This is a genomic window from candidate division TA06 bacterium B3_TA06 (genome assembly GCA_005223075.1).
Taxonomy (GTDB): domain Bacteria; phylum Hydrothermota; class Tepidihabitantia; order B3-TA06; family B3-TA06; genus B3-TA06.
Genome location: NJBO01000015.1, coordinates 1 through 50,991, shown reverse-complemented (window position 1 = coordinate 50,991; position 50,991 = coordinate 1). Strand labels below are relative to the sequence as shown.

Genomic DNA, 50,991 nt, shown 5'->3' with positions numbered 1-50,991 from the left:
CAACCCCTTCAAGCTTTCCACCGATATTTACTATTCGCTTGCCCATTCAGGCCTGGTCAACCTGAAGGTCTACGATGTCTCGGGCAGGCCAGTGAAGACCCTGAGCTCTGGTATCAAGGCCTCGGGTTATTATGCTATAACCTGGGATGGTCGAGATGATCTTGGCCGAGCTGTGGCCACTGGCGTCTACTTCATCAGGATGGAGGCAGGGAACCATACGGCTACAAGAAAGCTCATCCGCGTGCGCTAAAGGGGAAACGAAATTAAGAGGGCTGACAAAGGAGAACAGCATGAAGTATTGTCCTAACTGCAAGCAACTCGTAGAGCCTAAGCGAAACATTCGGCACGGGCTTCACATCTTTCTATCTATCATTACGGGCGGATTTTGGTTTCTTTTCGTTTACCTCTGGGTTTTGTTATTCGGAGCTAAGCGGTGTCCGCTTTGCAACTCTAAAGACTTAAGCCCAGAGAGGGCTATGCCTAAACCTTAAACGGAAGTGCTAATGGAGAAACAAAAAGGGAAGGGTAAACTAGGTTCTGTCGAAAATTTCCGGAGACGACTTCATGAGATTCTGGAACCTGCTGCTAAAGGAAATAAGCTCAGTAGAACCTTCGACATCTTTATTGTCAGTCTAATTATTGCTTTGCTAATGTATTAGCGATAATCCTTCAGAGCTTGCCTGAGCTATCCCATTGGGCGGTTTTCTTCAGGTGGTTTGAAGTTATCTCCGTGATGATTTTTACAGTTGAGTATGTTTTTAGAGTTTGGTCATGCACGGTAGACAGACGTTATGGTAAGTTGGGACCCGTGCTTGGTCGTCTCAGATTTATTGTTTCCTTTATGGGGCTTGTAGATTTGTTTGCCATTCTTCCTTTCTATTTACCATTCGTCATTCCTATTGACTTGCGCATGATTAGATTTCTTCGGGTAATTCGTATGTTCAGGGTCTTAAAGGCTGGAAGGTATTCAGAGGCACTAAAAACCTTGGGGCGAGTTCTGAAGGCGAAGTTGGCTGAGCTGGTTATGACTTTGACTGTAACGATAATTCTTCTTGTGATTTCTGCTTCGCTGATGTATTATGTCGAGAACGCCGTCCAGCCTGATGTGTTTCGCTCTATCCCTCATGCCCTGTGGTGGAGTGTGGCGACGCTTACTACGGTAGGTTACGGAGATATTTATCCCATCACGTTTTTAGGTAAGATTTTCGGAGCTATAATAGCGATTTTAGGTGTCGGGCTTTTTGCTCTCCCTGCCGGTATCTTAGGCGGAGGTTTTGTCGAAGACCTTAGACGTAGAAAGAAGAAAGCAAACTAAGGAGGATGACATGAAACGATGGATAGCCTACTGTATAGCTCCCTTGCTAGGTATAGCGGGAGCTATCGGAGTGATTATCATGATGTCTGCTTGTGCTACTACGGCTAACATTCTCCCCCCAGAAGAGCGAATCATACAGGAAACGATAGAAGTTGAAGGCAAATCAAAAGACGAAATCTACCGAGACGCAAGGATATGGATGGTGCGAACTTTCACGGAGTCTAAAGCGGTAATCGAATACGAAGACAAAGAAGCAGGCACGATTGCTGGTAAAGGATACGTAAAAGCCACAGGAAAGTCCTTTAAGATTGCTGCTTTTGCTTACAATGTTCTCGCAGAAGCACGGGCTACTCCCTACATAAGACTCACCATTACTATCGAAGCTAAAGACAATCGTGCACGTATTACTGTGGATCAATTGAGAATGGCCATGAAAGGTTGGGGCGGTTTAGGAGAAGAATCTTCTATAGAAACCGTAGAACTATTTGAGGAGGCTAAGATAGACATACAACCTCTCATTCAAGATTTTAGGGATTACGTAACTACTGTTCGAGAGGAAGAATGGTAAACTAAAAAGCGGGGTGTGTTACGGCAACTTATCATAGGGGATTTAGTGCAGAGGTTTTTGACTCTGATACAATAACGGTTACGCTGTCGGGCGGAGCGCAGACTACCTTTGCACCGGTTGATACCGAACAAGTTACTGACAGCATAGAGACCTTTGTGGGGCAGACTACCGAGATAGAGATAATCGAAGCAGGGATCAGGCAGGTGGAGGAACAGGGGGGCTCCTTGCGCCCGGGGCGAACACAAGGAGGATAGCGGCTAACAGCCTGACCAGCCGGGTATGGGTGTAGAGGTCTGCAAGCTCAGGGTACAGCTGAAGCGAGACCCAGATGATAACGCAAACGATGAACGTGCCGATAACGAGTCCTATCACGAAACCCAGAAGCTTGTTGACCCAGCCCAGAAGGATGGCATCAAAGAGCTTGTTCAAGAGGAAGACAACGAGCGCGGCAACTATCATCACCGCGATAAAGATTGCAAGAAAGGCTAGCACCTTGCCGAAGAAGACTGATCCTATCCTGGGGATCAGGAGTTCAGCAAGCGCGGGTGTGAAGCGCCAGCCCAGGATTATGGCGGCCACAACCCCTGCAATCGCTCCAAGGATGCGTATCGCCCCCTTGATGAGACCTGAGACAGCCGAGCCGAGGATCAAGAGCGCTGCGATGCCGTCTATAACCCAGGGCAGCAGAGGTCCCCACGAGGTTTCCGCAGGCGTCACTTGCGCCCCAGCATCTTAAGGACCTCTTTAAGTTCCTGCTTGAACCTTTCCAAGGGATCGGTTTGAACCTCGGAGAGCGGCAGTTGAAGTTGGTTAGAAAGCGCAAGAAGCTTCCCTACCCGCCTGCGCGCGCCCGCTATAGAGTAGCCTTCCTTGTACAGGAGCCTCTCAATTAGCCTTATGAGTTCGATGTCATGCTCGGAGTAGATGCGGCGTCCTGCCGAGTTCTTTCGTGGCCGCAGCCAGCGAAACTCCTTCTCCCAGTATCGCAGCACGTGCGGCTTGATCACTGTCATGCGCGAGACCTGAGTAATTGTGTAGAAACGCTCTTCTACCATACCTCCTCCTTTAAAGACCGTGAAAGAAGACGCGTAATCTCCTTGCGCGGGTCCGCGTTCCTGAATAGCAAGCGGTAGGTGGCCTCGGTTATCGGCATCTGGACTTCGTGCATCCTGCCTAGTTTATGGGCAATCCGGCAGGTTTCAACCCCTTCGGCGACCATACCGATCTCGGCAAGTATCGCCTCAAGCTTCTTGCCTCTGGCAAGCCCCAGACCTACGCGGTGGTTGCGCGAGGCAGGGTTCCAAACGGTTGTGATAAGATCACCCCAGCCTGCAAGACCAGCGAACGTCCTTGGGTTGGCACCTAACCTCTCACCCAATCTTGTGATCTCAGCCAACCCTCTTGAAAGAAGCGCCGCGCGGGTATTGGTTCCGGCCCCCAGCCCTTCGGCGATACCGCAGGCGATGGCGATAACGTTCTTTAAGGCTCCGCCCAACTCAACGCCCACAGCATCGCCCGAGCGGTACACACGCAGGTTGTTTATGGAGAAAACCTTCTGCACGCTCTTCACCCCCTCCACGTCGTCCCCCGCTGCAACCAACGCGGTTGGGTGCCCATTAAGCACCTCGATGGCGATCGAGGGACCGGAAAGCACAGTCGCCGGACGGCGAGGGAAAAACCCGGCCCAGACCTGGCTGGGACGAAAGCCAGTCCTGCGCTCCAGTCCCTTTATGAGACTCACCACCATCCTCGGCGGTTCATATCCTCTGGGCAGCCTGCGCAGGGTGGCCCTCAGCGCCTGACAGGGCACCGCAAGGGCCAGAAGATCGGCTCCAGCAATTGCCTCTTCTATATCAGAGGTGTAGTGTAGTTGGCTGGGTATCCTTACACCAGGCAGAATACCGGCAAGCCTGCGCTTGTGTTTCAGCTTCTTTACCCGGGCGGCATCAATCTCCCACAACCTCACATCGTGGCCCTCACGTGAGAGCATGATCCCCATCGTCGAGCCCCAGGCACCTGCACCAAGGAAACTTATCCTCATCTTTTCCACAGCTTTTTCCACAATCTTGCTTTAGGTTCTTTGCCTGCGGCAATCCGGAACATATTGCCACGGTGCGCCCACGCCACCAGAAGAGCGCAGCCGGCTGCAGCGGCGATCACCGATATCTCAGGGTTCAGTCTTCCCAAGAGGAAGATAAGAGCAGGTAAAGCGGTGAGCGAGAGTACGGAAGCAACCGAAACGTAGCCGGTGGTAAGAAAAAGAAGTATCCAGACCCCTACTGCCGTAAGCGCAGGGAAAGGGGTAAGTACAAGGAATACGGCAAAAGTGGTTACGACACCCTTGCCGCCCTTGAACCGCAGCCAGGGTGAGAAGATGTGACCCAGCACAGCGGCCGCACCTACTATACCAGGCAAGGGTGAGAACTGCAAAGCAAGGTAGGCAGGCACCGCTCCCTTGATCGCGTCCAGCAGCCCTACCCCTATACCCCAGCCCGTTCCCAGCGCCCTTATTGCATTGGTCGCGCCTATGTTGCCCGAGCCCACCTTGCGGATGTCCACACCCTTGGCAGAGGCAGCGAGATAACCGAAGGGGATGGAGCCGGACAGGAATCCGACTACTGCCAGTATTACCGTATCCCAGAGAGGCGAGATCATCTGCGCCTCGGTCGTTGCGTGGGTTGGAGTTTGAGGTTGGTGCCTGTGAAGTCGAAGGCATCGCGCAGCCGGTTGGTCAGGAAACGCAGATATGTCTCTTCAAGCTCGTCAGGTTTGTTAGTTTCTGCCAGGAACAGCGGCGGTGCGCCTTCCTTCTGTATAAATCGGTATATCTTTGTCCTTCGTCCTGGCGGGCGTTCGCGGGTAATCTTTTGGACAAATTCACCCAGAAGCTCCTTTGGGATGCGCTGGCTGCGTTTCTCCACAAGCGCTGTGACCGTTCCGATAAGTTCATCCAACCCTTTCTTTTCCTTGCCTGAGACAAGCACACGGAAGAACTGCTGGATCCCGCGCAGCTGATAGGAGGCTTCATCCAGTTTGTTGCGCAGCGCCTGGGAATCGAAGAGATCTATCTTGTTCAAAACGAAGATCAATCCCTTTCGGCGGCCGATGATCTCGGCGGCCAATCTCTTATCCTGTCTTGTGACACCTTCTGTAAGATCGATCAAGAGAAGTATGATCTGGGCCTTGGCGAGGGCCCTGCGCAGCCTGGTTGATGCGTAGTACTCCACGTTCTCCTTGATGCGAGTGCGTCGGCGCAGACCTGCTGTATCCACTAACCTCCATATCCTGCCGGAGACCTCCAGGTAGGTATCAACAGGGTCGCGGGTAGTTCCAGGCACCTCATCCACCACCGCACGCTCCTCGCCTACGATAGCGTTTAAGAGTGTTGATTTCCCACAGTTGGGCCTGCCCGCGATGAGAAGCTTAACCTCAGGCCTGGGCTCGCCCTCCTCCCCAAAGGTCAGTCTGGCGCAGATCTCCTCAAGCAGGTCCCCGAATCCCACACCATGCTCTGCCGATACGAGGAAAAGCTCTGCCCCGCCCAGCACGTGAAAGCTATGGTGCTCCCATTCCGCGGTGCGCACGTCCGATTTGTTGACCACCACGATGTAGGGTTTTTCTTCCTTCCTGAGCGTTTCGGCCAGGGCCTTATCTGCGGGGTGCAGACCTTCCTTGCCGTCCACCGCCAAAAGAACCAGTTCCGCCTCCTTGATAGCCAGCTGGACCTGGTGCCGCATCTGCTCTTCGAGCGGCTGCTCAGGCTGGGGGATAAACCCGCCGGTGTCAATCAACGTAAAGCTCTTGGAGAGCCAGTGCACGGTTCCGTAGAGCCTGTCCCTTGTTATCCCAGGGGTCTTCAGCGTGATCGCCTCCCTGTGCCCCACCAGACGATTGAACAGCGTGGACTTCCCAACATTTGGCCGCCCGACCAGGGCTACGACCGCGTTCATAACTTCAGCAGTTCCTTAATCTTACAGTTAACATCTCAAGTCGCTTCGGATAACGCCCCATAAGTCCTGAAATCAAGTATGCCTTACCCATTCCGTAATGATAACCACGTATCGGATATTAGTCAACACCTGCCTTTCACCCTCCCCCTACCCCCTCCCATCAAGGGAGGGGTGATTAGGGTGCTTGTCGTCAGCATTACCTCCCCCTTGACGGGGGAGGATAAAGGAGGGGGTGATACACCCTCCCCCTACCCCCTCCCATCAAGGGAGGGGTAACTTAAGGTGATGATCCTAATTCACCTCCCCCTTGATGGGGGAGGATTGGCGTAAGCGCCGCTTCGCGTAAGGAGGGGGTGATACACCCTCCCCCTATCTCTCAACGGAGGGGTGATTGAGGCGAAGCCCTCTGCGATCTTTTTGAGCTAGCGGTCAAAAGGAGCATGAAGGCAAGCTGCAAAGGGCTCAGATAGATAACAAATAGGAAGAAACCACAGATGAGAACTTCTGAGAGTCGTTCTCTCCTTCGGAGTACGCAGATTACGCGGATTAAGAAGGGGCGCTAGCCCCTTCTTCCATTACTCCCTCCCCCTTGACGGGGGAGAATAAAGGAGGGGGTGATACACCCTCCCCCTACCCCCTCCACAACGGGGAGGGGGAATTTTTTAAGGTCAAGTTGTTGATTAAGAAGGGAGGTTGACAATTAGAGATGGTTAAGGTCTATACTAGAATCATGCGGGCCGACCTGATACCCTATGGGACACTCAGTATCCCAAGAGGCACGCTGTCCCATCAAGGGAGGGGTAACTTAAAGTAATGATCCTAATTCACCTCCCCCTTGACGGGGGAGGACAAAGGAGGGGGTGATTCACCTCCCCCTACCCGAAGGGGGCACGCTGATCCATCAACGGAGGGGTGATTAGGGTGCTTGTCGTCAGCATTACCTCCCCCTTGATGGGGGAGGATTGGCGTAAGCGCCGCTTCGCGTAAGGAGGGGGTGGTACACCCTCCCCCTACCCCCTCCCGTCAAGGGAGGGGTGATTGGGGCGAAGCCACTGCGATATTTTTGCGTTAGCAAAAAGGAGCATTAAATCCGCAGATTAACGCAGATTCGGTGATCCCTCCGTCCGCTCTTCGAAGCGGCCACCTTCCTTTAATCCCCCCGCCCTGCGGGCACCCCCCTTCACAAGGGGGGCAAAGCAGTCTCCCTTACTAAGGGAGAACCAAAGAGGGATCGAAATATCCCCCTTATTAAAGGGGACACAGGGGGATCAGGTTTAATGAAGAAGACGGCCCGACCAGCGCCACTACCGCGTTCATAAATCACCCGCGACTTGAAACACCCGGTACGCCCACAACATCCTGTAATAATAAGCAGATAACACCTGCTAGTCAACACCACTAGCCCGAACATTAATGCTCTAAAAAGAGAGACAGAGTTAAATCGTCTCTTGGCACACTCGCTTATACGCCTTGACAAAGACTGAATCGCCTGTATGCTTAAACCACAAAGGAGGTAGTCTTGAAAAATATTTTAATGCTCATTATGGTTTTTTCTGCAACACCGGCTGCTGGGCCGAAGCCTTATTTGGGCGAGTTCTTTGATAATCTCGACAAGATTGCCCAAACGCTAACCGAGCAACAAGCTTTTGACTCAGTGATGGCGATTGCAAGCAAGTTGGACTCCAATGACATCCCTTACGTACTACAGCGAGGGAATGCAGAACCGGCTCTTGCACCGTTATGTCTCATGTTTCTTACTGGCGCTGTTCAGAATGGGGCAGGTAAGTACGGAGAGAAGGTGGTCGAATACGCCCTTCGGGAGTATGCGCGAGACACCAGTCTCTATGAAGCATCTCGTGCGATTATGGTTTCGATTGGGGAACCTACGGCAGGTGTTGTGGCGCATAGCTTCCTTACGGATCGGAATCTCTCTCGTGTTATACGTAGGGGGATAGCCGAGATGTGGATCTCAGTGGGGGGAACGGCTCCCATAATTTTCGTTCTAACTGAGAGGGGGTTGGAATCCGACCGGGAATATCTCCTTCGTTCTGCAAGTGCCTTCGATCTTCTAACAGCTGCTAATGAATGGCAGGAGGAAAACCCTATTCTTGACTTAGCGGTTAAGGAGGCTAAAGCAAGGCTCAAACAGAAAGAGCCGTTACCCTTCCGCCCACGGGAAGACTCCCTGCTCGACAAGGATCATTGCGCGGTAAAGATAATTAATGAGGCACCGGTGTCTCTTGTACTTACTCTACTTAATGAATCACTGGATCAGCGATTTGAGTTTCATTTTCCTTCCCGTGCCACTCGTTCCTACACGATGCCTCTCGGCAGGTACTTCTTCAAAGCCTCATCCCCAACACCCTTCATTCTTCCTACAGAGGGATTCGAAGATTTTAAGCGCAACTTCATCTACGAGTGGGTATTCTTTCTTGAGGATCAGCTCGAGGAGATGAAAGAGAAGTATCCTGACCTCGAAGGATTAGATTAGGCAATGGCAAAGAGAGGTTTTAAGCAAATGAGAGACAATTCAATGCCTGGCAAAAGACAGGAGTTGTTCTCCGAGAGGGTCTTTGCAGGGAGCCGGACATACTTCTTCGACGTAAAAGAAACCGCCAAGGGGACAAGGTATCTGGTCATCAGCGAATCTAAACGCACTTCTCAAGGTTCACACGAACATACTCGTGTTATGGTTTTTGAGGAACACCTTGAGGCTTTCCGAGAGGGTTTAGAAAAAACACTTAAATTCATTCTGAAGAAAGAGAATGCCAAAACCCACAGCATCGAGCAGATACGTCATAAGTATCCAAGGGCCTATGAAAAGTGGGCTGAGCAAGAGGATCTACGTTTGAAAGAAGGTTACGCCCAAGGAAAGACCACAAGTGAACTGGCAAAGATCTTTCAAAGGAAACCGGGTGCTATCCGCGCTCGGCTAAAAAGATTAGGAGCGCTAGAGAAGGAATGATCCGATTCCCCCCAAAATACCCCAAATTGTCCAACTTTTGGGTAGCTTTTGACCAACTTCTGACCACCTTTTGACCAGCTTTTGTCCCACTTAATTGTGACGAGTGGCACTCAAACCTGACGAGTTCGTGGCAAATTTCGCCCGAAACGTGGCACCAAAGCGATTGCAAATTCCTACTTGACATGTCGGATTTTTTCCCTATAATTAACACCTAAAGGAGGCCAGTATGTGGTTTGGAATGCATGGAATGGAAGGCTGGTGGATTCTCGGCATAATCTTCTGGGTAGCGTTACTCGTGGGCATCGTTTTGCTGGTGGTATGGCTGGTCAAGACGGTTTCGGGAAGAGGCAGACAGGAGTCGGCACTCGATATCCTGAAGAAACGCTATGCAAGAGGAGAGATCTCGAAGGAAGAGTTCGAGGAACGCAAGCGCGACCTCGCATGAGTTGAGGAGGCTTGAGATGATTAGCTACGGATTCAAGAAGGAGCTGGACCTTGGCTTCGATGACGCGTTAGCGAAGGTCACAGCCGAACTCGAAAAAGAAGGATTCGGGGTTCTTACCGAGATAGACGTGAAGGCAACGCTTAAAAAGAAGCTGGACGAGGAAGACATCGGTCTCATGCTTCCCTGCAACGTTATCGTTTACGAGAGGGAAGGCAAGAGCGTGGTCTAGGTGATCAAACCTACTGTGGCCATGGGTATGATAGACAATCCCGAGCTGCGTGAGATAGCCGAAGACGTGGAAGCCAAGCTGAGCACGGTATTCCACAATCTCGCCTGAGGCCAAAGGTGGTGCATCATGAAACGCGACCCCATATGCCTGATGGAGGTCGAAGAGGACGAGGCAGTAACCCTCAAGCATAAGGGGAAAACCTACTACTTCTGTTCGGAAGGCTGCAGGGAAAAGTTCCTGCAGGTAAAGGAGTGTGCCCCTGTCTGTCCTACCTATGACCTCATAATCATCGGCGGCGGCCCTGCAGGGCTGACCGCTGCGGTGTATGCGGCAACCATGAAGGTTCATTCCTTCCTCATCGCCAAAGACCTGGGTGGGCAGGCCATTGACAGCACCAAGATAGAGAACTACATGGGCTACGACTTTATAACCGGCCCGGAGCTTATCGCCAAGTTCAAAGACCAGTTGATTCACTCCAACTACATAGACCACCTGATGAGCGAGGTAGAAAAGATTGAACCGGTTGAAGGAGGCTTCCGGGTTACGACTTCGGAACTCGACCACTACGTGGGCAAGACGCTGATTATTACGACCGGGATGCGGAGACGTAAGCTCAACGTGCCCGGAGAGGAGGAGTTCCAGCGCAAGGGGGTGCTCTACGGCAACGTCCAGGACTTCTCCTTTGTAGAGGGAGAGGATGTTGCCGTGATTGGAGGTGGTAATTCGGCGCTGCAGATGGTTGAGAATCTGCACACCGTTGCCAGGAACATACACATCGTCTCCGACATCCAGCTTACAGCCGATGCAAAGATAATCGAGCGAATCAACAACTTCCCGAACGTGCATAAACACGAGTATCATAAGGTGATTGAGTTCCTGGGCAATGGTTCTCTGTCCGGTGTAGTAATCAGAAAGAAGGCTGAAGAGGAGGAGGTCAGAATCCCAATCAAGGGTGTGTTCATAGCCATAGGGTTAGAGGCCAACTCCTCCCTGGTTTCCAATCTGGTCGAGCTTAACGAGAGAGGCGAGATAGTAATAAACCCTGACTGCTCCACCTCCTATCCTGGGATATTCGCTGCAGGCGACATCACCAACGCCTACGGGAAGAGGATAATTATCGCCTCAGGGGAGGGCGCAAAAGCTGCACTGGCGGCAAGGCAGTATCTCCTGAACCTGAGCAGAAAGCGAGAGGTGAAAGCATCATGAATGAACACGAGTACTGTGGCCATGGGTATGATAGATAACTCTCGGCTCCGCAATGTCGCTGAAACTGTCGAGGAAAAACTCAAGCGGGTGTTCGAGGCTCTCTAACACTCTGGTTTTAGGTAGAAGCCTAAAAATTGAGGAGGAAGTCATGATACCGAGGAAAATAAAAGAAGGCATCCAGTGGATGGGTGCTGTAGATTGGGATAGGAGGTTGTTCGATTCCCTTATTCCCTTGCCTGACGGAACCAGCTACAATGCATACTTAATTGAGGGCGCGGATAAAACCGTCCTGGTTGATTCGGTCGATCCTCCCATGACCCATATACTCATGGCCCAGCTGGTGAAAGTGCCAAAGATTGACTACGTTATCTCTCATCACGCCGAGCAGGATCACTCCGGCGCTATACCGGCAGTCCTGGAAAAGTATCCCGGTGCCAAGGTTATCTGCACCGAGAAGGCCAAGGGAATGCTTAGGGATCTGCTGCTTATCCCTGAAGACCGGTTCATGACGGTAGCAGACGGCGAAACCATGAACATCGGCGGCAAGACGCTGAAGTTCATCCACACCCCCTGGGTGCACTGGCCCGAGACCATGGTCACCTACCTGGAAGAGGAAAAGATCCTTTTCTCCTGCGACTTCTTCGGTTCCCACATCGCCACTACCGATCTGTACGTAACCGACGAGGGCCGGGTGTACGAGGCGGCCAAGCGCTACTTCGCCGAAATCATGATGCCCTTCCGCAAGATAATCAAGGGCAACCTGGAAAAGCTCGAACCCTACGACATCGCCATGATTGCCCCTTCTCACGGGCCTATATACGACAAGCCGGAGTTCATCTTAAACGCCTACTCCGACTGGGTACTCAGTGAGCCCAAGAATTTGGTGGTTATTCCCTACGTATCCATGCATGATAGTACCCGGAAGATGGTTGATTACCTGGTGTCCGCCTTGGCCGAGCGCGGTCTTGAAGTTCAGCAATACGATCTGGCGGTTTCCGATATCGGAAAGCTTGCCATGTCGCTGGTGGATGCGGCAACCATAATCGTAGGCACCCCCACCGTAATCGGCGGTCCTCATCCCCTGGCGGTGTATGGTACCTACCTGGCCAACCTGCTGCGCCCCAAGGTAAAGTTCCTTTCCATCCTCGGTTCCTACGGCTGGGGAAGCAAGGCGGTTGAAACCCTTGGCGGGATGATTCCCAACCTTGAGGTGGAAGTAATCGAACCGGTGCTTACCAAGGGTGTTCCACTTAAGGAGGATTTTGCCGCTCTGGATAAGATGGCTGATGCCATTGCTGCCAAGCACAAGGAAGCAGGCTTGATGTAAGATATTTAACTGAGGAGAGATATGGAATCCCAGAACAAAGACTTGAGGCCCCAGGTATTCGATCTCGCCGGGATGCTTTCCTACCAGGATGGAGCGGTGGTGAGCCACACCATCATTGACAAGAAGCAGGGCACGGTCACCCTGTTTGCGTTCGACAAAGACCAAGGCCTGAGTGAACATACCGCACCTTCCGACGCCATGGTGTATATACTGGACGGACAGGCCGAGATCACCATCTCAGGCAAACCCTACACCCTATCCGCCGGCGAGATGATCCTCATGCCCGCCTCACAACCCCACGCACTGAGGGCGCTTACGCGCTTCAAGATGCTTCTGGTGATGGTAAAATCTTAGGGCTCCTTTCGTCGGAGGACGAAAGATCACAAAAAGAAATGGTAGGGGCCGACCTTGCGGTCGGCTCTTTAACCTGTAACCCTCGCTTGTCCCTTGACCTTACCCCCTCGTTTCCACCACCCTTCTTCCTTCCTTAAACCACTTGACAAAGTCTTTGTTCCAGGTATAATTGCAACCTAATATAGTTACAGGATTATTGGACATAAGTTTAATTTAAGGCATTCAATGGTAAGGTCTCGCTTGCCTGGATAAGCGAAGCCTGCCCGTTTCATAAACCCAAACAAGGAAGAAAAGATGCCTCAAAAACGTACCATCTCCATGTTTGCCTTGCTGGCGGTGCTTTTCGCTGTTGCCTCGCCGGTGTGGGCTCAGTTCGGAGAGCCGGTTCTCGCGGTCGGTGACTGGGCGTATGCCGAACCCTGGCATAACTGGATCGGAGGAGCCGACGAAGTAAGCCAGGTCCAGCTGTGCGTTCTTGATCCCGACAAAGAGATCAGGCGGGTGGATTTTCACTACTCCATTGACCAGGGTCAGACCTGGACGTTGTTTGGCAGCGATCAGGATGGATACGAGCCCGCCTACACTACGATTACTCCATATCCTCTGCCCGACACCAGCGTTGCTCCACTGGGCGAGGACGGATGGTCGGCTTACTTTCACCATAGCATCATTCCCCAGGTGTATACCCCCATTCAGTTTCTCGCCGTGGCCTACCATTTCCAGGAACCGATTCTCACCGTAATCAACGAGCGTATCTACGATCCCACCCCTCCAGACGACATCGCCGTGTTCCTCACGGACTGGCAAGCGGTCGAGGGGGACACACTGTTTATCTTGATCGCTGACCCTTACCAAAATATCGACTCGGTTGCCGTCTACATTGAACCGAAGGCGGATTCATTCGAGAAGGGAATCCCGGGAATCAACCAGCGACCTCATTCCGACTACCATTGCGTGCCAACGGCGGCGGCCGCCTGCCTGAAGTACTTTGAGAGTCAAGGCGACAGCGAGATCACCGGTGGATTGAGCGATTCCGCACTCGTAGATACCCTGGGAGACGAAGCAGGAACGAACCACGCACAGGTGGGGACATTGCTCGATGACATCGTGGCCGCTTTGAGAAAATGGATTCGCGAGCACGGCGACAATTACACGGTAAGATGCATGCCTTTCGACTGGGAAACGGCACGGAACGAGCTGGAAAGGTGTCAGGACGTATTGATCTCCATCAGATGGTCTGGAGAAGACGCCTGGCACATGATGACCTTTAACTCGGTGGTGAACACCCCCAACTTCGACGGCACCATCAGGGTAGATTTCATGGATCCCTGGACCGGCGAGATAGAGTGGGGAGACCTGAATCCAATCACCGGCCGCTTAAGCGGCTTCAGCGGAGCAGGACCTACCGGTAATCTTACCGACATGTTAATCATCTGTCCCAAGGAAGACACACCTCACGTCGGCCCCGACAGCTTGATCGGGGGCGGACCCGGACCTGATCCACAGCCGATGCCCATCCCACTTCCCGATACATGCAACTGGTTCCTTCACGTGGTGGTGGTAGACCAGCAGGACAACGCTTGCCGGTTCATCAACATCGTATCCAGTCTTTCTGTCGTCCCCGGCCCCAACCAGCAGGGCATGATCATCCCCAATTTCTACCTGGCTCAGAACGACCCCAATCCCTTCAGCTCGAAGACAGATATAGCCTTCAGTATCCCCACCAAGAGCGTGGTGGACGTTTCCGTCTACAACACCGTCGGACAAAAGGTTATTACCCTGATTCACGGAACCCTCGAACCGGGAACCCACAGCGTAACCTGGGATGGAAGAGACGAGCAGGGCAGAAAACTCGGCAACGGTATCTACCTCTGCGAGTTGACAACAGCCGACGGGTTCAAACAAACTACCAAGATGCTTCTTGTGAAGTAACCCTTCAGCGGTGACTTAAGGTCTTTTTAGATCGTAGGGGCCGGCTTTAGCCGAGCTTTATTTGTCATTGCGAGCGATCCTTCGGCCAAGTGGCGAAAGGGGCATTAAAGAAAGGCGGTCTTTTGACCGCCTTTTATATTTTTTAGTCTGCCAATCTATCCATACTGAACGATCACCAGCTTGGCGGTAACGTAGTTTCCGATTTCCGTACGTTCTGTGACGACGGCAAATCTCCCATCGCTACCTGCCGTTCCCAAGCCGATATAGGTTCTACCTTCACCGTAGTCGGAGCCTCGACCTCAGTGCGGTCCACACCAGCAATAAAGGCTTCGATCACGGCGTTTTCCGTCGCTTCCAGGCCCTGCAACATAGACCCCGTCTTGAGGATTAGCGCTGATCACGTTAGCTAAGGTCGAGTCCTCGCCTCCGATTATCGTTCCATCAGGACTACCGTTGTAGGGTGAGCCTTGAATCCAGATCCCGTAACCGGTGATGGGAGAAGGACCCGGTTGAGAGTAACCGTTTATGAACGTTGCGTTGTCAGTTAAAGCTGGCAACGGGAAGGATGGGATGAGGAAGAAGATGGGATTGCTGGCGCTTTGGATATCGAAGACTATTGTTATTGTATCCGGTCCGGGGTGAGGGTTTGCGCTGATTATCGCCTGCAGAAGTGAGCCGTTGCTTCCATCTTAGGGGTTAACGCTGGGACCTTTGGAGCCACAGACTTAAAGCGCGCCTGGAGGGACTCGAACCCACGACCGTCGGATTAGAAATCCGATGCTCTGTCCTTCTGAGCTACAGGCGCGTTGATATTACTAGCTTTGCGAGATTGCCCGTCAAGGCCTTCTTCGGATTGCACCACTTTTGCACCAATTTGGTCTACAGCGGCCCGAATGTGAGCCTGTGAGAGGTGCGTATACCTCTGAGCCATAGCGATAGTCTTGTGGCCCATCAACCTCTGGATCGTGAACGCACTATGCCCCGCCATAGCCAAGTAAGAAGCAAAGGTATGTCTGAGATCGTGGAACCGGAAGTCCTTAATGCCTGTTTGCCTACAGGCGGTCTTAAAGGCTTTTCTCCAGTTCCCATAGGGTCTACCGTCCGGCTTAGAGAATACGTAATGGGAGTAAAGCCTCTCGTTATGCAGGCGGTGTAACACGGGCAGTAAGTCCTTGCTTATCGGGATAACCCGCACCTCGTTATTCTTGGTTCGCTTAAGGGTTATCTCTCTGCGTTCAAAGTCAACATCATCCCAGGTAAGGCCTTGAAGTTCACCCTTGCGCATCCCTGTAAGCAGGGCAGTCAAGACAACCGCCTTCAGCATCCCAGAGCACGCATCCAGAAGCCGCTCACGTTCGCTATCGCTAAGATACCTCACACGTCCAGGGGATTCCTTAAACGGCTTCACAGTTCGGGCAGGACTTACGGAGAGATAATCCCATTCAACCGCCTTGCGTAACATGTGTCTAAGCAGAGCGAACTCTCGGTTGACCGTTGCAGGTTGTTTACCCTCTTTTCTACGGCTCTGCATATACCGCTCTATATCGCGGCCCGTTATCTCTGAGAGTTTCTTTTTGCCAAAGGTCTCAAGAAGCTTACGCATCCTGCTTTTGTCTCTGTAGAGGGTAGAGGGTGCCTTATTAGCCTCAGCGTAGGGAGTATATTCCTTTGTAAGCTCTGAAAGAGTGACGTCGGTCTTTACCTTATGGCCCAGGGTATCCTCAAGCTCGGCTTCCTTGACAATCTCGCTGATTTTCAAAAGAGCCTTGGTTCTGTCGGTCTCTCCTGTGGAGAGCATCCGTCTTTTCCCGTTTAGCGTGAATCTCACATACCAGCGTCCGTTTTTACGCTGGCATAACGTCATTGCTGAGCCAAGTGTAATGCCTTTGTTAACCAAGTCAAGTCCTGTGAGAATTAACCGCTCTTTACCGTCGTAAATTTCTACTCGATCAGCAAATACATCTACTCTTAGACGCTTTGATTTCTTGAGGAGAGACCTACGCATGAGCCCCTCCTCTCCGTGTTCGGAGTATCTGCTTATATTCCCGTATCATCTGGAGGATCTCTCTGGGTGTCATCATGAAGATGTATTCACCGTTGAAGTGGGAAGTCTTTTTGTAATAATAGACAGGTCGACGAGGCTTGAGTTTGTTCGTATTTTCTTTGCTGCCGTAGACTTCTATAGAAATAGCGTTCAGCTTGCGCAAAGTTCTATCCCATGACCATACGCCTTTCTTAGGACGAGCAAATATCTCATCTAGTTCAGCTTTAGTAAAATGATGGTTGTTTTGTATTTTCCACAGTAGTGTTTGAACTAGTTTAATTGCCCCTTTCCGGGAAAGGGCTGCCCAATCTGGTTCATTGCGTGGCGCAATATGCTTGTTCTTGTTGACAGCGAAATCGAAAGAACCTTGTCTGCCTTCATTGAGGGGGCGAGTGTTGGACCTCTTGTTAGTCATCCTCGCCTCCTATGTATTTCCCAAGCTCTTCTTGTGTAGTCCGTATGTTAAGTGATCCGGTAAGCTCCTTCCATCTCTCTACTAATCTTGGTGGAATGTTAGGCCACGGAAGGGTTTCGACTTTATCCCAATCTATTTTCTTGGTGACATAACCGAAAAGTTTCTTCCGGGTATCAATCCTCTTTGCATCAAACGCTTTTTCTGACCATCGACATCCAACCAGACTACGCCAGATTTGTTTTAATACAGATTCCGTCAGCTTTTCGTGGGGTTCAATGAGAATGTGGATATGTGGATTTGATTTCAGATCTTCAAGTGTGAAGAACATTAGTAGACCAAGCTTCTTTTCTCTGTAGCGTCTCCCAAATGCAGTTATGTTGATACGGCGTATCATCTCTCTACCCAAACTGCTGGCATAGGAAAATCTGACAGAACGTGTGGGCCACCTGTCTTTTTCTGGATGTATTCGAGATTCGGAATCTGATGAATTACGCTTACGAGAGGGAGGGAACGTATAGGTTACGAAGTAACCAGTGATTAGATATTGACGAAATGCAAGTATCCCCAGCATCCATGATAGCCTGATTTTTTGTGTGAGGACTGTTCGCGTGGAGTGCTTATTCATACTGCACCCCATTTCGTAGATGATCGATTTGGGATAAGACTTGACAGACTTGGAATGTAGAGTAAACTTAATCTGCTGGATAAACTTCTGATGTGAGCTCTTTCAGAGGATTCCTGGGAGTAAACGGAAAGAATGTTGGTGATGTAACTACAGGAGACCGTTGGTCTCTTGATTATTCTTTTTTTCTGCTGCCAATCAAGAAATAGACGTGAAGATTCAAATACAATGTGACTCGGACCTTCAATAACTATGTCCGTAACATGGGTAGACGATGAAAGGGAATGGCAGTTTGATTTTCCAGCTTTAAGAAGAAGAATGGCATCTTTAGTTAAATCATCAAAGTGCCATTTACGAAGAGCGGTTCTCTTCGGTATCGATCTGTTGTTTTTTTTGCGCCTCTTGGGGAGAGAGTAACTATGCAATACCCTGCAGCCCCAGAGGATTAACCATTTATTCATGGTTTCTCCTTCTGGGGTCTAAACAGGAGCGCCCTCAGAGAGGATTAGCTACACACTAGAAAAGATATTGTTACGGGTAATTATAACAGTAACTTTGAAAGACACACCTCTCTATCCTAAAACTTCCTTTTGCTCCCTTCTTGGAACAAAAACAGCAATTCAACAGGAGGGACGTATGGCCCTACATCCCTCCCGTGTTACTGTTTTAAAAACCCGTAAGGATCTCGACTAGCGTATAGCAACCTTTCTCACGAGGGCGCATCGCCCACTTTATTTCCTTGAAAGGAAGCTCGCTACTTATGAACTCACTCCCCTTTTTTCCCATAACTTTTTTTAATCCCTTCTTCTTGCTATATCGAATAAATACCCTAGGATTTTTCTAGGTTCTCCGATATACTCAAGGCGAGCAGGTCACGCTCGCTATTGAGACCCAATTTAGGGTTTTGTATTCTACAATTATAGGATCTGAAATCTTCTTGTCAAGTGAACATATCATTACCGTAAAAGTATTGTATTATTCCAGCAGCTGGAAAAATGACCTGTGGTTTTTTCTCTGAATACGATTATTATCAACGGCCACAGTATATACTTGCTAGATTTGATTTTGAAGGCTTAAAAACGAATTCTGAGCGATCTCAGGAGGTATTGTGAAGGGACTGGACGGAAGCTCTTTCTACATCCAGGCTGGGATATACTCCCACGCAGATCTTAACTCTCTGTCAAATTCTTTGTATCGAAGTTCGTGTCTTTTTACCAGGTCCCAGTATCTTTTGGAATGATTGGAATGGACTATGTGGCATAATTCGTGGATAAACACATAACGCATCAGATGGACAGGCAGGAAGAGAACCTTCTGGTTAAGGCTGATGGTTTTTTGATCGGTGCAGCTGCCCCAGCGAGAGCGTTGGTTCTTTACTAGGACCTTACTGACTCTGATCTTTTTCTCTTTACTGACTGCATAAAACCAGGGAACCAAATGTTCAAGTGCTTTTCGCTTAATCCATCTTCTTAATGCCATTCTGCAAGGTTCAGGATCTTCGATTGCTCCTGAGATAACCAGGGTATTCTCTCGCTTCTCAATGGCAGTTACCCGGGAAGAAGCAGTGAAGTGATACTCCACAAGCCACTCTTCATCGATAGCTCTGAGTTGAATGATCTCGGGCAGGGACTCAAGGGATTTTCTTCCGAAAAGTCTTCTCTGCTCCTCTACCTTTCTTTGGGCTTTCTCAATCCAGAGTCGGTTACGCTCCAGGATATCTGGTATCCGTTCTTGATTAAAATCTGGAGGAACAACTACTATTAGACCTTCTTGAACCGACATCTTCAAACGAACATGCCTGGCTCGTTTGCTTTCTTTAAGTCGGAATTGGAAAGATGGACCTTTTGGCGATTGCATCAAGAGAATTCTAAAGGAGTCTTGCGGGGAGTCAACATTTAGATTGACAATCCTTCTTGTATAAATATAGTCCCTCATGGAGGCATGGACTTGTCATTTCGCTAAGTTCCTTTTGGTAAATGAACTCTTACTTCCAAGGTTCAGGTTGACTGGAAATTCAACCAAAGCAAAGGATTCCCAATGACTGAGAATGAACTTACGTCTGTGATAAAAAGTCTCAAGAGAATAGTCAAGCAAGATGATTGGCAACAAGCTGGGCCTTCTTTCATCTTGAATAATTGCAAGGGTAGGTTTCAAAGGGCTCTTGGGATAGGCTTATTATGGATATTGGCTAAAGAAGAAATGAAGTCCAGCGATTCACCCCTGGGTTACGAGACGATAATGAGTGTTATGCAGTCCATGGGTGTTTTGAAAAGCCAGGCTTACGATTCAAGAAGAGCCGCTCAGGTCATACTCGGTATGATGGAAGATAGAGCGATCTGGCAGAAATTTTCAAGAGACTACCTTCACAGAACGGCTATCTATAAGCTGTATGCCCTTTTTGAACCACTAGAACTATACTTGAACTCCAGCAAAGCTGATCCTGATAAGAAGAAGTTCCTGGAAAGGATCGAAGAGGTTCATACCCTTACTCGAAACAAGTTGTATCTTAAAACGCAGAAGGGAACAAGATTTAATATCCGTGGACGCATTAAGAGAATCAAGGGTAAGGAGATTGTAGTTGAAGTCTCTGATGACTTAAATTTCGGGAAGGGTCAAAGCTCGGTTGTTGGTTCGAAAGCATCTGTCTCTTTCAAATTGAAGAAAGAAGGATCTAAGAAGAATTCTTGAAAAATCCACCTTCCAATAATCCGTATGAAAACAAGGAACTGAAAGGAACAAAACACCTGATGGAAGGTCAGGTCCATTGACTACACTGTTGGCCGAACGAAAGATTGAAGACTCACAGACACAAGTTGGACACAGAAGATAACCCGAAGTTTCCCCACATTAGACCTAAGACCCTAAATGAGTGACAATAATTCTGAACATATTCTCTGCTTTCGAAAGAACGGCTTGACAACCACGTTAATAAGAATACCCTATACGCAGATGAGTATAAGTTCCTTTCTTAGTTCGGTAAAAACGTAATAAAAGGAATTTCGAGGATGACTAATTCTATTAAATTCATAGCTCACACTCACAGTAAAAACGGTAGAACCGATACCGTAAGGGATCATCTACAGAGTGTGGCCAAAAGGGCGTCAGAGTATGCCAAAGCATTTAGTGCAGCGGATGAAGCTAGACTCGCAGGTCTTCTGCACGATCTAGGTAAATACGGTTCACTTTTCCAGAAACGCCTGGAAGGAAAAGAAAGAGGAATAGACCATTGGTCAGTTGGTGCATGGCAGGCTCTAAAGGAATACAGGGAGAAAGGCGTTGCCCTGGCCTTAACCATTCAGGGACATCATGTAGGGCTTCAGCAGGCTTCAAAGGATTCCCTTTCAAACCTTGATCTAAAGGTCTTAAACAACAAGCATCCGTTGAATTTACGTCTATCTGAACCTAATCATGAGAACTTGATTGACCGTATGAATAGAGACGGACTTATATTACCTCCTCCAACAGATATTCCAACTTCGCTTTTCGAATGGGACAGCGGACTCTACACCTCTGCCATGCTTGACGTTCGGATGCTTTTCTCGACCCTGGTTGACGCCGATTTCATCGAGACTGAAGCACATTTTAATTCAGTGGATGATAAAAACAAAGGATACCGTAAGCCAGGTCCTCCTTTAGAAGCTGATAGAGCTTTAGAGATACTGCTGAATCATCTTGATGAACTTTCTTCTAATTCAAAAGCGTCACCAAATGTGAACCAACTGCGGAAGGATTTACTCGAAGCATGTCTGGATTCTGCTTTGCATCCTCAAGGACTATTTACTCTAACTTCCCCTACTGGGTCGGGGAAAACCTTGAGTATGCTTGCGTTCGCCCTTAAGCATGCAGTAGAGCACGAACTTCGTCGAGTTGTAGTTGTAATCCCCTATCTCAGTATCATCGAGCAGACGGTTTCAGTTTATCGAAATCTATTCCAAGGAGATTTTGGTGAAGAATATGTCCTGGAACATCATAGCCTGGCAGGCACACGGGGTGAGGACGCCATAGAAGATTACCAAGAAAGTCGTCAGAGGTTACTCTCGCAGAATTGGGATGCTCCAATTGTTGTTACAACCAGCGTTCAGTTCCTGGAATCCCTTTTTGCCAATCGACCTTCGGCGTGCCGAAAGCTACACCGTTTGGCAAAGAGCGTAATTCTCTTCGATGAGGTTCAGACCCTACCTACAGGCATTGCTGTGCCTACCTTGGCTACGCTTTCCAGATTGATTGAACGTTACAATGCTTCAGTGGTTTTTTCAACTGCCACACAGCCTGCGTTTGAACATCTGAACTATTCGGTCAAACAATACTGTGCAGGTGGATGGGAACCTAAAGAGATAGTCCCTTCGAATCTGAATCTCTTTCAACTAGCAAGACGCACGAATGTTCTATGGCCTGATCTCAACCATCGCACCTCGTGGGAAGAGCTTGCAGAAAACCTGAAGACCAACGAACGAGTTCTCTGCGTGGTCAACCTCAAGCGGCATGCACTCGATCTCTTCGATAAGCTGAAGGGACAAGGTTGTAATGAAGACGATCTATTCCATCTCTCAACCAACATGTGTCCTGAACACAGGAAAGAGGTTCTTGGCGAGGTGCGTAACCGGCTTGAAAAAAGTAAGCCTTGCCGTTTGACTTCAACACAATGTATCGAGGCAGGCGTAGACGTTGACTTTCCTTTAGTCTATAGAGCCTGGGGCCCCCTCGACAGCATTGCTCAGGCCGCAGGTCGCTGCAATCGTGAGGGTAAAAGTGATATTGGCATGGTTCACGTGTTTATTCCCGAAGATGATGTCTACCCTAACGGCACATATAGACAAGCTGCAGGGATTGCTCGGATACTGAAAGCTCAAGACCAAATGGACATCCACGACCCTGAGCTCTTTCATAAATACTACCGAGAACTTTACGATTTGACTCAACCTCAAAACCAAAAACAGGAACTGATTGATGCAATCAAGCGGCAGGACTTCGTTGAGACAGCCAAGTTTTATCGGGTAATCGCCAAAGACGCCATCAACGTGTTGGTGCCGTATTCTCTTAAGATTTTCCAAGAATTAAAGGAACAAGTTAGACAAGAAGGGCTTACTCGACGTTGGATAAAGAGAGCTCGGCCTTACACTATCGGGTTATTTCGACCAAAGAGAGATGATCCGGTGTTCGATTGGCTTGAGCCTATCTCTGTGGGAGAAAACAAAGAACAGGAGGAATGGTTTATCTATTTAAACGACAAACATTACAATCCCAAGACAGGGCTTGTCCCGCCTGAGTCGATGGAGTGTTTGATCGGCTGAGTCGGATAGGCTCGAAAGGAGGACGTATGAAACCTAAGGATCAGGCCTTGGACGTGTGGGGCGATTTTGCCTGTTTTTCAAGGCCTGAACTTAAAGTAGAACGGTTCAGTTATCCCGTTCCTACACCTTCGGCAGTGCGCGGCATATACGACGCCATTTACTGCAAACCCACCGAGTTCAGATGGCAGGTTACAAGGATCGAAATACTCAATCCTCCAGCCTACATAGCACTACGACGGAATGAAGTCAAGGATAAAGCGCCATCCGAAAGAACAATCTTGAGATGGATGGATGGGAAAGATGATCCTCAACCGATTCTCGCCGATTGCACCGATGACCCCAACAAGGGTCGAACCCAGAGACAAACCATGGCTCTCAAAGACGTTCGATATCGCTTACACGCCGAGATACGCCCGTGGTCGGGATTTGAGTCAAGACTCCAGGGTATGGAAAACCAGTTCCGACGCCGAGCCGCGAAAGGCAAATGCATCTACCAGCCTTACTTTGGATGTCGGGAGTTCCCCGCCTATTTTGAACTGGTTGACGTTGACGCGCCACCTGCCGAGCCTATCTCGCTTACCAAGGACCTAGGCCTCATGCTCTACGATGTCTTTGACCTGTCCCGACCAGGCAAGAACGATGACAAACCCAGCATAAGCCTCTTCAGGACAAAGGTTGAAAACGGAATCCTTGATGTCCCCCACTATGAAAGCGACGCAGTCCTCAAGATGGATTGGAAGGAGGTCTGATGCTTGAGCAGCTGGTAAAGTATGCGGGGCCTACTAAGCCAGGGTTTGCACCAAAAGACGTTCGTTGGGCTATCGTTTGCGACAAACAGAGTAAATTCCTTGGAGTGCTCGAATTGGGCGATGCAAGCCTTAAGAAAAACCCTGGCCGGACATTCTCTACGTGCCCTGAACTTGATCAGAATGTGAAGCAGGCTGGGGGAAAGAGTGATTTCCTCGTAGACACTGCTGAAATTGTGGCGCTCTATGGCAGTAAAGCAACAGATGAAAAGATTAAGGTCAAGCACGACTATTTCGTGAAGCTTCTGCAAAATGCAGGCAAGGTAATGCCTGAGTTAAGGAAGCTGGCTAACCTTTTGGATGACTCGAAAGCGATGTTGAAAATCCAAACGCGACTGCAAGACCTCAAGGTCAAACCCAACGAGAAGGTGACGTTCAAAATAGGAGACGCATTCCCTGTCGAATCTGAAGCATGGCACGAGTGGTGGCAGGAATTCAGGAAACGAGAAGTCGCTAAAACGAGCCATGGGAACGTGATGAGATGCTTTGTAACAGGTAACCTGGTCAAACCTAAAGAGGTTCACCCCAAAATAAAGGGACTCTCGGACGTTGGAGGCCGCTCAAGCGGAGACGTGCTCATCGGGTTCGACAAGGATGCCTTTCGCTCCTACGGACTCCAGCAGTCAGCAAACGCAGCGGTATCCGAGGAAGCAGCCTCAGCTTACCGCGCAGCGCTCAACGACCTCATCAAGAACTACGGAAAACGTCTTGCCGGAGCCAAAGTCGTCCACTGGTTCAAAGAGAAAGTGCCTGAAGAAGACAACCCCCTCACCTGGTTGGAACAGGGAGCGGAGGCAGAAGAACTAATCGCTCAGGACAAAGCCAGAAAACTGCTGGATAGCATCCAAAGCGGCAAGCGGCCCAAGCTTGCAGATAACCACTACTATGCCCTCACCCTCTCAGGTGCCAGTGGTCGGGTTATGGTTCGCGACTGGATGGAAGGCCAGTTCGAGGAACTGGTTGGAAACGTCTGCGCGTGGTTTGACGACCTGTCAATTGTGCACCGTTACGGCGGAACGCTTGCGAAATCCCCCAAGTTCCTTGCCGTGCTTGGTGCAACCGTGCGCGAGCTTGACGACCTTCCTGCCCCGTTCGTCTCCAAGATGTGGCGCGTAGCCGTTCGAGGTGAACCTATCCCTCAATTTGCACTGGCGCAGACCTTGGCTCGTGTCAAAGTGGACATTATCCAAGATCAGCCTTTCAACCACGCCCGGATGGGCTTGATGAAGGCTTATCATTTGAGAAAAAAGGGAAATTCAGGAGGAGACTTGAAACCCTATCTAAACGAAGAGCATCCCAATCCCGCTTACCACTGCGGCAGGCTTATGGCGGTATTGGCAAGGCTCCAGAATGCAGCCCTGGGTGACGTTGGAGCTGGAGTGGTTCAGCGTTACTACGCTGCGGCATCGGCAACACCGGCCCTGGTGCTGGGGCGTTTGACTCGAACCAGTCAGTTCCATTTGAATAAACTCGACCCAGGTCTATCCTACTGGTTTGAAGAAAAGATAGCTGGTATCTGGGGCAGGATAGAAGATAACCTCCCCACCACCCTCAGCCTTGAGGAGCAGAGCCTTTTTGCCCTCGGCTACTACCAGCAGTTGGCCGATTTGAGAACCAAGAAATCCGATAAACAAAGAGGAGGTTAACAATGGCTAAAGAGAAAACCGAACCTATCCAGAACCGGTATGAGTTCCTGGTTCTGTTTGATTGCGAGAACGGCAATCCAAACGGCGATCCTGACTCGGGCAACGCTCCGCGTATTGACCCGCAGGACATGCACGGGCTTGTGTCGGACGTTGCCCTTAAACGCCGTATCCGCAACTACGTCCAGGTAGCAAAGCAAGGAGAAGAAAAGTATAACATCTTCATCCAACATGCTACAAATCTGAACACTCAAATAGCCGTGGCTCACGAAGAAACCAAGGGCGGCCTGAAGACTGATAAAAAAGCAAACAAGGCCAAGGTTGAGTTAGCCCGGAACTGGATGTGCGAAAACTTCTACGATGTTCGCACATTCGGCGCAGTCCTCAGCACAGGTCCCAACGCCGGTCAAGTAAGAGGACCGGTTCAGTTCTCCTTTGCTCGATCGCTTGATCCTATTTTACCCTTGGATGTTTCCATCACCCGAATGGCGATTGCTGAACCTGAGGGAAAAGTCTTGCCGTCGAGCCAAGAATACGCGAAATTGGAAGCAAATAAGCCTGAGGATAAGCTGCGCACAATGGGCCGCAAAGCCCTGATTCCTTACGGTCTTTACGTAGGCAAGGGCTTCATCAGCGCCCATCTTGCCAATGATACCGGCTTTACTGAAGAAGACCTCAAACTCTTCTGGGAAGCGCTCTTTAACATGTATGAGCACGACCGCTCCGCCAGCAAGGGACTCATGTCTGTCCGCGAGCCTGTGTTCGTGTTCAGACACGTGGGCACCGATTCCGATGAGACGCAGCGCTCCCAGCAGGCAAGGCTCGGCTGCGCCCCGGCCCACAAGCTCTTTGAGCTAATTGAAGTGAAGAAACGTGAAGGTATTGATGCACCCAGGTCGTTCGCCGACTACCAGATTACGTTCTATAAGAGCAAGTTGCCAAAAGGTGTTCAGGTAGGCTTCATGGTGGCTGGAGAAAACGGTAAAGCGAAAATCCAGTGGGACGAGGTTCCCGGATTCCTGGAGGTCAAGTAAAGGCTGGCGACCATGTTTGAAGAGGAAGATCTCTTACCAATATCTGCACTTTCACAACTTCTTTACTGTGAACGCAGGGCGGCGCTCATATACGTCGAAGGTCTCTGGAACGAGAATCTATATACGGCAGAAGGACACCATCTCCATGATCGTGCACATCTTAGTGATAGCGAGGTTCGCGGGGTTTTGAGAATTGTTCGCGGACTATACCTAAGATCTCTCAGGCTCGGGCTTACAGGGAAAGCCGACGTCGTCGAATTCCATCGCTTACGCGAAGATATGCAAAATGGAACCAGGATTGAAGGAGTATCTGGCTTTTGGAGACCATTTCCAGTGGAGTATAAGCGCGGAAGACTCAGACATGAAAGAGAATACGAGGTTCAACTCTGTGCCCAGGCATTATGCCTTGAGGAGATGCTCAGCGTCAACATATCGTCAGGTGCATTGTATTACGGCAAGACCGCCAGAAGGTTGAAAGTAGCCTTTGATGATAACTTACGCAGGGAAACCGAAGAAGCTGCAAGAAGTCTGCACGACCTATGTCGTAAAGGAGAAACACCCCGTGCACGTTACGAAAAGAAGTGTAACAAGTGTTCCATGCGTGACCTCTGTATGCCAAAGACAACAGGAGTGAAACGAAACGTCATGAGATACCTCAATCGTATAGTCGAATCAGATTCCGGTGAGGAATCATGAAACGACTTCTCAATACTCTCTTCGTAACCACACAGGGCGCGTATCTCTGTCGCGAAGGCGAAACCGTCGTAGTCCGGGCTGACCACGAGACCAAGCTTCAGGTCCCCATACACACCCTGAGTGGAATAGTATGCTTCGGTCGGGTTTCGTGCAGTCCCCCTTTGATGGGTCTTTGCGGCGAACGAGGAGTTCTTATCTCCTTCCACAGTGAATACGGCAAATTTCTAGCTCGTATGCATGGGCCTGTATCCGGCAATGTTCTCCTGAGACGTGAACAGTATCGCCGAGCTGATGATCCTCAATCGTCTTCCGATATAGCAAGATCAGTCGTCCTTGCCAAGATATCCAATTGCCGAACTGTTCTACAAAGGACGCTTCGGGATCATCCCTCGAATCCCAATGCCTCTGCACTTAAGAAAGCAGCTGGGAGCCTGGCTCGATTACTTATTACACTTCAGGAATCAATTGCATTGGACGTCGTAAGAGGCAGAGAAGGTGAAGCTGCCCGCATATACTTCAACGTCTTCGAACACTTGATCCTGGCTCAAAAAGACCACTTTTACTTTCGAGACCGCAGTAAACGCCCACCACTCGACCCAATGAACGCTTTATTATCCTTTCTTTACGCTATTTTGGCTCACGATGTAACCTACGCTCTTGAATCCGTCGGACTCGATCCAGCAGTAGGTTTTTTACACAGAGATAGACCAGGACGTCCAGGTCTAGCTCTTGACCTCATGGAGGAATTCCGGCCAATTCTGGCCGACCGGGTCGCTCTCTCTCTAGTTAACCGTCAGCAGGTAAAAGGTAAAGGATTCAAACGAACAGAAACTGGAGCAGTGCTCATGGATAACAAGACACGTAAAGAAGTTCTGGTCGCTTACCAGAAACGAAAGACCGAAGAGATACAGCACCCCTTCATTGGTGAGAAAGTTGCCGTTGGTTTACTTCCCTATGTGCAGGCTTTGCTTATGGCTCGATTCCTGCGTGGGGATTTAGACGGCTATCCGCCATTTATCTGGAGATGAATTATGATGGTTCTCGTAACCTATGACGTTAACACTGAAGAAGCTGAAGGACGCAAGAGGCTCCGTCACGTAGCCAAGGCTTGTGAAAACCTTGGGCAAAGGGTTCAGAATTCCGTGTTCGAATGCCTGATCGATCCAGCTCAATGGGCTGATTTGCGTGAGTGTTTGATCGATACAATCGACCCAGAGAAGGATAGCTTGCGGTTTTACTTTTTGGGGAAAAACTGGAAACGCCGTGTAGAACATGTTGGAGCAAAACCCGGATATGACCCTGAAGGACCTCTCGTTGTATGAAATGTCCTTACGCGAACGGTAAGCTGCCATGAATCCCCTGGATATTTCGCCGTTGCTGCAAGTGCTGGATATCGGGGTGTTAGTATCCTTTTTTGATGCAAACACCTTCAAAAAGAGGCTTGTTAGTATGAGTCTCGCACAAGGAGTAAAACAAGAGCAAGACAATTCCTGACTTACAGGAAAGCCGTCGCCTCCCGCACGGAGGCGTGGATTGAAACCGTATTATCAGTATCAGAAGGGTCATAGAGCCAACCGTCGCCTCCCGCACGGAGGCGTGGATTGAAACCTGTTCAGGCGGGTAAAACTCGATGGTAAGCGCGGTCGCCTCCCGCACGGAGGCGTGGATTGAAACGACATTGTGCAGTTGAATCTTCCCATACCCCCAGGTCGCCTCCCGCACGGAGGCGTGGATTGAAACTAGCTTGTGGGGAACGTATATCTTCCTTCGGAGTGTCGCCTCCCGCACGGAGGCGTGGATTGAAACCGTAGTGGTTCTGACATAATGGCCTCCTTACAGGCGTCGCCTCCCGCACGGAGGCGTGGATTGAAACCTTGAGGATAGAGCTTCTAGGTTTGCTTCTGATGTCGCCTCCCGCACGGAGGCGTGGATTGAAACTTGACAGTATTATCTGCAGGGCGTGCGTCTATCGTCGCCTCCCGCACGGAGGCGTGGATTGAAACCTTGTGTATGAGGCTTCACGGCTAATACGATATAGTCGCCTCCCGCACGGAGGCGTGGATTGAAACCATTTACCATCGCGCGAAACTAAGGAGGAATCATGGTCGCCTCCCGCACGGAGGCGTGGATTGAAACATCCCTCAAGAGAATCTCGTTTATCTCTTCATCGTCGCCTCCTGCTTGGAGGCGTGGATTGAAACGTGGTTGCCGATAATAAGTATTCAAGCAACCGTAGTCGCCTCCCGCGCAGAGGCGTGGATTGAAACTTATTGGGGTCTGCACAACCTGAATAAATTCCTGTCGCCTCCTGTTTGGAGGCGTGGATTGAAACGTTGCAAACTTCTATGGATTGATAGCCGATAAGGTCGCCTCCTGCTTGGAGGCGTGGATTGAAACTGATCTTGATAACTACGTGCCCCAGGAACTCAAGGTCGCCTCCCGCACGGAGGCGTGGATTGAAACTTTACGAGTCTGGCTCCGGTGCTGGAGATACTGGTCGCCTCCCGCACGGAGGCGTGGATTGAAACAAGGTATTTTTCTACGTCTCTCAGGGTAATGCCCGTCGCCTCCCGCACGGAGGCGTGGATTGAAACATCAAGGAGGATATAGATACTTGAATCTGACGCCGTCGCCTCCCGCACGGAGGCGTGGATTGAAACCTTGAGGTCCGTCGAAACAAAGAATCCACCGTCGTCGCCTCCCGCACGGAGGCGTGGATTGAAACACTCCGTGCCATTGCCGCTTGTATCTTACCCTCGTCGCCTCCCGCACGGAGGCGTGGATTGAAACCCTTCGGGCAGCCGCAGCACAGCCGTCTCTTTCGTCGCCTCCCGCACGGAGGCGTGGATTGAAACTGTTGACCCCCAGGGCCTCAATTCCTCAACCTGGTCGCCTCCCGCACGGAGGCGTGGATTGAAACACCGAGTCAGTAGGGTTCCTTGTGCTCAATATCGTCGCCTCCCGCACGGAGGCGACGGTTTTATTAACTCAAAAACATCTCTTTTCAGCGGTATAAAAGGGTGAGAAATAAACAAGGAGGCGTCATCCCCGAAAAAGAAACCAAAGACACACCCGCCTTCTGGCGGGATTTTTTGATAGAGCTCATTCTGGCGATTGTAGCAGTTACTCTCAGCAAGCTAGTGAAACTGGGGCTCGACTCTCTAAAACGTCTCCTGACCAAAGACAGACCTTAGGAGGATATCATGGATGATCAAACCGTCGTAGAAGAACAGGAGTCAGTCATCTCCGGAAAAGTGGAATCCGTCATTGATCATGGAACCATAATCCAGATGTTGGTTAAGACGGACGATGGAAGCATAAGATACGTGAACTGGGACCACCGGATGTTTTTCAACATGGCCGAATGCATCGGGCATATACCCCGAAAAGGAGAGTTCGTAATCATTCACGGTGAACCATTTGAACAGTCGGTCGAATTTCCCGATTTGATGGAGGATGAACCATGATAGAGATCCACATGCAAGAATTGGCTGGAGAGCTCTTTACAGCCTTCGATACGCCGTTTATCGAAGGTATGATCAAGCACTTCGACCTGGAGAAGATTGAAATGCTCGATGACGGAACCGTGAAGCTGTCAGGTGTCGTAGACGTAGAAGCGTCATCCGAACATCCGGGGGATGTTAAGATAGAGGCTCAGAGCAGCTTCTCCTTTACCCTTGTGATAAAGCCGGATGGAGTAACCGAGCTTACCCTGCCCGAAGAGATAGAGGTAGAGACCATCATCACCAGAACCAGGGTGCACAAGCGTGAAGATATACCCGGAGGATAACGTGAAAAGAACCATCACATCCACTGACATTTACGTTGCAGCTCATATCAATGGAGACTGTTTCATCTACGGTGGCGACGAGCCGGTGCTAAATGACGACGGCTTCTACCAAGGTTTCGTCTTGGCATTTATCGGTCCTTCAGGTCTTTACAACCTGGATCCTGGATCATGTGTTCGGTTATATTTCGAGACCAGGGTGAAGAAAGATCAATTCGTCACAACGAAGTAAATCCCCCTCAAAAAAACAAAGGAGGTCACAATGGGTGCTGATCTCTACGTGGATAAGGTCTTCAAGCAAGACCCGCGCATCGATGTGGTCGGTAAGAAGCTTGACCAGGTGCGTGAAAACATGAGAAACCTGCCCGACGACACCCCAGATGACGTAACGAAACGCTACGAGAGACGAGAGAAAGCCTTGCTGGATGCCTACATGCGTATCTACGACAATATGTTCTGTGTTGAGAACGGATACTTCAGGGACAGCTACAATTCAAGCAACCTCCTCTGGGTTTTAAATTTGAGTTACTGGGATTGGCTCGGGGGCTTCCTTGACGGTAAAGGGCTTTTGCATCCTCAGCATGCTCGAATCATTCTGGACAAGATCGAATCCATACCGGTGACCGCAGCAAGGGTCAAACGTCATCTTGAGGCCCGGAAGATCAAGTTGGGCGATAACGGTAAATCCCCGGACGAAGAATTCAAAGATTGGCTTGACTACTTTGTCGAGAAACGCAAACGGTTTATCAGGTTCCTGCGGATGGCCATCGAAGCAGACAGCCCGATATTGTGCTCAATCTGAAGGAGGATATCATGAAAGACACCCAGTTCATGACAGCTAAGGATAAGGAGCTTGTGCTTAAGGCATGGAAGCGGTTTCTTGTCAACGGTCTGCGTTGGGGGGACTTCACCGAACGTCTATACAAACATCTAACCCTGCACTGTTCGTTTATCGCTCATTTCAGTCGAGAGGGTTTCTATGCCACCTACTTCAAGAGCGGCGATCGGATAGCAAAGTTCCTCAGCCAGTTTGATACACGCAACAGTGACCCGATAGATGGAGTTCCACCTTCCATTGAATACAGAATGACTTACTGGGCAGCCGACAAGAACGGGAACGAATACGCAGACATCAACCAAGCCATGATAGAGGCTGCAACACCTTACATAGACGATCTGCTTGAAAAAGCTCAAGCATCCCAGCGTGCTGCGGACATCGGAGAGGCCAAAGAGCTTTTGGCCAAGCACGGCATCGCCATCAAGGAGACATGACGATGAAGATCAAGTTTGTCAAAGAGGAGCACGTGACCATTCTCCTTGAATACCTGGATGCGCCAGGTGTCGTTCTGCTTTTCCCATCTGCACAAGGGGAAGCCACAAGATTAGGCATAGAAGACGCTGACTGCACTCCCGATGACTACGACTTTGGTGGCGAAGCAGATGTCTGGGTCGAGCTCGTTACCTCTCGAGACCACTGGCTATTGATACACATGGACCCCGAGGAGCAACCAACAGGCGATGCAACATCGAAGGAGGAATAATGCCCACGTTCACAATAAGAACGACAGAAGTTTGGGTCAGGGATGTTGAGATCGAGGCTGCTACTCCACAGGGAGCCCTGCAGAAATACAAGGCCTGGAATAACGGGAAGCTCAAGATAGACCCCGAACCGGTCCAGGAGTTTGATTTCTCACGCAATCTGAGCAGCCCGGCTGTTGTCTCAAAGGAGGGAATTAGCGATGCCTAAGTTTACGTTAATGGTCAGCGAAGTATGGACTAGGGCTATCCAGATAGAGGCTTCCTCACTTAAGGAAGTCATGAGACTATACTCAAGAGGATTGGTCCTTGACCCGGATGCCGAGCTTATCGATGAGAACCTTGAGTTCTCGCACGTCCAGGACGTGGAAACATGGACCGCTGAGGATGATCAGGGCAACACCTATTACGGTGACGACCTGGTAGCGATAGCAAAGGAGTTAGGTGATGAACGAAGAAAAGCATGGCACGGCTTGAATGCCGCAGTCACAGAATTCAACAAACTAATGGATGAACTGATACTCGACGAACGTGATGGTTATCCTGATTTCTCTCAGTTGGTTAAAGAACATTGCGGCGCACTACCACAGAAACATGAAGCCGACTCCAATTATTGGAGCGTATACACCTCTCTCTGCAAGCAAGCTGAAGCTGCTGTTAACGCGGCTAAAGATCTGACTCGTGCCTATCGAAGATGTGATAGTCCTGTAGAGATTGCTAAGCTGGAAGAAGAGTTTTCTCGAAAGAAACACGTCGAGGAAGGAACTCCTGACTAGGAGGCCAAAGATGGCTAAGAAGATATTTTGCATTACAGAACGGTCATTCCATTACGTTGCCGCAGAAAGCAAAGAAGACGCTCTGAAAGTAATAGAGCAAGAAGACCCACTCTGGACTCACGATGAAGGGTATGGCGATGTAAGGATGCTTTCCAAGAGTGAAGCTGAAGAGATAGGTTTGGAGAAGTTCCATGAGGATAATCCCCTTCCCGAACCCGAGGAAAACAAGTATCCGGAACCTGGCAAGTGCCCAGTATGCAACAGGCTTGGTCGGCTGGAATACGACGGCAAGGCTATTATGGAAGGAGAACACATCTACTACCGCTTTACCTGTCCTGACTGCGGGGCTACGGGCAAAGAATGGTATGAGATTACATTCGATAGTATCGTGGCAGATCAGAAGGATGACAGCCATGCTTAAAAGTTTAGCAAAAGCAGTGGACGAGCTGGGGAATGATCTCATGCTTGCAAAACTGACACATGAAATGCAGCATCTGGAGTCAGAGGAAGTAGAAGATGCCAAGGTGCTATATGTTCTCTTGAGAAAACACAAAGACGCAATGGAAATGATACGGAAACTCAGAGAGCGCAAAGAGGAGTTGGACGATGAACCGGAAGAGGCGGAAACGCAAAGACAGATAGCCCTGAAAGAAACCGAACTCGAACGACTCCGCAATACCCTGGCCGAAATACGCACCAAGCTTAACCAGGAGGACACGTTATGAGCCAAAAGCAACTCTGTGCAAGCATTGAGCCGCTCGTCTTACGAGGAAGAACCGAAGGCAAAGGCGCAATCACCATGCTGCCCATCGACATCTCGCCGAGCGGCAACATACATACGGCGCTGAAGGTGCAAGTTGGTGATAGTGCTATGTGCATCCATCTTATCTTCACGCCCGAACAAGGCGGGGACATCCATTCGGTAGAGAATCCTGACGGCGAAATCTTTCTGGACGATGAAACCGTCAACGCTTATCAGTATCTAACCATACAAGGTAAGCGCTACCACGTCTACGCAGCACCGTTCCAGAGATAAGGAGACGTAAGATGAGCGACGTTATTCTTGATGGCGTAACTCGCGAATGGATCTCCCCCCAGTTATGGACGCTGGTAGAAAAACGAGAGTGCCCAGTCACCATAATGAAGCTCGCAGGCATCAACCCCCAGGACGTTCAAGCTCACTGTTTCGAGTCCTGCTCTTTTGTAGCTGCGCTCAAAGACGGGGAGACTGTCTACGAGATATGCTTCTGTCCTCGAATGATCAGCAAGAGCAATGATCCTGCAAACCCATTGTTTGCATACCCCGAACGATGCTAAAGGAGGTTGACTCGATGCGTATCTTTGAGGAATGCGGGTGTTGCGGGTGTTACCATCCTGAAGGATTCTACGGAGATTGCCGGGACGATGCAAACAGATACGGGCCTGGTGATTTGATGAAACTGGGAGAAGAGGGGGTTGGCTGGTCCGTCATTCCCCTGGATTTAACCGACGAGCAGGGCCGAAAGGAGACACCATGAAGTTCGGTGTGGTTTATTCTGTGGACGTTCCAGAAGACGAAGACATAAACTGGCATCTTCCGCCGGTCAACGAACGCGACGAACTTTGGACTGAGACCGAAGGCGATGAATGCTATGACTACGATTATCTTGGAGGTATCTGGTCTAAAGGCAAGCACCGCAAGATGCTCGCAGTGCTCACCAAGGGAGAGTTTGAGCGTTTTCTGGCAGATGAAGAGTTATTCGCAGAGGATGTCAGGACCGGTGGATCCTTGGGTGTGCCCTGGGCGAATCCCTGGTATGGGTTGGCACCAGCTGTCAGCTTTACCAGTGATGCCTGTGGCGCAATAAAGAATGCTTACGTAACTCCGTTGCCGGGAATTGCGGGCCACGATAACGAAAAACCCTATACCGAGCGTGACTGGGAACGGGTCAGGGCGGCGGTAATAGCTGCATATTCTTAACGAAAGGAAGTAGCATGTTCACTCTGCATCGAAGAAAAGATGTGCCCCTTGAAGAGGACGAAAAGGTCGTCAAAGCAATGCTCGCCATGCTGACGGCAAACGAAGACGAATCGGACACCTGGTATTACGAACCTATCGAAGAGGAGAATGAAGATACCGGCGAGGTGTGGCCGATAGCTTGGAAGTTCGACATCTACTATGCCCTGTAAAGGAGGACGACATGAGTCAAATCTGCAACCACTGCGGACGGAGCGTAGCGCCTGGTTCAGGTAGATTCGTAAACCGTGTCCACGACTGTAACGACGTGGAGACGAGGAAAACAAACGGCGTGAAGTTCCCAGAGGGAGACTTCGTGTGCGCCGAATGCGACGGCAAGATCCGTGGCGACGTTGAGGATCACATTTACTGCGTAGAGATGAAGATAGTCTACGTAGTGCAAGCCCCTGATGAAGCAACAGCCCAGGCCCGTGCTTACAAAGGAGAAACGGTTGACGTAGCTCACGCCGAAGTGACCGACATCGAAACAATGGACGAAGAGACAGCAAAGCTCTATTCAGGAGGATGACATGGCACAGAAAGCGTTCTTGATCACGATAAGGATACATGATGGCCCACACGATTACGATGAATACTCGGTTGTCAACGCGGATTCAGCAGACCAAGCAAAAGATCTCGTCTGGGCTTATCTGCAATGCGGATACTATCAGGGAGCCGATCCAGGTGAATGGACAATTAAAAACGAAGAGACTCACACCATCAAAGAAGCCTACGGTGACCGGCTGTATTCCATACTTGACGTCAAGGAGATACCCGCAGAGCACGCGAAGGTGCTGACCGAGTATATGGCCTGGGACGCTACCGAGGATGCACGGAGAGCTGTTGAGACCCTCAAAGTTCAAACATCAAAGGAGTAACCATGGCAATTGTAAATATCTATGTGAGAGGTGGTGTGATTCAGGGTGTGGTTATCCCACCAGAATGCGACGTGATCATCCGCGTTGTGGACTATGACTGCGAAGAAGGCGATTGTCCAGATAGGGATGACAATAATGATCCTTGTCGCATAGCCCTCTACGAAGCATCAGATTAAAACCAGGTGGTTATATGAAAACAACAGAAACCGTCTGGAAGGTGAAAGGCCAGGGTGACCCAGTAATAGAGGTCTGGGAAGACTTCTACGGCAACCTCTGGTTCATCACCGAGAAGGACATGGACAATACCCCTGGTCTCTGCTTCGGCTACGCTCGGCTCTATAACGTGCCAGCGCTTGCCGAATGGGGGACCGTTCACATTCCTGAGCTCCAGCGCAGTGTCGGTAAGGACGGGGTCTGGCAGGTCCCAAAGAAAAATTGGGGCAATATCGAGACCTACGAAAAAGGATTGTTGGTTGAGGTGCCCAATGAATAAACGCCACTTCCTTATCACCTACCGCGTCCGGGACGGTGAAGCGGAGTATCTGGATCACTACACGGTAGAGATAGCCGACCCCGAGACTGATCCCCAAGACGTAGCCAAGGATTACCTGCCTCTCTATTGGGGCGATATCTCAGAGGACCCTAAGCATGGCACCCCAGATGATCCCAGGTGGGACGAGGAAGCCTACTGGGATTCCGAGATGGTTCGCCTTGTCGAGGTCTACTCAATTAAACCTATCAGTAAAGAAGACTACGATGTCCTCAATCGACTACTTGTAGCCTGTGACATTACAGTGGATACGGTCGGACGCCGTCTGAAACTCAAAGGCAAATAGATTCCAGCTGCTGGAATTTAGAATCCTATTCCCCCTGCAAAATCTAGCCATAGAAACGTATTACAAAGAACAATCGGGCCTTAAAAAGGCTTAAAAAACGACTCCAGGGCTATTCTGGAGGCATTATTTGCTTTGAAAGGAGAAAATTCGATGGGAATCAGAGGAGCATACGGCCTCCGTATCGGGGGCCAGGACAAACTCACATACAACCACTTTGATTCATATCCAGACTGGCTTGGAAAGAACTTGATAGAGTTCATCCGCTCAACCTCAGTCGAGGAGATGAAGAGGATAGCCCAGGACCTCATCCTGGTCGATGAACACTCAAAACCTACCCCTGAGCAGATTGAGGAATGCAAGCGATGGACAAACCTCAAGGTCAGCAGCCAGTCCACGAGTGACTTTTACTGCCTCTTGAGAGAGACTCAAGGAAATCCTGATGCCTGGAAACAAGGACTGAGGTTCATGATAGATTCCCACGAATTCATGGCTGATTCTTTGTTCTGCGAGTGGGCTTATGTGATCAACCTGGATGATGAAACCCTGGAAGTCTACAAGGGCTACAACACTAATCCCAACGCACCCGGCCGATACACTAACAAAGGTCACTATAGAACCCACGATGGCACAATCTTCTACGGTGTAGCACTAATCAGGGCGATTCCTCTAACTGAGATACAGGCTATGTTAGATGAGGAGATCCTAGCCCTGATTAATGAGTTGGAGAACTCTCGGATAAGAGCAGAAGTCTGAACGGGTGAGGGCAGGGAGTTTCTTTTTACATTAAAACCCTACAAAACAAGGAGACATTATGGCTACTCACGAGCAAGTCGTGACAGCTTTCTTTAAGTATGAAGACCGGTATAGGAACGGTTCACGCATCTTTTTCGATGACGAGACCAATGCTCTGTGTTCGTTCGGCAGGCACTTCCGGCTGGCGGTGAGAAGACCTCAACACAAGGGAACACCGCAAGAGATACTTCTTAACTCTGACCGTTACTCTTCAACCACCTCAGGCCATCAGAGCTTGGTTATCGGCGTTCTGCGTGATCTGTTTCCCGGACAGCACTTTCCCAGAACGTCGTTCGCTATCCTGGATAGACACGGACTTGATCCCCATTCGGTCGAAGTGATTGACTTCTCCCCTGACGACTACCGGTCATCTTATCGAGGCCACGACGACTTCGAGACCTTCGAGAAGAATCTACCTCCTGGAGGAATGTATTGGACAAGCAAGGATGACGATGGTGAAATCTCTGCCAAATACTGGCACCTGGTAGGTGGAGTCTTAATGCGCGGTCCCAGCTTCAACAAGCGTTGGAACCGCTTAGGCCGGGATCAGGAAGAGGTCTTCATGAAGCCGCACAATCCTGACATGCCTTCACTATTCCTTGGCGGAACCGATCATACCGGTTACTTCACAGCCGAGTTGGTTGATCACAAGGTTAAGACAATGGGTCAGGGCTTCGAGTCACTTCAGCCACTGCCCGTTCGAGGTAAGACCAACGTCCTCAGACAGGGCGAGTTCTTCTTTGTTCCTGTCGAGGATGAGGCTCTTTGCCTTGAACTGGATGAGAGATTCTGCAAAAAAGGTAAGAAGTGGTGGTCATTGGCTCTGGAGCTAGAACAGGAATGGCCGCTTCAGAGCTTACGCACGCAGCGGAAGAACTGGCATACTCTCTACGGTGAGGAGCAAGACAAGCACCAGCCCCATCACACGACACAGAAGATGGTTAAAATCGGCGATACCTACTATGTGCAAGGATCGATCCGGGACAGGGAGCACAGTATGGTGAAGCTCGATACCTGGCACAGCGCCCATCACAACCGGCTCGTAACGGCCTACAGTTCTACGACTCTCGGGTTGGGTGTTGATTGATGCTACTTGATTGAATCTCGCAATGTATGGAGCAAAGGGAGAGCAATGCTCAAGAACCGTTCGTCTTGAGTTTCCAGGAACACGATCAACTCGGAGAGTAGCTTGTTCGATCCTTCTTCTTTACTTCTCGGCAGGATATCGGTTAACCCACACCCCAGAGCGTCGGTTACCTTCTGGAGACTCAACAGCGATAGATTAATCTCCCCACGTTCTACGCCACCCAGGTATTTAACGTTGAGGCCCGAGGCGTGCGCCAGTTCTTCCTGGTTCATGTTTCGGGCCTTGCGCCTTGCCCTGATCGCATCACCTACCCCTACAAGTAGCTTGTTCTTTTTCTTCATCTGGATGATTAAATCCAGGGCACAGAACATGTCCACCGCATATTTGAAGAACAACCCTTGACAAGCTATATATTTGTAGTAGAATCCTGTAAATATGAAGAGTGAACCATGTATGAGGAGGATAGGATGGTTGTTTCTGAGCCATATCCCCGAGGTTCCAAAGAATAGTAAAAACCTAAACAAGGAGGAACCATGAAACGGTTCGTTATCGCAATCATAGCTCTATTGTTGCTCGTTGGGTGTAAATCCAAAGTCATGAAAGAGCTTGATAGGATCGAGGAAGAGATTGCAACGGCTTCTACCTTAGATGAACTAACGGAACTGTCTAAAGAAGCAACCTCTCTAATGTCTTTCCCGACAGGTGAACTGAAATATCCTGACGAAGGGAAAGAACTCAAGCGATATGGAGAAATCGTCGAGTTAATTCAAGTCCGAGGCAATCCTTTTCGAAAGGAACTCCGCCGTGAGAAGGCCGAAAATTTGCAGAAAAGTATGAGAGAAGGAGGATGGAATGATGCTACGGTGACCCTGCTCGGCGATGATGAGGATATCCTCGTTATTTCCGATCCGACCATAGACGAACAGTATGGAAGAAATACTATCTCCTGGTGGGACAATGTTGGAAGTGTCTTTCCCTATGATCGGAGTATAGGACTCAAGAAAATAATCTTCAGAAACGATTATGGACCAGTCTATACCTGGGAACTATAAGTGGGGGAGAGGGAAGGGAAAAATCCCTAAAATCAGCCGTAATTCCCCATGCTTGGAGGAAGACCATGGCTGATTACATAAATGAGGTTCGCAACCTAACCCGCCCACAAGGGCGAAGGAGTAAATCGATGAAAAAGACACTTGCAATAATCGGGGTAGTGATAGGGATAGCGTTGGTGGTTACAACGTCTCCAATTTATGGTTTTGGTTCAGGTCGTTATCAGGTCTGGTATAAGGGAGATCTTGCATTGACAACTGCACGTTCTTCTAGTCTCGCCTGGGGTGCTACTATTCCTCTTACGAAAGCACTATATCCTGACTTTCCAGATTCAACAGCGCTTTTTAAGGGAGTAGACGAATACGGAAAAGTCTGGGACATAGACCTGATGGGTTGGTATCAGGGGAGTGAACACAATATATATGGGAAGGGGATATACCGTATTGCTCCTCTTGTGCAAGGAGTTTCTAGGCTTGCAAATCCTGATTTGGCCGATAGCATGGTATACAAGTATGTGAATGTGTGCGCATTTAGCTTGGCAAATTCTTTGGATACCGTGTCTAATGGGGACATAGTATTTTGGCATGATACACTTGGAGCATGGCGTCGTAGGAAACGATCAACGATTAGGGAAATGTTAGGTTATTCTGACTACTCTCGTAGTAGGATTAACGTGAAGATACCGGTCAAGGTCTATGGCGAGATTAATCTTGTTAAACAGGACAGCTCTGTCGTTGTTATGCAGCCGGATACAAACTTTTGGTGGTCGGTAGAAGGCGGAGAATGGACAACGATAAACGGACGCGAGGCAAACATCGGCGGACATTGGGTGCAGCATCAGGGCAATATTTGGCTTCATCGTAAGGAAAAGCACTTTTACTTATATCCTCCTTGGCCGCCAGGTAGATTAGACTACATTCACGTTTTGGGATGCGCACCGGATACGTTGATTCCACCACATCAAAGCTTATTTGATCGGCTAAGGTGCACGCCTTGGACAGTGCTAAAGGGAGCCGGGATCATTATTGTTACAGTAGCGTCATATTGGGTGCTAATGTCATTATCGCCTGATACGTTATAGACCAGACAAAGGAGAAATCATGGAATGCTTTTATCACCATAAGGCTGTCAATTTGTTTTTAGCGATAGCCAAGGAAGGACATGAACATGCTATATTCTTGGGTGCCTCAGAGGCAGGATTACACAATATTACTCATGGACACAAAGCTAGCGAAGCAAGCGAAAGTTTGGACAGATTACGCGAGCTGAGAAAATCTGACAAAATCCATGCACTCCAAGGAATAGCAACCATACGAGGCTTATGCGACAAAGTGGAAGAAATCTTCAACGACATACAGTCGGAATAGGAGGAATCATGAAAACACTGGACATCATCCGCACTGCTTTGCTTGGTGCATTAGCATTGCTCGTGCTCATAGGAGTGATAGGGATGTTCTCAATCAACAAGCGTCTCACGAAGATTGAGAGCTCTACAATCAGAATCGCTCAGGCAACCTACCTCATATCAGAAGCCCCTATTATGGATCTCGAACTAATTAAGCCAAATATCATAGGAGCAGAAACTTGGTCATTACCGGTAGGTGCTTGGCGATGGAATGGTAAGTAAGATATTACTAGATCATCAAACACAAGGAGGAATCATGAAACGCTTTAAAGCAGAGTGGATTGGGATTGCAATCGTAATCCTGATACTGTTCTTTGGCGCTACCGTTCTTCGCGCCAATGAGATGTTCTTGATAGAGGATTACGAGGAAGGAGATACAACACTACAGGTCTCCGAGTTCGATACTCTGACTATGGCTTCAATATCCTTTACATTGGATCGAGAAGCCTTTGTTACTGTTGCTACCGGCGGCTTCATTCAGTATGATTACGTTGATAATAGGTATCAAGAACATGCTGATTGGGTGACCATTGAGGTCCCTGCCATATACGGCTGCTCCTGGATAACCAAGAATGAAGAGAAAGTCCCTGTTTCCGTAGGCTCTCCTGAAATAAGCGGCAGCTACATCTTTGCATTGGATCCGGGTAATTACGAGTTCGAGCTGAAAATGTATACCTACCATGATGACCGATTGCTCTGGTCCAGCGGTGACAAATTCTACTCTCTAATCCACCACCCCCGCATCCAGGCATTGGTCATACTGTCCGATACTGTAGAGAATCACGTAGCAGAAAGACCACCTGAACGAGGCGATCCGATTCAGGCAAGCTTGATAACTTCGGGACCGTCGATCAATGTTCCCGGATGTATAGAAGTCAGAGACATCACTGGTCGAACTGTTAAAAATTGTGTAATCTCCGGAGACCGAGTGATGCTATCGACTCTATCCAGAGGAAGCTATTTCTTAGAGAGAGAAAACGGCCGAAGCGTTAAGCTTGTGAAGATGTAAATCCAGAAAGCGGACCCAGCCGGGTTCGCTTTTTTTGAAGAGGAGCAATACTTGACGATGACAAGCACCGTTTTACAGTCAATATAAGCCAAAACAACAGGCTACAGGATAAATAGTAAGGAGGGCTCCATGCTATGCAATAGATCCATAATCAAGTGGGTAGGGTTATTGAGTCTAACCATGAGTCTTCAGTTGCTCAACGCACAACCTGATAAATTAGGACTCCCCGAATCAAGACAGATCGTAAGGCACTTCGCATACACCCTGGAATACAGCGAAGAACACGAACAAGCAAGGTGGGTAGCCTACGTATTAACCGCTGACATGATAGACGGCCCCTGGGAAAGATGTGAGCAGTTTCGTCCTGATCCCATGGTTGCATCAGGTTCAGCCGATCTATCGGACTACAGAGGTTCTGGATTCGATAGAGGTCATCTTGCTCCAGCCGGAGACATGAGGTGGGATTCGATGGCAATGTGCGAGTCGTTCTACATGAGCAACATGAGTCCCCAGAGACCTGGTTTCAATCGAGGAATCTGGAAGAGACTGGAAGCACAGGTAAGAATCTGGGCAGATGAAAACGAGGAGATATGGATTGTCACCGGGCCGGTCCTGACCGACGATCTTCCAACGATAGGTGTTAACGAAGTCAGCATCCCAGACTACTTCTACAAGGTGGTAATAGACATCAAGGAGCCAGACATGAAAGGCATCGGGTTTGTTATGCCTAACCAGAGGTCAAGTAAACCTATAGAATCCTTCGCCGTGACCATAGATTCCGTTGAAGTCTTAACCGGTCTGGATTTTTTCTCTGTCCTTCCCGATTCGTTGGAGCATCTTCTAGAGTCATCAATAGGTTTTATTGATGACCAAGAGGATTGATTCTCAGTCCTCTTTTTTTGGGAGTTCAAGCAACGCCCTCTGTGCGAATAATTTTCCCCAGTTGCTGGAATTTCTACTTGATCCGAAAAGGTGAAATGTGCAAAATTTGTCCTCAAACTGGAGCAATTCGGACAAGTTTTGATGAGAAATTGCACGATTTTGAGTCGGAAATTGCCCTTGAAGGCCTTTTCAGACCCTTTTTACATATCCGTGAAGAGTTTTTCAGAAACCTTACAAACTCTCCATCATATTGAAATACAATCACTTAGATGATTTCCATGCAATATACCCCCCCTCAAATTAGCCGAAAAATATATGTTCTGGGACCGAATGGGCCTTGACCATATAAACGACGTTCGCAACCTAAATCGGGGGGCCTTCACGATAATGATTATGATGCTGAAGATCTCAAGTTACCTCAGAATAAAAAAGGAAATATCTATCAAGCCCAGGTCAGCCTGTTCGATGGGTTCAATATTCTGTATTGATGAAATTCAAGGTCTGTTGAAGCAGGTTTCACCTGAGCACAATCGCTTTTTTGGTTTCCGATCTGAGCTTGGTTTCCAACCGCACAAAATAAACACCTGATGGGTTGGTAAAGCCAAAGCTGGTGCTGCCGGTTCCACTAACTTCTATTCTCGCGATTCTTTGACCGGAGGCGTTATAGAGAGTCAAGGTGCCGATCTCGCCCTGGGGCAGAGTGTAAGAAACGCAGAGCGGAGTGCTAATAGAGCTAACGGTGAAGATTAAATCATCAGCCCCTGGTTCCTCTTCAACAGCGTTAGTCCATATCTCCTGGGACAGTTCGTCATCGGCATCAGACTCATCAGGGGTCATTACGGTTCGGATGGTTAAGGTTGAGTTTGATGGGAATACGTCTGACTTCACAAAGGGGCAAGACTGCTGGCTAGCGGCTTCCGGAACTGCGCGCCCTGCGGCAGCCCCGCCTCACGCCTGTAGGTTAGTGCTCCATTCCCTCGCACAACTGCGGGGTAAAGGTTGACAAGCCTTGGATTTAAGATAGACTCTCTTTCAAAGAGGCTTTCTATTATACGGCTTTAGAGTAAATTCATTGATAGAGGGTAACAGAATGGCAAGAAGAAAGACAAAAGAAAAAGCCCATTGAGCAATACGACCACAAGGGAAAGGAGCGGGTAAACAATCCGCCTGTGGGGTTGGTGGATGCTAAGACCGATAAGGATGAAGGGAAGAAAACCTATGCCTACGATCCCCATCTTGACCCGCAGCTTGTGTGGGCAGGCAAGCCTGAGCATACGTCGTTTGAGGTGCCTACCGTTTCGCTTCACGTTCACGAGCGCATTGACCCCCGAACCATAATTGAGGCGGTGCGCAAGCAGAACGGTATGCCGGTTCAGGGTTCGTTGTTTGCAGAGCCTGAAGAAAACCCTCCGCTCCGTGAAGCTATTGAATTTTACAAGCACAAGCACAACTGGAAAAACCGGCTTATAGCGGGCGATTCGCTTTTGGTTATGAACTCCCTTTTGGAAAAGGAAGGCATGGCCGGGCAGGTGCAGATGGTTTACATTGACCCGCCTTATGGCATTAAGTATGGCTCAAACTTTCAACCGTTCGTCAATAAAAGGGACGTTAAGGACGGCAAGGACGAAGATTTGACAGCCGAGCCTGAGATGATAAAGGCGTTTAGGGATACCTGGGAACTTGGCATACATTCGTATTTGACGTATCTAAGGCAGGCTCTTGTTAGCAAAGGAATTACTGCACGAAAGCGGAAGTGTGTTTGTTCAGATTTCGGATGAGAATTTGAGATCGAATGCGAACCTGAAAGTTCACACTACACAGTAATTCCAATTCCCAAAATCGGATGTAGGGGCACGGCATGCCGTGCCCCTAGGGGTCTTTTAGCACTTGACATTACCGCCTCAGGAGGTAGAATTCAATCCTAAGGAAGTTTTGATGGCAAATTATAGTGCAGGGCAGGTGAAACACAGGGTTTTACCTTGCACAATTCTTGTGGGTGTATTACTTTCGGTCGCAGGTCTTTTTGGAACTGTTAAAGTGAGACTCACAGAAGAAGAAATCCAGAGGGAAGAAGAAAAGCTCCGAGAACTTCTCGTTGATAAGACAATCTATGACGTGGATGTTAAGTTAGAGGAGGTCGAGGCGGGTTACAATATAGTGGTAGCCAATCGTGCGGATGTGGATTCTTTACGAAGCTTCGTTGATCCCACGATGGTGGCGTTGATCATCGGAGCATGGCATACCCGGGGAACCAATTGGAAGAGCGATACCCTTAAGGTTTGGATTCGTCCCACGGAAGGTTGGGGCGTTTTGACGAGAGATTGCCGAATTGCAGAAGGGGAAGCGGCTACGGAATGGTTTTTCTTGCGAACGGTTGATCCATACGAGTTTCGCAAACAACTTGTCCCCAAGTTCTTTAGGCTTAAGCCCCCTCGAGGAGCAAGGGGCTTGCCTAGTGGGTTCTGGCCGGTGATCTTGGGAAGTGTTGCCTTCCTGGCTCTCTGCGCAGTGGCATTACTTCTCTTGCTTTGGAAAGGGGTAATTAGATTCCCCAAGACAGAAGCCCCCCCGAAGCCAGAAGGAAAGAAAAAACCGAAAACAGAAGATTCAAAGAAAGAAGAACCCGAAGCCAAGTTTTGTCCGGAGTGCGGCACTTCGTTAAAACCCACAGCCAGATTCTGCCCCAAATGTGGGGAAAGAATTGAGGCTTAAGAGAAGGATAAGATGGAAACCAAGATATGCTCAAATTGCGGGAATGAGATAAAAGCGGGGGCTAAGTTCTGCCCCAAATGCGGGACAAAACAGGAAAGCATGAGAGTAGTAGATTATCCTTATCTCGTTGAAGAAGCAAGTCAGTTTTATGAGTCCATCCCTTTCCTTAAAATACTACAAGGGAAAACCCTAGAGGATTTTAAACTATCTCTAGCTAACGACCTCGCGAAAATATTTATTCTTTGTAGTGGTGCTGACGGACACCTTGACCCCAGAGAAACCTCAGTTGCATCAATGATTCTAGCTTTTGTGATTAATGGTCAAGAATTTGTTGACAGTTCTCAAGGGATAGTCTCTAAATGGCAAATTGCCCCTTCACACTTAAGAGAGGAATTGGCAACGAAAGTGATAAAGAATCTAGAGAATGTTTTTGTTGATATTTTTGAGAGAAACAAATTAAGTGGGGACCAAATAGAACAACTTATAGTTCCTAACTTTCTCAAGAATATTGATAAAGCGCAAGGCACTTCATTTGCAGACATAGCAATTGCTGCTTTATATCGAGCAGCTCAAGTTGTTACAAAAGCTGACGGAACTGTAACAGAAGAGGAGGAAGAAGCTCTAAAGAAGGTGTGGAAGCTTTTGCACGAAGAGGAAATCTCAGAATCAGAGAAAAGCATAGAGATAACAGAAGAAGCGGTAGCTTCTCAAGAAACGCTTGATGAAATACTGGCTGAACTCAATGAATTGATTGGGATGGAAAATATTAAACAGGAAGTAGATTCTTTGATCAATTTCCTCAAGGTTCAGAAGATGCGTCAAGAGCGCGGGATGTCCAAGACCCCCATCTCGCTTCATGCAGTCTTTTGTGGTCCTCCTGGAACTGGCAAAACTACAATCGCTCGCCTGATTGGAAAGATATATAGATCGTTAGGTTTCCTTACTAAGGGACATCTTGTGGAAACCGACAGGTCCGGATTGGTGGCTGGATATGTTGGACAAACCGCGCTAAAGGTGGACGAAATCGTTAGTAAGAGTTTGGATGGGGTGTTGTTCATAGATGAAGCATACGCCCTTAAACCGGAAGGTGGGCTTAATGATTTCGGGCAAGAGGCCATAGACATACTTCTTAAACGGATGGAGGATCATAGAGATAGGTTGGTTGTAATCGTGGCTGGTTATCCGAATGAAATGGGAAGATTCTTGGAGGCAAATCCTGGCATAAAGTCAAGGTTCAACAGGTATTTCTATTTCGATGATTATGAGCCGGAGGAACTTATTGCTATATTCGAGAAATTCTGTAAAAATAGCAACTTCAACATCACTGATGGAGCCAAGGAAAAACTACTTTCCGTTTTAGAAGTTTTACATACAAACAGAGATAGAACATTCGGCAATGGAAGACTTGTAAGGAACATTTTCGAGAAAACGATGGAAAACCAAGCTAACAGGATCGCTGGAATAGCTCCTCTTACTGATGAGATATTAGCTACGATTACTGGAGAGGACATACCCCCGGAATTCCATAAATCCATTCGTGGCACAAATGAAGTAAAAAAGTCCAAGCCGCCATCAAAACCAACAACGAAACCCAAGCCCAAAAGTCATAAGCAGAAACCTCCTCCAAAAGCTAAAGAAGATGCTAAGGGAGAGAAAGTTAACTACTGTCCTGAGTGTGGAGCCAAGTTGAAGACAAAAGCTATGTTCTGTGATCAATGCGGTAAGTCCTTAAACGAGTAGGAGTAGAAATGCCAATCTGCAACAAGTGCGGGGCTAAAAACGACGAAGGGAGCGCCTTCTGCGAGGAATGCGGCGCGAAACTGATTCCCCAAGAGCAACCCGCTGTGCAACCGAAACCCGAAAGCGTGGAGAAACGCCCCAAGAAAACCAAGGTTGGACTCATCGTTGGCATATCTCTAGGAGCGGTTATTCTGGCTGGGGTCGTTCTCTTAATAATCTTCAAGCCCTGGAGGAAGTCCCCGCAGGACATTACCTATCTTGCAAAAGCTAGTGCTTCGTCGGCACTCTCTCCAAGTAGGTTCGGTAATTACGAACCTGCTAACGTCCTGGATGGAATATCTTCGACTTGCTGGGCCGCTTCCTGGGCCGATGGCGGTGCAAACGCCGGAATTGGAATGTGGATCAAGCTTAGTTTCCCAAGGGAAGTTAAAGTTACGCGTATTGGACTTATACCGGGCTACGATCGTTATGGGAAGGATATTGGTGATAGGTTTTACCTCAATCTACGAGTTAGGCGCGCCAGGCTTGAGTTCTCAGACGGGTCATCGCAGAAGATATCACTGAGAGATACCCGGGAGATGCAATACTTCGATGTCGCTTCAGTAAGGACTAGTTTTGTGAAGATCGTCATCGAAGACGTTTACTCTGAGAGAGCTAAAGATCAAGACCTTTGTATCTCCGAAGTTGAGATATACGGAGTGCCTGTAGGAAAAACCCTAAGCGCATTAGGACTAGTTTCAAGCTTACTCTGTAGTTGGAAAGAAGGATATTCCGAAGACCCCTTCTTTACTCACCCCATCTCCCTGGATCCGGCGACTTTCGTCGAACTCGTGAAGTTAGACTCCACTATAGTTCTAGATATCCGCTATGCAACTGAGAATAACTTTACACACGAAGTTCTGTACCCTGAAGCGCGTTGTTTCCTAAGGTGTTGTGTTGCCGAAAGCCTCGTCTCAGTTCAGCGGAAGGCAAACACCCTCGGTTATCGGCTGAAGGTATTCGACGGCTATCGTCCACATCGAGTTCAATTCCTGATGTGGAAACTTGTTCCTGACAGGCGCTATGTGGCCGATCCCAATCGTGGCTCGCGCCACAATCGAGGCACGGCGGTTGACCTTACCCTAGTAGACTCCACCGGTAAACAACTTGATATGGGTTCTGCGTTCGATGAGTTTAATGAGCGTTCGCATCAAAATTATACCGGTCTCACTAAAGAACAGAAACGCAACAGAAAACTCCTAACCGACATTATGACATCAACGGGTTTCACAACCATAACCAGTGAATGGTGGCACTATGATTACTACAATTGGCAGAGCTTTCCTATTGTGGATGTTAGTTTTGATTCTCTACGGTTTGTCGCGTCGCTTGCTGGGGATAAGGAATGATGAAATCTGAAGATAGCTTGTATCCTAAGTTAAAAAGAATTGAGAATAGGAGGAGTGATGCCGATCTGCAAAGAGTGCGGGACTAAGAACGATGAGGGTAGTGTCTTTTGTGAGGAGTGTGGTGCTAAGCTTGTTCCCGAAGAGCGAATGCAGGCGAGTGTAGAGGAGTTACCCCCAAAGCGCAAGAAATCCAAGCTTGGACTTATCATTGGTATTTCTCTCGGCTGTTTGGTTTTGGTGGCTATCGCACTCTTGCTGATCTTCAACCCTTGGGGTAAATCTGCTAAGATAACCTTCAGTAGTTCAATGCCCCCATACGAGGGTCACAAAGAGATTTATGCTGTTGACAGCGATCCTTCAACCTACTATTGGAGCAATGCATATCGTTATCCTGACAGCGACCCTGAAAAGGATTATAAGACTAAAAGGGGTTGGCCCACTGTTGGGGATTACTTTCAGGTAGATCTGGGGAAGATTCGAAAGATCAATCGGGTGAAGATAATTCAGGCTCCGGATGGAGATCAACAGGATTATCTGCGCCACGGAAAGCTTCAATATTCAAAAGACGGAGAGAAGTGGACCACAATCGGCACGGTTTCTAATCGTGTCATAGATGAATCTTTTGGACCTGTTAAGGTCCGATGCGTAAGACTCCTAGTTACTCAACTTAACGATTACTGGGTTAAGATAGCTGAATTCCAAGTGTTTTAGTGACTGGGTTTCGCTTATTCGCTTTATTTGTGTTATCGGTGCTTACCCTAACGTTGCCTATGTGCAAGGAAGGGAAACAAAAGCCATCGAAGGAAGTCCAGAGGCGTGTCCAAAGCATGAGTGTCGAAGAGAAGGTCGGCCAGCTTTTTATGATAGGGTTCAACGGGCGAGATATTTCTCCTCGCCTGCGAGAATGGATTGTTGATCGTCATGCAGGGGGAGTTATTATATTTCGTAAAAATGTCAATAGCGAAAAGCAACTCATCAGTCTTACTTCCGAAATGCAATCTCTTGCACAAGGCTCTAAACCGGGATTGCCTCTCCTCATAGCTACCGATCAGGAGCTAGGAGTAAGTAGGACGGAGATCAAATTTGGTGGAGTTCCTCCTGAACCCCGAGAGGTAGCAAGGATGGATTCAAGTGATGTTGTAAGTCTCGCAACCGAGATCGCCAGAGACTTACGGTCGTGGGGTATTAACATGACTATGGCACCAGTTGTAGATATAGATCAACCGCAAGGGGATACACCTTTAAGCTACAGAACCTTCTCTTCGAATCCTGATACGGTAGCTTATCTGGCACGAATATTTATCAGTTCATTCCAAAAGGAAAGAGTAATTGCGGCCGCCAAGCACTTTCCTGGTTTGGGAGATGTGACGATAGATTCTCACAAAGACATGCCTCGAACCGACAAAACTATTGATGAGCTTTTGGAAAGAGAACTGCGTCCCTATCAGGGAGTGATTGCTGAGGATGTGGCTTGTATTATGAGTGCTCATATACTTGTGCGTAGTGTGGATAGCTCAAATCCTGCCACTCTTTCAAAAACTGTTCTCACAGGACTTCTCCGTGAACGACTTGGATTCCAAGGGGTAATCATCACCGACGATATGCAAATGGGAGGTATCTCTAAACACTATGATTTGCCAGAGGCATGTGTTATGAGCATAAACGCAGGTGCAGACATTATTCTCCATTGCCAATTCTTGAAAGGGTTAGCCACTGCGGAGGAATGCTATGAGTGTGTATTGAAAGCAGCGTATAGCGGTGAAATTCCTCGAAAGAGATTGGATGAGGCAGTATATCGAATTCTTATCCTAAAGGAGGACCTGTGAATGAAAAGCTAAAAGTATTGGGAATTATCCATAACAGCGGAGCAATTTGACAAGCTGCGAGTTGATAAGTTCAAATAAATCAACAGCTTGCCTGTTATTGAACCTGAATTCCAACTCCTTCAAGTAAAGATACAGTTTTAGAGGCGAAATACCATGATATTTGGCCAGTCTTTCCTTGGCATAAGCCCAGAAACTTTCTATGCTGTTGATGTGTGCCTTACCGTTGGTGAACTCTTTATCGTGGTCAATACGGACGTGCTTATAGCCGTTGACGATCAGTGAACTGTGACTGCTGAAACCATCGCTGTAGGTCAAACTGCCCGGTTCTATAGTCTTGGTAATAAGACCCATTAATGTCTTCTCCTTAACGTCAGGCACTACCTCAACCACGACCTTGCCTGCACGTTCCAGCATACCAAATACCGGAACCTTACCAGCTGCTCCACGAC

At 49.0% G+C, this 50,991-nt stretch carries 64 protein-coding genes, 1 tRNA gene, 2 pseudogenes and 1 CRISPR repeat array; of the genes and pseudogenes, 53 read left to right on the top strand and 14 right to left on the bottom strand.

The window, feature by feature from the left end:
* From CEE36_09000 to CEE36_08985, 4 genes are all read left to right on the top strand, one after another.
* The coding region (locus tag CEE36_09000) for a hypothetical protein (protein TKJ40992.1) at positions 1-250 on the top strand (250 nt) is incomplete at its 5' end.
* A 40-nt stretch (positions 251-290) separates the two neighbouring features.
* Positions 291-491: a hypothetical protein gene (locus CEE36_08995; protein ID TKJ40991.1), complete on the top strand. Its 201-nt coding sequence runs from the start codon at positions 291-293 to the stop codon at positions 489-491.
* Positions 492-661: 170 nt separating this feature from the next.
* On the top strand, positions 662-1,315 hold the full coding sequence (locus CEE36_08990; GenBank protein TKJ40990.1) for a potassium channel protein: 654 nt from the start codon (positions 662-664) through the stop codon (positions 1,313-1,315).
* Between the two features lie 10 nt (positions 1,316-1,325).
* Positions 1,326-1,883, top strand: coding sequence for a hypothetical protein (locus CEE36_08985; GenBank protein TKJ40989.1), 558 nt, complete (start codon positions 1,326-1,328; stop codon positions 1,881-1,883).
* 195 nt (positions 1,884-2,078) lie between these two features.
* Here CEE36_08985 and CEE36_08980 read toward each other — a convergent pair whose 3' ends face one another.
* Genes CEE36_08980 through der form a run of 5 tightly spaced genes read right to left on the bottom strand, consistent with a single transcriptional unit; the run spans position 2,079 to position 5,833 of the window.
* Complete coding sequence (locus CEE36_08980) at positions 2,079-2,600, bottom strand: hypothetical protein (GenBank protein ID TKJ40988.1); 522 nt, start codon at positions 2,598-2,600, stop codon at positions 2,079-2,081.
* On the bottom strand, positions 2,597-2,938 hold the full coding sequence (locus CEE36_08975) for a transcriptional regulator (GenBank protein TKJ40987.1): 342 nt from the start codon (positions 2,936-2,938) through the stop codon (positions 2,597-2,599). The genes CEE36_08980 and CEE36_08975 overlap by 4 nt, the downstream gene beginning before the upstream one ends.
* Positions 2,932-3,933, bottom strand: coding sequence for a glycerol-3-phosphate dehydrogenase (gene gpsA / locus CEE36_08970; GenBank protein TKJ40986.1), 1,002 nt, complete (start codon positions 3,931-3,933; stop codon positions 2,932-2,934). Before gpsA ends, CEE36_08975 begins: the two co-directional genes overlap by 7 nt.
* Positions 3,921-4,538 (bottom strand): acyl-phosphate glycerol 3-phosphate acyltransferase, encoded by a 618-nt coding sequence (gene plsY / locus CEE36_08965; protein TKJ40985.1) that lies wholly within the window; start codon positions 4,536-4,538, stop codon positions 3,921-3,923. Before plsY ends, gpsA begins: the two co-directional genes overlap by 13 nt.
* Complete coding sequence (der, locus tag CEE36_08960; GenBank protein ID TKJ40984.1) at positions 4,535-5,833, bottom strand: ribosome biogenesis GTPase Der; 1,299 nt, start codon at positions 5,831-5,833, stop codon at positions 4,535-4,537. Before der ends, plsY begins: the two co-directional genes overlap by 4 nt.
* A gap of 1,519 nt (positions 5,834-7,352) precedes the next feature.
* Between der and CEE36_08955 the strand changes: the two genes are divergently transcribed.
* From CEE36_08955 to CEE36_08920, 8 genes and pseudogenes are all read left to right on the top strand, one after another.
* Entirely contained in the window at positions 7,353-8,324 is a 972-nt protein-coding gene (locus CEE36_08955) for a hypothetical protein (GenBank protein TKJ40983.1), read from the top strand.
* Between the two features lie 42 nt (positions 8,325-8,366).
* The gene (locus CEE36_08950) at positions 8,367-8,798 is read left to right on the top strand and encodes a hypothetical protein (GenBank protein TKJ40982.1); all 432 of its coding nucleotides are present in this window, start codon (positions 8,367-8,369) and stop codon (positions 8,796-8,798) included.
* A 226-nt stretch (positions 8,799-9,024) separates the two neighbouring features.
* Positions 9,025-9,243 (top strand): electron transporter RnfE, encoded by a 219-nt coding sequence (locus tag CEE36_08945; GenBank protein TKJ40981.1) that lies wholly within the window; start codon positions 9,025-9,027, stop codon positions 9,241-9,243.
* Positions 9,244-9,259: 16 nt separating this feature from the next.
* A pseudogene (locus CEE36_08940) lies at positions 9,260-9,580 on the top strand (ABC transporter ATP-binding protein).
* A gap of 18 nt (positions 9,581-9,598) precedes the next feature.
* Positions 9,599-10,678: a thioredoxin-disulfide reductase gene (locus CEE36_08935; protein TKJ40980.1), complete on the top strand. Its 1,080-nt coding sequence runs from the start codon at positions 9,599-9,601 to the stop codon at positions 10,676-10,678.
* Between the two features lie 148 nt (positions 10,679-10,826).
* The gene (locus CEE36_08930) at positions 10,827-12,005 is read left to right on the top strand and encodes an MBL fold hydrolase (GenBank protein TKJ40979.1); all 1,179 of its coding nucleotides are present in this window, start codon (positions 10,827-10,829) and stop codon (positions 12,003-12,005) included.
* A 21-nt stretch (positions 12,006-12,026) separates the two neighbouring features.
* Positions 12,027-12,359: a cupin gene (locus CEE36_08925; protein ID TKJ40978.1), complete on the top strand. Its 333-nt coding sequence runs from the start codon at positions 12,027-12,029 to the stop codon at positions 12,357-12,359.
* Positions 12,360-12,653: 294 nt separating this feature from the next.
* A complete protein-coding gene (locus CEE36_08920) occupies positions 12,654-14,291 on the top strand; it encodes a hypothetical protein (GenBank protein TKJ40977.1) in 1,638 nt (545 codons plus the stop codon).
* Positions 14,292-14,463: 172 nt separating this feature from the next.
* Here the strand turns inward: CEE36_08920 and CEE36_08915 are convergent, their stop codons facing one another.
* The 6 genes from CEE36_08915 to CEE36_08890 form a co-directional block, all read right to left on the bottom strand.
* Positions 14,464-14,661 carry a hypothetical protein gene (locus CEE36_08915; protein TKJ40976.1) on the bottom strand — a complete coding sequence of 66 codons (198 nt, stop codon included), beginning with the start codon at positions 14,659-14,661 and terminating at the stop codon, positions 14,464-14,466.
* Between the two features lie 361 nt (positions 14,662-15,022).
* A tRNA-Arg gene (locus tag CEE36_08910) sits at positions 15,023-15,096 on the bottom strand.
* The gene (locus CEE36_08905) at positions 15,058-15,894 is read right to left on the bottom strand and encodes an integrase (protein TKJ40993.1); all 837 of its coding nucleotides are present in this window, start codon (positions 15,892-15,894) and stop codon (positions 15,058-15,060) included. The genes CEE36_08910 and CEE36_08905 overlap by 39 nt, the downstream gene beginning before the upstream one ends.
* 394 nt (positions 15,895-16,288) lie before the next feature.
* Complete coding sequence (locus CEE36_08900) at positions 16,289-16,750, bottom strand: hypothetical protein (protein TKJ40975.1); 462 nt, start codon at positions 16,748-16,750, stop codon at positions 16,289-16,291.
* Positions 16,743-17,078 carry a hypothetical protein gene (locus CEE36_08895; protein ID TKJ40974.1) on the bottom strand — a complete coding sequence of 112 codons (336 nt, stop codon included), beginning with the start codon at positions 17,076-17,078 and terminating at the stop codon, positions 16,743-16,745. The genes CEE36_08900 and CEE36_08895 overlap by 8 nt, the downstream gene beginning before the upstream one ends.
* Positions 17,079-18,506: 1,428 nt before the next feature.
* Positions 18,507-19,307 carry a metal-dependent hydrolase gene (locus tag CEE36_08890; GenBank protein ID TKJ40973.1) on the bottom strand — a complete coding sequence of 267 codons (801 nt, stop codon included), beginning with the start codon at positions 19,305-19,307 and terminating at the stop codon, positions 18,507-18,509.
* 102 nt (positions 19,308-19,409) lie between these two features.
* Here CEE36_08890 and CEE36_08885 point away from each other — a divergent pair, with 102 nt between their 5' ends.
* The 29 genes from CEE36_08885 to CEE36_08745 all read left to right on the top strand — a co-directional run bounded on the left by CEE36_08885 (position 19,410) and on the right by CEE36_08745 (position 38,530).
* A complete protein-coding gene (locus CEE36_08885) occupies positions 19,410-20,060 on the top strand; it encodes a hypothetical protein (protein ID TKJ40972.1) in 651 nt (216 codons plus the stop codon).
* 317 nt (positions 20,061-20,377) lie between these two features.
* Complete coding sequence (locus tag CEE36_08880; protein TKJ40971.1) at positions 20,378-22,663, top strand: CRISPR-associated helicase/endonuclease Cas3; 2,286 nt, start codon at positions 20,378-20,380, stop codon at positions 22,661-22,663.
* A 26-nt stretch (positions 22,664-22,689) separates the two neighbouring features.
* A complete protein-coding gene (gene cas5c / locus CEE36_08875) occupies positions 22,690-23,412 on the top strand; it encodes a type I-C CRISPR-associated protein Cas5 (GenBank protein TKJ40970.1) in 723 nt (240 codons plus the stop codon).
* Positions 23,412-25,115, top strand: coding sequence for a type I-C CRISPR-associated protein Cas8c/Csd1 (gene cas8c / locus CEE36_08870; GenBank protein TKJ40969.1), 1,704 nt, complete (start codon positions 23,412-23,414; stop codon positions 25,113-25,115). Before cas5c ends, cas8c begins: the two co-directional genes overlap by 1 nt.
* A gap of 2 nt (positions 25,116-25,117) precedes the next feature.
* Positions 25,118-26,146: a type I-C CRISPR-associated protein Cas7/Csd2 gene (gene cas7c / locus CEE36_08865; protein ID TKJ40968.1), complete on the top strand. Its 1,029-nt coding sequence runs from the start codon at positions 25,118-25,120 to the stop codon at positions 26,144-26,146.
* Between the two features lie 12 nt (positions 26,147-26,158).
* The gene (cas4, locus tag CEE36_08860; protein ID TKJ40967.1) at positions 26,159-26,842 is read left to right on the top strand and encodes a CRISPR-associated protein Cas4; all 684 of its coding nucleotides are present in this window, start codon (positions 26,159-26,161) and stop codon (positions 26,840-26,842) included.
* Positions 26,839-27,870, top strand: a complete 1,032-nt coding sequence (locus CEE36_08855; protein TKJ40966.1) for a subtype I-C CRISPR-associated endonuclease Cas1 — start codon at positions 26,839-26,841, stop codon at positions 27,868-27,870. The genes cas4 and CEE36_08855 overlap by 4 nt, the downstream gene beginning before the upstream one ends.
* A 3-nt stretch (positions 27,871-27,873) precedes the next feature.
* Positions 27,874-28,164 (top strand): CRISPR-associated endonuclease Cas2, encoded by a 291-nt coding sequence (cas2, locus tag CEE36_08850; protein ID TKJ40965.1) that lies wholly within the window; start codon positions 27,874-27,876, stop codon positions 28,162-28,164.
* Positions 28,165-28,350: 186 nt separating this feature from the next.
* Positions 28,351-29,827: a CRISPR direct-repeat array (repeat unit 32 nt; unit sequence GTCGCCTCCCGCACGGAGGCGTGGATTGAAAC).
* Between the two features lie 218 nt (positions 29,828-30,045).
* On the top strand, positions 30,046-30,309 hold the full coding sequence (locus CEE36_08845; protein ID TKJ40964.1) for a hypothetical protein: 264 nt from the start codon (positions 30,046-30,048) through the stop codon (positions 30,307-30,309).
* Positions 30,306-30,632: a hypothetical protein gene (locus CEE36_08840; GenBank protein ID TKJ40963.1), complete on the top strand. Its 327-nt coding sequence runs from the start codon at positions 30,306-30,308 to the stop codon at positions 30,630-30,632. Before CEE36_08845 ends, CEE36_08840 begins: the two co-directional genes overlap by 4 nt.
* A gap of 1 nt (position 30,633) precedes the next feature.
* Positions 30,634-30,861, top strand: a complete 228-nt coding sequence (locus CEE36_08835; GenBank protein ID TKJ40962.1) for a hypothetical protein — start codon at positions 30,634-30,636, stop codon at positions 30,859-30,861.
* Between the two features lie 30 nt (positions 30,862-30,891).
* Positions 30,892-31,431, top strand: coding sequence for a hypothetical protein (locus CEE36_08830; protein TKJ40961.1), 540 nt, complete (start codon positions 30,892-30,894; stop codon positions 31,429-31,431).
* A gap of 11 nt (positions 31,432-31,442) precedes the next feature.
* Positions 31,443-31,901 carry a hypothetical protein gene (locus CEE36_08825; GenBank protein ID TKJ40960.1) on the top strand — a complete coding sequence of 153 codons (459 nt, stop codon included), beginning with the start codon at positions 31,443-31,445 and terminating at the stop codon, positions 31,899-31,901.
* Between the two features lie 2 nt (positions 31,902-31,903).
* Positions 31,904-32,170 carry a hypothetical protein gene (locus tag CEE36_08820; protein TKJ40959.1) on the top strand — a complete coding sequence of 89 codons (267 nt, stop codon included), beginning with the start codon at positions 31,904-31,906 and terminating at the stop codon, positions 32,168-32,170.
* Entirely contained in the window at positions 32,170-32,376 is a 207-nt protein-coding gene (locus CEE36_08815; GenBank protein ID TKJ40958.1) for a hypothetical protein, read from the top strand. Before CEE36_08820 ends, CEE36_08815 begins: the two co-directional genes overlap by 1 nt.
* Entirely contained in the window at positions 32,369-32,941 is a 573-nt protein-coding gene (locus tag CEE36_08810; GenBank protein ID TKJ40957.1) for a hypothetical protein, read from the top strand. Before CEE36_08815 ends, CEE36_08810 begins: the two co-directional genes overlap by 8 nt.
* A gap of 10 nt (positions 32,942-32,951) precedes the next feature.
* On the top strand, positions 32,952-33,362 hold the full coding sequence (locus CEE36_08805) for a hypothetical protein (GenBank protein ID TKJ40956.1): 411 nt from the start codon (positions 32,952-32,954) through the stop codon (positions 33,360-33,362).
* Positions 33,355-33,666 carry a hypothetical protein gene (locus CEE36_08800; protein ID TKJ40955.1) on the top strand — a complete coding sequence of 104 codons (312 nt, stop codon included), beginning with the start codon at positions 33,355-33,357 and terminating at the stop codon, positions 33,664-33,666. The genes CEE36_08805 and CEE36_08800 overlap by 8 nt, the downstream gene beginning before the upstream one ends.
* Positions 33,663-33,977, top strand: coding sequence for a hypothetical protein (locus CEE36_08795; GenBank protein TKJ40954.1), 315 nt, complete (start codon positions 33,663-33,665; stop codon positions 33,975-33,977). The genes CEE36_08800 and CEE36_08795 overlap by 4 nt, the downstream gene beginning before the upstream one ends.
* Before the next feature lie 11 nt (positions 33,978-33,988).
* Entirely contained in the window at positions 33,989-34,258 is a 270-nt protein-coding gene (locus CEE36_08790) for a hypothetical protein (protein ID TKJ40953.1), read from the top strand.
* A gap of 14 nt (positions 34,259-34,272) precedes the next feature.
* Positions 34,273-34,458: a hypothetical protein gene (locus CEE36_08785; GenBank protein TKJ40952.1), complete on the top strand. Its 186-nt coding sequence runs from the start codon at positions 34,273-34,275 to the stop codon at positions 34,456-34,458.
* Positions 34,455-34,901 (top strand): hypothetical protein, encoded by a 447-nt coding sequence (locus CEE36_08780; GenBank protein TKJ40951.1) that lies wholly within the window; start codon positions 34,455-34,457, stop codon positions 34,899-34,901. The genes CEE36_08785 and CEE36_08780 overlap by 4 nt, the downstream gene beginning before the upstream one ends.
* A gap of 14 nt (positions 34,902-34,915) precedes the next feature.
* Positions 34,916-35,110 carry a hypothetical protein gene (locus CEE36_08775; protein TKJ40950.1) on the top strand — a complete coding sequence of 65 codons (195 nt, stop codon included), beginning with the start codon at positions 34,916-34,918 and terminating at the stop codon, positions 35,108-35,110.
* 11 nt (positions 35,111-35,121) lie between these two features.
* Complete coding sequence (locus CEE36_08770; GenBank protein TKJ40949.1) at positions 35,122-35,466, top strand: hypothetical protein; 345 nt, start codon at positions 35,122-35,124, stop codon at positions 35,464-35,466.
* Between the two features lies 1 nt (position 35,467).
* On the top strand, positions 35,468-35,815 hold the full coding sequence (locus CEE36_08765; protein ID TKJ40948.1) for a hypothetical protein: 348 nt from the start codon (positions 35,468-35,470) through the stop codon (positions 35,813-35,815).
* A 190-nt stretch (positions 35,816-36,005) separates the two neighbouring features.
* The gene (locus CEE36_08760) at positions 36,006-36,308 is read left to right on the top strand and encodes a hypothetical protein (protein TKJ40947.1); all 303 of its coding nucleotides are present in this window, start codon (positions 36,006-36,008) and stop codon (positions 36,306-36,308) included.
* On the top strand, positions 36,301-36,651 hold the full coding sequence (locus CEE36_08755) for a hypothetical protein (GenBank protein ID TKJ40946.1): 351 nt from the start codon (positions 36,301-36,303) through the stop codon (positions 36,649-36,651). Before CEE36_08760 ends, CEE36_08755 begins: the two co-directional genes overlap by 8 nt.
* A gap of 150 nt (positions 36,652-36,801) precedes the next feature.
* Positions 36,802-37,404, top strand: a complete 603-nt coding sequence (locus CEE36_08750) for a hypothetical protein (GenBank protein TKJ40945.1) — start codon at positions 36,802-36,804, stop codon at positions 37,402-37,404.
* Positions 37,405-37,462: 58 nt separating this feature from the next.
* Positions 37,463-38,530 (top strand): hypothetical protein, encoded by a 1,068-nt coding sequence (locus CEE36_08745; protein ID TKJ40944.1) that lies wholly within the window; start codon positions 37,463-37,465, stop codon positions 38,528-38,530.
* A 2-nt stretch (positions 38,531-38,532) separates the two neighbouring features.
* Here CEE36_08745 and CEE36_08740 read toward each other — a convergent pair whose 3' ends face one another.
* Positions 38,533-39,054, bottom strand: a complete 522-nt coding sequence (locus CEE36_08740) for a hypothetical protein (GenBank protein ID TKJ40943.1) — start codon at positions 39,052-39,054, stop codon at positions 38,533-38,535.
* A 9-nt stretch (positions 39,055-39,063) separates the two neighbouring features.
* Here CEE36_08740 and CEE36_08735 point away from each other — a divergent pair, with 9 nt between their 5' ends.
* From CEE36_08735 to CEE36_08710, 6 genes are all read left to right on the top strand, one after another.
* Entirely contained in the window at positions 39,064-39,582 is a 519-nt protein-coding gene (locus tag CEE36_08735; GenBank protein TKJ40942.1) for a hypothetical protein, read from the top strand.
* A 65-nt stretch (positions 39,583-39,647) separates the two neighbouring features.
* Positions 39,648-40,661 (top strand): hypothetical protein, encoded by a 1,014-nt coding sequence (locus CEE36_08730; GenBank protein TKJ40941.1) that lies wholly within the window; start codon positions 39,648-39,650, stop codon positions 40,659-40,661.
* Positions 40,662-40,680: 19 nt separating this feature from the next.
* On the top strand, positions 40,681-40,947 hold the full coding sequence (locus CEE36_08725) for a hypothetical protein (GenBank protein ID TKJ40940.1): 267 nt from the start codon (positions 40,681-40,683) through the stop codon (positions 40,945-40,947).
* 8 nt (positions 40,948-40,955) lie between these two features.
* Complete coding sequence (locus CEE36_08720; protein TKJ40939.1) at positions 40,956-41,207, top strand: hypothetical protein; 252 nt, start codon at positions 40,956-40,958, stop codon at positions 41,205-41,207.
* Between the two features lie 34 nt (positions 41,208-41,241).
* The gene (locus CEE36_08715; GenBank protein ID TKJ40938.1) at positions 41,242-41,994 is read left to right on the top strand and encodes a hypothetical protein; all 753 of its coding nucleotides are present in this window, start codon (positions 41,242-41,244) and stop codon (positions 41,992-41,994) included.
* Positions 41,995-42,123: 129 nt separating this feature from the next.
* On the top strand, positions 42,124-42,876 hold the full coding sequence (locus tag CEE36_08710; GenBank protein TKJ40937.1) for a DNA/RNA endonuclease: 753 nt from the start codon (positions 42,124-42,126) through the stop codon (positions 42,874-42,876).
* Between the two features lie 516 nt (positions 42,877-43,392).
* Here CEE36_08710 and CEE36_08705 read toward each other — a convergent pair.
* On the bottom strand, positions 43,393-43,764 hold the full coding sequence (locus CEE36_08705; protein TKJ40936.1) for a hypothetical protein: 372 nt from the start codon (positions 43,762-43,764) through the stop codon (positions 43,393-43,395).
* A gap of 233 nt (positions 43,765-43,997) precedes the next feature.
* Here CEE36_08705 and CEE36_08700 point away from each other — a divergent pair.
* The 6 genes and pseudogenes from CEE36_08700 (at position 43,998) to CEE36_08675 (ending at position 50,542) form a co-directional block, all read left to right on the top strand.
* Positions 43,998-44,661, top strand: a pseudogene (locus CEE36_08700) (site-specific DNA-methyltransferase).
* A 150-nt stretch (positions 44,662-44,811) separates the two neighbouring features.
* Positions 44,812-45,588: a hypothetical protein gene (locus CEE36_08695; protein ID TKJ40935.1), complete on the top strand. Its 777-nt coding sequence runs from the start codon at positions 44,812-44,814 to the stop codon at positions 45,586-45,588.
* A gap of 12 nt (positions 45,589-45,600) precedes the next feature.
* A complete protein-coding gene (locus tag CEE36_08690; protein ID TKJ40934.1) occupies positions 45,601-47,328 on the top strand; it encodes a hypothetical protein in 1,728 nt (575 codons plus the stop codon).
* Between the two features lie 8 nt (positions 47,329-47,336).
* A complete protein-coding gene (locus tag CEE36_08685; protein ID TKJ40933.1) occupies positions 47,337-48,716 on the top strand; it encodes a D-alanyl-D-alanine dipeptidase in 1,380 nt (459 codons plus the stop codon).
* A 57-nt stretch (positions 48,717-48,773) separates the two neighbouring features.
* The gene (locus CEE36_08680; GenBank protein ID TKJ40932.1) at positions 48,774-49,427 is read left to right on the top strand and encodes a hypothetical protein; all 654 of its coding nucleotides are present in this window, start codon (positions 48,774-48,776) and stop codon (positions 49,425-49,427) included.
* Positions 49,427-50,542: a hypothetical protein gene (locus CEE36_08675; GenBank protein TKJ40931.1), complete on the top strand. Its 1,116-nt coding sequence runs from the start codon at positions 49,427-49,429 to the stop codon at positions 50,540-50,542. Before CEE36_08680 ends, CEE36_08675 begins: the two co-directional genes overlap by 1 nt.
* 24 nt (positions 50,543-50,566) lie before the next feature.
* Here CEE36_08675 and CEE36_08670 read toward each other — a convergent pair.
* Positions 50,567-50,991 (bottom strand): DDE transposase (locus tag CEE36_08670; protein ID TKJ40930.1); only part of this gene is annotated, 425 nt, incomplete at its 5' end.

What these genes read in the sequence shown, in the direction of transcription:
- CEE36_08995 (TKJ40991.1), top strand. Translation starts at nt 291, where the DNA reads ATGAAGTATTGTCCTAACTGCAAGCAACTCGTAGAGCCTAAGCGAAAC.
- CEE36_08985 (TKJ40989.1), top strand. Translation starts at nt 1,326, where the DNA reads ATGAAACGATGGATAGCCTACTGTATAGCTCCCTTGCTAGGTATAGCG.
- CEE36_08975 (TKJ40987.1), bottom strand. Translation starts at nt 2,938, where the DNA reads ATGGTAGAAGAGCGTTTCTACACAATTACTCAGGTCTCGCGCATGACA.
- plsY (TKJ40985.1), bottom strand. Translation starts at nt 4,538, where the DNA reads ATGATCTCGCCTCTCTGGGATACGGTAATACTGGCAGTAGTCGGATTC.
- der (TKJ40984.1), bottom strand. Translation starts at nt 5,833, where the DNA reads ATGAACGCGGTCGTAGCCCTGGTCGGGCGGCCAAATGTTGGGAAGTCC.
- CEE36_08950 (TKJ40982.1), top strand. Translation starts at nt 8,367, where the DNA reads ATGCCTGGCAAAAGACAGGAGTTGTTCTCCGAGAGGGTCTTTGCAGGG.
- CEE36_08945 (TKJ40981.1), top strand. Translation starts at nt 9,025, where the DNA reads ATGTGGTTTGGAATGCATGGAATGGAAGGCTGGTGGATTCTCGGCATA.
- CEE36_08935 (TKJ40980.1), top strand. Translation starts at nt 9,599, where the DNA reads ATGAAACGCGACCCCATATGCCTGATGGAGGTCGAAGAGGACGAGGCA.
- CEE36_08930 (TKJ40979.1), top strand. Translation starts at nt 10,827, where the DNA reads ATGATACCGAGGAAAATAAAAGAAGGCATCCAGTGGATGGGTGCTGTA.
- CEE36_08925 (TKJ40978.1), top strand. Translation starts at nt 12,027, where the DNA reads ATGGAATCCCAGAACAAAGACTTGAGGCCCCAGGTATTCGATCTCGCC.
- CEE36_08920 (TKJ40977.1), top strand. Translation starts at nt 12,654, where the DNA reads ATGCCTCAAAAACGTACCATCTCCATGTTTGCCTTGCTGGCGGTGCTT.
- CEE36_08915 (TKJ40976.1), bottom strand. Translation starts at nt 14,661, where the DNA reads ATGTTGCAGGGCCTGGAAGCGACGGAAAACGCCGTGATCGAAGCCTTT.
- CEE36_08905 (TKJ40993.1), bottom strand. Translation starts at nt 15,894, where the DNA reads ATGCGTAAGCTTCTTGAGACCTTTGGCAAAAAGAAACTCTCAGAGATA.
- CEE36_08900 (TKJ40975.1), bottom strand. Translation starts at nt 16,750, where the DNA reads ATGACTAACAAGAGGTCCAACACTCGCCCCCTCAATGAAGGCAGACAA.
- CEE36_08895 (TKJ40974.1), bottom strand. Translation starts at nt 17,078, where the DNA reads ATGTTCTTCACACTTGAAGATCTGAAATCAAATCCACATATCCACATT.
- CEE36_08890 (TKJ40973.1), bottom strand. Translation starts at nt 19,307, where the DNA reads ATGAGGGACTATATTTATACAAGAAGGATTGTCAATCTAAATGTTGAC.
- CEE36_08885 (TKJ40972.1), top strand. Translation starts at nt 19,410, where the DNA reads ATGACTGAGAATGAACTTACGTCTGTGATAAAAAGTCTCAAGAGAATA.
- CEE36_08880 (TKJ40971.1), top strand. Translation starts at nt 20,378, where the DNA reads ATGACTAATTCTATTAAATTCATAGCTCACACTCACAGTAAAAACGGT.
- cas5c (TKJ40970.1), top strand. Translation starts at nt 22,690, where the DNA reads ATGAAACCTAAGGATCAGGCCTTGGACGTGTGGGGCGATTTTGCCTGT.
- cas8c (TKJ40969.1), top strand. Translation starts at nt 23,412, where the DNA reads ATGCTTGAGCAGCTGGTAAAGTATGCGGGGCCTACTAAGCCAGGGTTT.
- cas7c (TKJ40968.1), top strand. Translation starts at nt 25,118, where the DNA reads ATGGCTAAAGAGAAAACCGAACCTATCCAGAACCGGTATGAGTTCCTG.
- cas4 (TKJ40967.1), top strand. Translation starts at nt 26,159, where the DNA reads ATGTTTGAAGAGGAAGATCTCTTACCAATATCTGCACTTTCACAACTT.
- CEE36_08855 (TKJ40966.1), top strand. Translation starts at nt 26,839, where the DNA reads ATGAAACGACTTCTCAATACTCTCTTCGTAACCACACAGGGCGCGTAT.
- cas2 (TKJ40965.1), top strand. Translation starts at nt 27,874, where the DNA reads ATGATGGTTCTCGTAACCTATGACGTTAACACTGAAGAAGCTGAAGGA.
- CEE36_08845 (TKJ40964.1), top strand. Translation starts at nt 30,046, where the DNA reads ATGGATGATCAAACCGTCGTAGAAGAACAGGAGTCAGTCATCTCCGGA.
- CEE36_08840 (TKJ40963.1), top strand. Translation starts at nt 30,306, where the DNA reads ATGATAGAGATCCACATGCAAGAATTGGCTGGAGAGCTCTTTACAGCC.
- CEE36_08830 (TKJ40961.1), top strand. Translation starts at nt 30,892, where the DNA reads ATGGGTGCTGATCTCTACGTGGATAAGGTCTTCAAGCAAGACCCGCGC.
- CEE36_08825 (TKJ40960.1), top strand. Translation starts at nt 31,443, where the DNA reads ATGAAAGACACCCAGTTCATGACAGCTAAGGATAAGGAGCTTGTGCTT.
- CEE36_08820 (TKJ40959.1), top strand. Translation starts at nt 31,904, where the DNA reads ATGAAGATCAAGTTTGTCAAAGAGGAGCACGTGACCATTCTCCTTGAA.
- CEE36_08815 (TKJ40958.1), top strand. Translation starts at nt 32,170, where the DNA reads ATGCCCACGTTCACAATAAGAACGACAGAAGTTTGGGTCAGGGATGTT.
- CEE36_08810 (TKJ40957.1), top strand. Translation starts at nt 32,369, where the DNA reads ATGCCTAAGTTTACGTTAATGGTCAGCGAAGTATGGACTAGGGCTATC.
- CEE36_08805 (TKJ40956.1), top strand. Translation starts at nt 32,952, where the DNA reads ATGGCTAAGAAGATATTTTGCATTACAGAACGGTCATTCCATTACGTT.
- CEE36_08800 (TKJ40955.1), top strand. Translation starts at nt 33,355, where the DNA reads ATGCTTAAAAGTTTAGCAAAAGCAGTGGACGAGCTGGGGAATGATCTC.
- CEE36_08795 (TKJ40954.1), top strand. Translation starts at nt 33,663, where the DNA reads ATGAGCCAAAAGCAACTCTGTGCAAGCATTGAGCCGCTCGTCTTACGA.
- CEE36_08790 (TKJ40953.1), top strand. Translation starts at nt 33,989, where the DNA reads ATGAGCGACGTTATTCTTGATGGCGTAACTCGCGAATGGATCTCCCCC.
- CEE36_08785 (TKJ40952.1), top strand. Translation starts at nt 34,273, where the DNA reads ATGCGTATCTTTGAGGAATGCGGGTGTTGCGGGTGTTACCATCCTGAA.
- CEE36_08780 (TKJ40951.1), top strand. Translation starts at nt 34,455, where the DNA reads ATGAAGTTCGGTGTGGTTTATTCTGTGGACGTTCCAGAAGACGAAGAC.
- CEE36_08775 (TKJ40950.1), top strand. Translation starts at nt 34,916, where the DNA reads ATGTTCACTCTGCATCGAAGAAAAGATGTGCCCCTTGAAGAGGACGAA.
- CEE36_08770 (TKJ40949.1), top strand. Translation starts at nt 35,122, where the DNA reads ATGAGTCAAATCTGCAACCACTGCGGACGGAGCGTAGCGCCTGGTTCA.
- CEE36_08765 (TKJ40948.1), top strand. Translation starts at nt 35,468, where the DNA reads ATGGCACAGAAAGCGTTCTTGATCACGATAAGGATACATGATGGCCCA.
- CEE36_08760 (TKJ40947.1), top strand. Translation starts at nt 36,006, where the DNA reads ATGAAAACAACAGAAACCGTCTGGAAGGTGAAAGGCCAGGGTGACCCA.
- CEE36_08755 (TKJ40946.1), top strand. Translation starts at nt 36,301, where the DNA reads ATGAATAAACGCCACTTCCTTATCACCTACCGCGTCCGGGACGGTGAA.
- CEE36_08750 (TKJ40945.1), top strand. Translation starts at nt 36,802, where the DNA reads ATGGGAATCAGAGGAGCATACGGCCTCCGTATCGGGGGCCAGGACAAA.
- CEE36_08745 (TKJ40944.1), top strand. Translation starts at nt 37,463, where the DNA reads ATGGCTACTCACGAGCAAGTCGTGACAGCTTTCTTTAAGTATGAAGAC.
- CEE36_08735 (TKJ40942.1), top strand. Translation starts at nt 39,064, where the DNA reads ATGAAACGGTTCGTTATCGCAATCATAGCTCTATTGTTGCTCGTTGGG.
- CEE36_08730 (TKJ40941.1), top strand. Translation starts at nt 39,648, where the DNA reads ATGGCTGATTACATAAATGAGGTTCGCAACCTAACCCGCCCACAAGGG.
- CEE36_08725 (TKJ40940.1), top strand. Translation starts at nt 40,681, where the DNA reads ATGGAATGCTTTTATCACCATAAGGCTGTCAATTTGTTTTTAGCGATA.
- CEE36_08720 (TKJ40939.1), top strand. Translation starts at nt 40,956, where the DNA reads ATGAAAACACTGGACATCATCCGCACTGCTTTGCTTGGTGCATTAGCA.
- CEE36_08715 (TKJ40938.1), top strand. Translation starts at nt 41,242, where the DNA reads ATGAAACGCTTTAAAGCAGAGTGGATTGGGATTGCAATCGTAATCCTG.
- CEE36_08710 (TKJ40937.1), top strand. Translation starts at nt 42,124, where the DNA reads ATGCTATGCAATAGATCCATAATCAAGTGGGTAGGGTTATTGAGTCTA.
- CEE36_08695 (TKJ40935.1), top strand. Translation starts at nt 44,812, where the DNA reads ATGGCAAATTATAGTGCAGGGCAGGTGAAACACAGGGTTTTACCTTGC.
- CEE36_08690 (TKJ40934.1), top strand. Translation starts at nt 45,601, where the DNA reads ATGGAAACCAAGATATGCTCAAATTGCGGGAATGAGATAAAAGCGGGG.
- CEE36_08685 (TKJ40933.1), top strand. Translation starts at nt 47,337, where the DNA reads ATGCCAATCTGCAACAAGTGCGGGGCTAAAAACGACGAAGGGAGCGCC.
- CEE36_08680 (TKJ40932.1), top strand. Translation starts at nt 48,774, where the DNA reads ATGCCGATCTGCAAAGAGTGCGGGACTAAGAACGATGAGGGTAGTGTC.